At 45.9% G+C, this 57671-nt stretch carries 50 protein-coding genes and 1 other annotated feature (2 of these 51 cut by a window edge); of the genes, 3 read left to right on the forward strand and 47 right to left on the reverse strand.

All coding sequences use genetic code 11. The features are described from left to right. The 8 genes from carB to lspA all read right to left on the reverse strand — a co-directional run. A protein-coding gene (gene carB, locus NYE58_RS27810) for a carbamoyl-phosphate synthase large subunit (RefSeq protein ID WP_076185242.1) crosses the window boundary here: on the reverse strand, positions 1 to 2056 show its 5' portion. The gene continues 1172 nt to the left of window position 1, outside the view; 2056 of the gene's 3228 nt are visible here — the first part of the coding sequence; the start codon lies at positions 2054 to 2056; the stop codon falls past the left edge of the window. Position 2057: 1 nt separating this feature from the next. Further along, positions 2058 to 3239 (reverse strand): glutamine-hydrolyzing carbamoyl-phosphate synthase small subunit, encoded by a 1182-nt coding sequence (gene carA, locus NYE58_RS27815; protein WP_051491286.1) that lies wholly within the window; start codon positions 3237 to 3239, stop codon positions 2058 to 2060. A 115-nt stretch (positions 3240 to 3354) separates the two neighbouring features. Then, complete coding sequence (locus NYE58_RS27820; RefSeq protein WP_076276759.1) at positions 3355 to 4638, reverse strand: dihydroorotase; 1284 nt, start codon at positions 4636 to 4638, stop codon at positions 3355 to 3357. Positions 4639 to 4747: 109 nt separating this feature from the next. Beyond that, positions 4748 to 5653, reverse strand: coding sequence for an aspartate carbamoyltransferase catalytic subunit (locus tag NYE58_RS27825; RefSeq protein WP_076219141.1), 906 nt, complete (start codon positions 5651 to 5653; stop codon positions 4748 to 4750). A gap of 4 nt (positions 5654 to 5657) precedes the next feature. Further along, positions 5658 to 6221 (reverse strand): bifunctional pyr operon transcriptional regulator/uracil phosphoribosyltransferase PyrR, encoded by a 564-nt coding sequence (gene pyrR, locus NYE58_RS27830; protein ID WP_036683379.1) that lies wholly within the window; start codon positions 6219 to 6221, stop codon positions 5658 to 5660. An 840-nt stretch (positions 6222 to 7061) separates the two neighbouring features. Then, positions 7062 to 8315 carry an LL-diaminopimelate aminotransferase gene (locus NYE58_RS27835; RefSeq protein WP_076098555.1) on the reverse strand — a complete coding sequence of 418 codons (1254 nt, stop codon included), beginning with the start codon at positions 8313 to 8315 and terminating at the stop codon, positions 7062 to 7064. Between the two features lie 204 nt (positions 8316 to 8519). Further along, entirely contained in the window at positions 8520 to 9491 is a 972-nt protein-coding gene (locus NYE58_RS27840) for an RluA family pseudouridine synthase (protein ID WP_076192046.1), read from the reverse strand. Beyond that, on the reverse strand, positions 9484 to 9996 hold the full coding sequence (gene lspA / locus NYE58_RS27845) for a signal peptidase II (RefSeq protein ID WP_036683603.1): 513 nt from the start codon (positions 9994 to 9996) through the stop codon (positions 9484 to 9486). Before lspA ends, NYE58_RS27840 begins: the two co-directional genes overlap by 8 nt. A gap of 246 nt (positions 9997 to 10242) precedes the next feature. On the opposite strand from lspA, the gene NYE58_RS27850 reads away from it, so the two are divergent. Further along, complete coding sequence (locus NYE58_RS27850) at positions 10243 to 10965, forward strand: TraR/DksA C4-type zinc finger protein (RefSeq protein WP_076098553.1); 723 nt, start codon at positions 10243 to 10245, stop codon at positions 10963 to 10965. A gap of 92 nt (positions 10966 to 11057) precedes the next feature. On the opposite strand, the gene NYE58_RS27855 is transcribed toward NYE58_RS27850, so the two are convergent. The 37 genes from NYE58_RS27855 to NYE58_RS28035 form a co-directional block, all read right to left on the reverse strand. Continuing rightward, positions 11058 to 11348, reverse strand: coding sequence for a DUF5665 domain-containing protein (locus NYE58_RS27855; protein WP_282579970.1), 291 nt, complete (start codon positions 11346 to 11348; stop codon positions 11058 to 11060). 335 nt (positions 11349 to 11683) lie between these two features. Further along, entirely contained in the window at positions 11684 to 14776 is a 3093-nt protein-coding gene (gene ileS, locus NYE58_RS27860) for an isoleucine--tRNA ligase (protein WP_076185244.1), read from the reverse strand. Positions 14777 to 15517: 741 nt separating this feature from the next. Further along, positions 15518 to 15792 (reverse strand) — a binding site (T-box leader). A 185-nt stretch (positions 15793 to 15977) separates the two neighbouring features. Continuing rightward, complete coding sequence (locus NYE58_RS27865; RefSeq protein WP_051491297.1) at positions 15978 to 16490, reverse strand: DivIVA domain-containing protein; 513 nt, start codon at positions 16488 to 16490, stop codon at positions 15978 to 15980. Between the two features lie 227 nt (positions 16491 to 16717). Then, a complete protein-coding gene (locus NYE58_RS27870; RefSeq protein WP_036683613.1) occupies positions 16718 to 17500 on the reverse strand; it encodes a YlmH family RNA-binding protein in 783 nt (260 codons plus the stop codon). 9 nt (positions 17501 to 17509) lie between these two features. Next, positions 17510 to 17776 carry a YggT family protein gene (locus NYE58_RS27875; RefSeq protein WP_036683616.1) on the reverse strand — a complete coding sequence of 89 codons (267 nt, stop codon included), beginning with the start codon at positions 17774 to 17776 and terminating at the stop codon, positions 17510 to 17512. Positions 17777 to 17783: 7 nt separating this feature from the next. After that, positions 17784 to 18224, reverse strand: a complete 441-nt coding sequence (locus NYE58_RS27880) for a cell division protein SepF (RefSeq protein ID WP_036683619.1) — start codon at positions 18222 to 18224, stop codon at positions 17784 to 17786. 11 nt (positions 18225 to 18235) lie between these two features. After that, positions 18236 to 18922 carry a YggS family pyridoxal phosphate-dependent enzyme gene (locus NYE58_RS27885; RefSeq protein WP_036683622.1) on the reverse strand — a complete coding sequence of 229 codons (687 nt, stop codon included), beginning with the start codon at positions 18920 to 18922 and terminating at the stop codon, positions 18236 to 18238. 3 nt (positions 18923 to 18925) lie between these two features. Beyond that, the gene (gene pgeF, locus NYE58_RS27890; RefSeq protein ID WP_076276757.1) at positions 18926 to 19783 is read right to left on the reverse strand and encodes a peptidoglycan editing factor PgeF; all 858 of its coding nucleotides are present in this window, start codon (positions 19781 to 19783) and stop codon (positions 18926 to 18928) included. Between the two features lie 104 nt (positions 19784 to 19887). Beyond that, positions 19888 to 20232, reverse strand: coding sequence for a YlmC/YmxH family sporulation protein (locus NYE58_RS27895; RefSeq protein WP_036683628.1), 345 nt, complete (start codon positions 20230 to 20232; stop codon positions 19888 to 19890). A gap of 130 nt (positions 20233 to 20362) precedes the next feature. Then, positions 20363 to 21145, reverse strand: coding sequence for an RNA polymerase sporulation sigma factor SigG (gene sigG, locus NYE58_RS27900; protein WP_036683631.1), 783 nt, complete (start codon positions 21143 to 21145; stop codon positions 20363 to 20365). Positions 21146 to 21223: 78 nt separating this feature from the next. Then, entirely contained in the window at positions 21224 to 21946 is a 723-nt protein-coding gene (gene sigE, locus NYE58_RS27905; RefSeq protein ID WP_036683937.1) for an RNA polymerase sporulation sigma factor SigE, read from the reverse strand. 92 nt (positions 21947 to 22038) lie between these two features. After that, on the reverse strand, positions 22039 to 22986 hold the full coding sequence (gene spoIIGA / locus NYE58_RS27910) for a sigma-E processing peptidase SpoIIGA (RefSeq protein WP_076129086.1): 948 nt from the start codon (positions 22984 to 22986) through the stop codon (positions 22039 to 22041). A gap of 269 nt (positions 22987 to 23255) precedes the next feature. Continuing rightward, complete coding sequence (gene ftsZ / locus NYE58_RS27915) at positions 23256 to 24377, reverse strand: cell division protein FtsZ (protein ID WP_076129065.1); 1122 nt, start codon at positions 24375 to 24377, stop codon at positions 23256 to 23258. 61 nt (positions 24378 to 24438) lie between these two features. Continuing rightward, on the reverse strand, positions 24439 to 25701 hold the full coding sequence (gene ftsA / locus NYE58_RS27920; protein WP_076136520.1) for a cell division protein FtsA: 1263 nt from the start codon (positions 25699 to 25701) through the stop codon (positions 24439 to 24441). A 343-nt stretch (positions 25702 to 26044) separates the two neighbouring features. Then, positions 26045 to 26800, reverse strand: a complete 756-nt coding sequence (locus NYE58_RS27925; RefSeq protein WP_076276756.1) for a cell division protein FtsQ/DivIB — start codon at positions 26798 to 26800, stop codon at positions 26045 to 26047. Positions 26801 to 26865: 65 nt separating this feature from the next. Then, positions 26866 to 28149, reverse strand: coding sequence for a UDP-N-acetylglucosamine 1-carboxyvinyltransferase (gene murA, locus NYE58_RS27930; protein ID WP_036683642.1), 1284 nt, complete (start codon positions 28147 to 28149; stop codon positions 26866 to 26868). 205 nt (positions 28150 to 28354) lie between these two features. Then, on the reverse strand, positions 28355 to 29467 hold the full coding sequence (gene murG / locus NYE58_RS27935) for an undecaprenyldiphospho-muramoylpentapeptide beta-N-acetylglucosaminyltransferase (RefSeq protein ID WP_076136524.1): 1113 nt from the start codon (positions 29465 to 29467) through the stop codon (positions 28355 to 28357). Between the two features lie 5 nt (positions 29468 to 29472). Further along, complete coding sequence (gene spoVE, locus NYE58_RS27940; RefSeq protein ID WP_036683647.1) at positions 29473 to 30570, reverse strand: stage V sporulation protein E; 1098 nt, start codon at positions 30568 to 30570, stop codon at positions 29473 to 29475. A 49-nt stretch (positions 30571 to 30619) separates the two neighbouring features. Then, positions 30620 to 32041 (reverse strand): UDP-N-acetylmuramoyl-L-alanine--D-glutamate ligase, encoded by a 1422-nt coding sequence (murD, locus tag NYE58_RS27945; protein WP_076276754.1) that lies wholly within the window; start codon positions 32039 to 32041, stop codon positions 30620 to 30622. Between the two features lie 3 nt (positions 32042 to 32044). Then, positions 32045 to 33010: a phospho-N-acetylmuramoyl-pentapeptide-transferase gene (gene mraY, locus NYE58_RS27950; RefSeq protein ID WP_036683653.1), complete on the reverse strand. Its 966-nt coding sequence runs from the start codon at positions 33008 to 33010 to the stop codon at positions 32045 to 32047. Positions 33011 to 33031: 21 nt separating this feature from the next. Continuing rightward, a complete protein-coding gene (locus NYE58_RS27955; protein WP_076276753.1) occupies positions 33032 to 34438 on the reverse strand; it encodes a UDP-N-acetylmuramoyl-tripeptide--D-alanyl-D-alanine ligase in 1407 nt (468 codons plus the stop codon). Beyond that, complete coding sequence (locus NYE58_RS27960) at positions 34435 to 35922, reverse strand: UDP-N-acetylmuramoyl-L-alanyl-D-glutamate--2,6-diaminopimelate ligase (protein WP_038572864.1); 1488 nt, start codon at positions 35920 to 35922, stop codon at positions 34435 to 34437. Before NYE58_RS27960 ends, NYE58_RS27955 begins: the two co-directional genes overlap by 4 nt. 55 nt (positions 35923 to 35977) lie before the next feature. Then, positions 35978 to 37903, reverse strand: coding sequence for a stage V sporulation protein D (locus tag NYE58_RS27965; RefSeq protein ID WP_076136530.1), 1926 nt, complete (start codon positions 37901 to 37903; stop codon positions 35978 to 35980). Between the two features lie 79 nt (positions 37904 to 37982). Further along, entirely contained in the window at positions 37983 to 40217 is a 2235-nt protein-coding gene (locus NYE58_RS27970) for a penicillin-binding transpeptidase domain-containing protein (protein WP_341003588.1), read from the reverse strand. Between the two features lie 46 nt (positions 40218 to 40263). Continuing rightward, positions 40264 to 40656, reverse strand: a complete 393-nt coding sequence (locus tag NYE58_RS27975; RefSeq protein WP_036683668.1) for a septum formation initiator family protein — start codon at positions 40654 to 40656, stop codon at positions 40264 to 40266. Positions 40657 to 40679: 23 nt separating this feature from the next. Beyond that, complete coding sequence (rsmH, locus tag NYE58_RS27980) at positions 40680 to 41633, reverse strand: 16S rRNA (cytosine(1402)-N(4))-methyltransferase RsmH (protein WP_076217858.1); 954 nt, start codon at positions 41631 to 41633, stop codon at positions 40680 to 40682. 36 nt (positions 41634 to 41669) lie between these two features. Continuing rightward, on the reverse strand, positions 41670 to 42107 hold the full coding sequence (mraZ, locus tag NYE58_RS27985) for a division/cell wall cluster transcriptional repressor MraZ (RefSeq protein WP_036683674.1): 438 nt from the start codon (positions 42105 to 42107) through the stop codon (positions 41670 to 41672). Positions 42108 to 42370: 263 nt separating this feature from the next. After that, a complete protein-coding gene (locus NYE58_RS27990; RefSeq protein WP_170914265.1) occupies positions 42371 to 43642 on the reverse strand; it encodes an adenosylhomocysteinase in 1272 nt (423 codons plus the stop codon). A gap of 100 nt (positions 43643 to 43742) precedes the next feature. Then, positions 43743 to 45374, reverse strand: coding sequence for a bacillithiol biosynthesis cysteine-adding enzyme BshC (bshC, locus tag NYE58_RS27995; RefSeq protein WP_076129044.1), 1632 nt, complete (start codon positions 45372 to 45374; stop codon positions 43743 to 43745). 230 nt (positions 45375 to 45604) lie between these two features. After that, positions 45605 to 46525 carry an ABC transporter ATP-binding protein gene (locus NYE58_RS28000; RefSeq protein WP_036683682.1) on the reverse strand — a complete coding sequence of 307 codons (921 nt, stop codon included), beginning with the start codon at positions 46523 to 46525 and terminating at the stop codon, positions 45605 to 45607. Further along, positions 46522 to 47517 (reverse strand): ABC transporter ATP-binding protein, encoded by a 996-nt coding sequence (locus tag NYE58_RS28005; protein ID WP_036683686.1) that lies wholly within the window; start codon positions 47515 to 47517, stop codon positions 46522 to 46524. Before NYE58_RS28005 ends, NYE58_RS28000 begins: the two co-directional genes overlap by 4 nt. Positions 47518 to 47528: 11 nt before the next feature. Further along, positions 47529 to 48464: an ABC transporter permease gene (locus NYE58_RS28010; RefSeq protein WP_036683689.1), complete on the reverse strand. Its 936-nt coding sequence runs from the start codon at positions 48462 to 48464 to the stop codon at positions 47529 to 47531. A gap of 3 nt (positions 48465 to 48467) precedes the next feature. Next, a complete protein-coding gene (locus NYE58_RS28015) occupies positions 48468 to 49400 on the reverse strand; it encodes an ABC transporter permease (RefSeq protein WP_036683691.1) in 933 nt (310 codons plus the stop codon). A 221-nt stretch (positions 49401 to 49621) separates the two neighbouring features. Continuing rightward, the gene (locus NYE58_RS28020; RefSeq protein WP_076129042.1) at positions 49622 to 51331 is read right to left on the reverse strand and encodes a peptide ABC transporter substrate-binding protein; all 1710 of its coding nucleotides are present in this window, start codon (positions 51329 to 51331) and stop codon (positions 49622 to 49624) included. Between the two features lie 150 nt (positions 51332 to 51481). Further along, positions 51482 to 51868 carry a DUF3397 domain-containing protein gene (locus NYE58_RS28025; RefSeq protein ID WP_036683696.1) on the reverse strand — a complete coding sequence of 129 codons (387 nt, stop codon included), beginning with the start codon at positions 51866 to 51868 and terminating at the stop codon, positions 51482 to 51484. Between the two features lie 21 nt (positions 51869 to 51889). Next, on the reverse strand, positions 51890 to 52852 hold the full coding sequence (locus NYE58_RS28030; RefSeq protein ID WP_076276752.1) for a ketopantoate reductase family protein: 963 nt from the start codon (positions 52850 to 52852) through the stop codon (positions 51890 to 51892). 107 nt (positions 52853 to 52959) lie between these two features. After that, positions 52960 to 53610: an RsfA family transcriptional regulator gene (locus NYE58_RS28035; protein ID WP_036683702.1), complete on the reverse strand. Its 651-nt coding sequence runs from the start codon at positions 53608 to 53610 to the stop codon at positions 52960 to 52962. Between the two features lie 345 nt (positions 53611 to 53955). On the opposite strand from NYE58_RS28035, the gene NYE58_RS28040 reads away from it, so the two are divergent. Further along, a complete protein-coding gene (locus NYE58_RS28040) occupies positions 53956 to 54192 on the forward strand; it encodes a DUF2626 family protein (RefSeq protein WP_036683705.1) in 237 nt (78 codons plus the stop codon). Between the two features lie 167 nt (positions 54193 to 54359). After that, entirely contained in the window at positions 54360 to 55460 is a 1101-nt protein-coding gene (locus tag NYE58_RS28045; protein WP_076276798.1) for a coiled-coil domain-containing protein, read from the forward strand. On the opposite strand, the gene NYE58_RS28050 is transcribed toward NYE58_RS28045, so the two are convergent. Both NYE58_RS28050 and NYE58_RS28055 read right to left on the reverse strand, forming a co-directional pair. Next, the gene (locus NYE58_RS28050; RefSeq protein WP_341003590.1) at positions 55452 to 56678 is read right to left on the reverse strand and encodes an extracellular solute-binding protein; all 1227 of its coding nucleotides are present in this window, start codon (positions 56676 to 56678) and stop codon (positions 55452 to 55454) included. The genes NYE58_RS28045 and NYE58_RS28050 overlap by 9 nt on opposite strands. 380 nt (positions 56679 to 57058) lie before the next feature. After that, positions 57059 to 57671, reverse strand: the 3' end of a protein-coding gene (locus NYE58_RS28055) for a PhoH family protein (RefSeq protein ID WP_036683710.1). 719 nt of this gene lie beyond the right edge of the window; the window shows 613 of its 1332 coding nt (coding positions 720-1332); its start codon lies beyond the right edge, outside the window; the stop codon is at positions 57059 to 57061.

Raw genomic sequence — 57671 nt, forward strand, 5'->3', positions numbered from 1 at the left:
GACGAGCCAACAAAGCTTCGAATTTCTTCCGGTCTTCAGCTTCGTCAATACTGTCTAGGCTAGTTCCGAGAATCTTAACGCCAGCCGCACTTAGTGGTGCAGCAAGGTTAATGGCTGTTTGGCCTCCGAACTGTACGATAACCCCAATCGGATTCTCTTGCGCAATTACGTTCATTACATCTTCAAAGAACAAGGGTTCAAAATACAACCGGTCCGAAGTATTAAAGTCGGTAGATACAGTTTCAGGGTTATTATTGATAATAACCGCTTCATAACCTGCCTTCTGAATCGCCCACACTGCATGCACAGTGGAGTAATCGAACTCAATCCCTTGGCCGATCCGGATTGGACCCGATCCAAGCACGATAACCTTTTGTTTATCGGAATGAATGACCTCATTTTCAGTCTCATAAGTAGAGTAGTAGTAAGGTGTAGAAGCTTCGAACTCAGCTGCACAGGTATCTACCATTTTGAATACAGGCGTTAATCCTCGCTCTAAACGAAGCGCGCGTACATCAGCTTCTTTGGTGTATTTACCGTTCGCTTGTCCTTCTGCACGTATCTCAGCAATCGCACGGTCTGTAAAACCTCTGCGTTTAGCTTGATACAAGGTTTCTTCTGATAAGCTTTCATCCCCACGGATGACCTCTTCAAAGTTGATCAGTCCCTCGATTTTGGACAGGAACCACCAGTCTACGTTAGTAATGTCTTGAATCTCTTGCAAGCCAAATCCGCGGCGGAAAGCTTCAGCGATCAAGAACAACCGCTCATCATCAGGTTTTGCCAGACGTTCACGCAGGACGCTTTCTTCCAGATCCTCAGCGCCCGGCAGACGGAAACGGTGTACACCGATTTCCAGGGAACGAATTGCTTTATGAATGGACTCTTCAAAGGTACGACCGATGGCCATAACTTCTCCAGTTGCTTTCATTTGTGTGCCCAGCTTACGGTTCGCATGAATGAATTTGTCGAACGGCCAGCGTGGGATTTTGCTTACGATATAGTCAAGTGTAGGCTCGAAGCAAGCATAGGTCTGTCCAGTAACTGGATTGACGATTTCATCGAGTGTGTAACCAAGCGCGATTTTGGCAGCCATTTTGGCAATCGGATAACCGGTTGCTTTCGAAGCCAAAGCCGAAGAGCGGCTGACACGTGGATTTACTTCGATTACATAATATTGATAGCTTTGCGGATCCAGTGCGAACTGCACGTTGCAGCCACCCTCGATATTCAGCGCACGAATGATTTTGAGTGAAGCGCTGCGCAGCATTTGATATTCACGATCGGATAACGTTTGGCTAGGTGCCACAACGATACTATCACCCGTATGCACACCTACCGGGTCAAAGTTCTCCATGTTGCAGACAACGATACAGTTGTCATTCGCATCACGCATAACCTCGTATTCAACTTCCTTCATGCCGGCAATACTTTTCTCCACCAAACATTGTCCAATTGGACTATAACGAATACCTGCTTTGACAGTCTCAAGCAGCTCTTCTTCGTTGTCGCAGATCCCGCCGCCGGTGCCGCCAAGCGTATAGGCTGGGCGTACAATCAGCGGGAAACCAATTTCCTCAGCGAATTTCATCGCTTCATCTACTGTGGTAATAATAGTGCTCTCTGGTACAGGCTGTTCCAATTCGCGCATCAAATCGCGGAACAAATCGCGATCCTCTGCTTTTTCAATGGATTCAAGCTGGGTACCTAGAAGCTTAACATTCTCTTGTTCTAGTACTCCTGCACGAGCCAATTCTACAGCCATATTAAGACCTGTCTGTCCTCCCAAAGTTGGCAACAAGCCATCCGGGCGCTCCTGGCGGATGATGCCAGTTACGAATTCAAGGGTAATCGGCTCGATATAAACTTTATCAGCCATATTGGTGTCAGTCATGATAGTCGCTGGGTTACTGTTGATCAGCACAACTTCCACGCCTTCTTCTTTCAGGGCCTGACAGGCCTGAGTTCCGGCGTAGTCAAATTCTGCGGCTTGCCCGATAACAATCGGTCCAGAACCAATTACTAATATTTTTTTAAGCTTTTCATTCTTAGGCATGTTATAGAGCTCCTTTCACGGCTTCAAGCTGTTTTACTGTAGGTTTTGGCGCCGTGATTCTGGCGTTTGCCGCAAGCTGCGCCTGGCGCGAGCTTACAGGTGTGTTAGCTTTATGATCAGCGATCATCTGTAAGAAACGATCGAATAAATAGCTGCTGTCATGAGGTCCCGGTGCTGCTTCTGGATGGTACTGTACTGAAAATGCAGGGTAACGGGTATGTTTAAGTCCTTCAACGGTCTTATCATTATTATTAATGTGAGTAACTTCTAGATCCGTGCTCTTCACAGAATCTTCATTCACTGTGTAGCCATGGTTCTGAGAAGTAATGAAGCAACGTCCGCTCTCCAATTCTTTAACCGGATGGTTACCGCCACGGTGCCCGAATTTCAGCTTCTCTGTATCCGCGCCACAAGCCAGTGCAAACAGCTGGTGACCTAAGCAGATGCCGAAGATTGGGTATTCACCAAGCAATTCCGAGATCGTCTTCACTGCGTGTGGGACGTCTTTCGGGTCCCCAGGGCCGTTGGACAGCTGGATACCATCTGGATTGAGGCGACGAATCTCATCAGCGGTTACGTCATGAGGTACAACTACAACATCACAACCGCGATTGTTCAACTCGCGCAAGATGCCAGCCTTCGCGCCGTAATCTACCAAGACGATGCGCTCTTTGGTTCCTGGACTATTGTACATGCTTGGAGTAGATGTGCGAGCTACCTGATTGCGCAATTCTTCAATTGAAGTGTCGCCCATCATTTCCATCAATTCCTCTACACGTTTGTTAGAGGTAGTCAGGATCGCCTTCATTGTTCCGTAGTGGCGAATAATCCGCGTCAACATCCGGGTATCAATCTCGCTGATTCCAGGAATATCATATTCTTTCAGCAGGTCGTCCACACTGTATTCTGCGCGCCAGTTACTTGGAACTTCTTCATGACGACGCACTACAAAACCGTGTACGAAAGGTCGAACAGATTCGAAATCATCCCGCGTAATCCCGTAGTTCCCGATCAATGGGTACGTCATGGTAACGATTTGTCCGCAATATGAAGGGTCAGACAGCACCTCTTGATATCCTGTAATTCCTGTGTTAAAAACAACCTCGCCTGTCTTTTCACCTTCAGCGCCAAATGCGGTACCTGTAAATAAAGTTCCGTCTTGAAGCAGCAATCTCGCCTGCATTCCCTTCCACTCCTTCATGTTCTGTAGTCTAATACGTATGCCTTGCATGCCTTCCGGAGTGTACGCGCTCAAATTGCTGATCTGTAAAGATCAGCAATTTCGCCTCACCAGTCCGCTAGTTTTTCTCAGTCCATACGGCTTTGCCGTCCACCCAAGTTTTTACTGGCCAACCCTTAAGCTTCCAGCCGCCAAAAGGAGTGTTACGTCCTTTGCTTGCGAAGGAACTTGGATCTACTTCTTTTTCCTGCTCCAGATCGATCAGTGTCAAATCTGCAGGAGCTCCGATCTCCATAACCCCGGTGTTCAATCTGAATACCCGTGCAGGATCAGCAGTCATTCTTTGTACTAGTAAGGATAAATCCCATTTTCCTGTTTCTACAAATGATGTGTATAAGAGTGGGAAAGCTGTCTCGAATCCAACGATACCAAAAGGTGCCAGCTGCATTCCTTTCGCCTTCTCTTCTTCACTATGTGGCGCATGATCTGTAACAATCATATCTAGTGTGCCATCAAGCAACCCTTCGATACACGCCTCAACATCGCGGCGGGAGCGCAGCGGCGGGTTCATTTTCCAATTGGCATCCAGGCCTGGAATATCGTCTTCAGCAAGAAGCAAGTGATGCGGACATACCTCAGCAGTTACTTTAATGCCGATCTCTTTTGCTTGGCGAATCAGCCGCACCGACTGTTCAGTACTGACATGGCATACATGGTAATGAACGCCTGTCGCTTCTGCCAGCAAAATATCGCGTCCAACATGGATCGCTTCTGACTCATTCGGAATTCCTTTGAGGCCATGCTTCTTAGCGAACTCACCTTCAGCTACACAGCAGCCTTCAACCAGCGAATTATCTTCGCAGTGGGCAATGACTGGCATATCGAGCGATGCTGCGATGTTCATTGCATCTTTCATCATTTGAGCACTTTGTACGCCCACACCATCGTCTGTATAACCAATAGCTCCAGCTTCTTTGAGCGCCGCAAAATCCGTCAACTCACGTCCAAGCTCATTTTTCGTAATGGCTGCATAAGGAAGCACTTTAACTAGTCCTGCTTCACGCGCCTTGTCTTTCACAAATTGCACGATCTCCGGGCTATCTGTCACCGGACGAGTATTTGGCATACATGCAATGGTTGTAAATCCGCCTTTAGCAGCTGAGCGACTTCCGGTTTCCACTGTTTCCTTGTGTTCAAATCCCGGTTCACGCAAGTGCACATGCATATCAATGAGTCCCGGAATGAGCAGCTTACCTTCAGCATCAATAATCTCCGTGGCTTCTCCGATAGCTTCATTTCCGTCGATTATAGCCGAGATCACACCCTCCTGAAGTTCGATGTGTTTGCGCTCAAGCAAGCCTTCCTTATTCAATACGCTGGCGTTTCTAATAATCACTGTCATGATTCTACCTTTACCCTCAGATCACAGCTGCGGGCCCTCTCGTTATTATATAATAAAAATTCATCTTTGTGTATATTTATTAGTCTCTATACGTTAGCATTCTGTAAGCTTATAGTAAAGCTCTTTCGAGAACCGCCATCCGGACCGGTACGCCATTAGACATTTGCGGGAAAATCCGCGATTGACTGCACTCAACTACTGCATCATCAATCTCTAGATTCCGGTTAACCGGAGCTGGATGCATAATGATTGTGTCTTTGGCCAGCTTAGCTGCCCGCTCTTCTGTTAGACCATAGTGGCTACGGTAATCTTCAGCAGACAGCTTAATGCCGGAAGTATGGCGCTCAAGCTGTACTCGAAGCATCATTACAACATCCGCTTTAAGAGCTTCTTCCATAGTTACGTAAGGCGCATACTCCATAAGCTCAGGAGCCTTCATATTATCCGGTGCGCAGAACTGCACCTTGGCTCCCATTTTCGTAAGCCCCCAGAGATTAGAGCGCGCTACGCGGCTATGCATAATGTCCCCAATGATGGAGACTGTCAGGCCCTTTAGTTCCCCAAAGGTTTTGGTCATGGTGTATAAATCAAGCAGCGCCTGCGTAGGATGTTCATTGTTGCCGTCGCCCGCATTGATAAGCGGTATAGTCACCTTCTCAGCTAACTGCTGCAGCACACCTGCAGGCTTCAAACGCACAACTCCGGCATCGATCCCCATCGATTCCAGTGTGCGCACTGTATCGTAGATCGACTCCCCTTTTTCTACACTAGAAGCTGCAGCCGTAAAATTAAGTACTTGCGCACCTAGTCGTTTCTCTGCCATCTCGAAAGAGAAGCGTGTGCGTGTGCTGTTCTCAAAAAACATGTTAGAAATAAAATGGGAGTTCAAGATGGGCGTTAGCTTTTCACTTTGATTGTCCCAAAATGCTGTTCTGTCAAGCAGTTGGATAATTTCCGACCGGTCAAGCTCTTTGATTCCCAGCAGACTACGTTCCTTTACCTTGGTAAGTGTCATGATGTTATCGTTCCTCCCGGTTTGAAATAATGTAGACCTCATCTTTGCCGTCGTATTCCTTCAGCGCCACTTCAATCTGCTCGTGCTTTGAGGTAGGTACATTCTTACCGATGTAGTCCGGCCGGATCGGCAGCTCGCGGTGTCCGCGGTCAGCCAGTACTGCCAGTTGAATCATTCGTGGGCGTCCGCAATCCATCAAAGCGTCCATCGCCGCGCGGATGGTGCGTCCGGTGTAAAGTACATCATCGAACAAAATGACTTTCTGATCATGGATGCCAGCACTTCCTGAAGTAATAACGACGTTGCTCTTCACTACTGCTTCACTGCCTTCCACTTCACGGTCATCCCGGTAATGTGTGATATCCAGCTCACCGTATGGAATCTCTACGCCTTCAATCTCCTTGATGCGCTCAGCGATACGTTGTGCCAGATACACACCTCGTGTCCGAATGCCGACCAGCAGACAATTCTCGATACCTTTGTTCTTCTCCAAAATCTCATGAGCAATACGCGATAAGGCCCGGCGGATCGCCGTTTCATCCATAATGACATTTTTCTCAGTAACCATAATCTTGTCACCCTCCAGCTTATTCGCCTATTCAAGTTCCCGGAAATCAAAAAACTCCTTGCCTATAACAGGCAAGGAGTGAAATCCGCAGATGAGGAAGATGACGGCCGCGCGCATAAAAAGACAGTTCCGTATTTACACACGGATACCTTTCTAAGAGTCGCGAACCTCGATTCACGTTACCTTGCCAGCCTCACAGGACTGAATTAAAGGCGCTATTCATTTAACAAGAATTATGACAGAACAACCCCCTCATGTCAACTTTCTCTGCCTAAACTTTTGCACTTCTCTTCCTTACTTCTATTAACAACAAGGGGGAAGCGGTAGTCAGTATATCTGCATAATAAACGAGGCTGGTCCCAAATAGCCATTTCATCGCTTTTTGGACAGCCCCGTTTATGTTCTTAGCACTACTTAATCTCCAAATGATTCAAAAGGTGCACCTAGTAATGCTGAAAATGATGCAATCGGTGAGGTACTTATATAGAATTAAGGAATTTCTCCCTGAAATTCAGTGATTTCTGTTCATCAGACTTGTTATTAGGGATACCTTCCCTAATTGTTGGCCGATTCAGTGATTAATATAGAAAACCACCTAATTATTAGGGAGTTTTTCCCTGATTTCGTACATTTAGAGCGAATATCGGCTAATTTCAGGGAGTTTTTCCCTAATTAGTTTAAAACCCACTCTTTACTTCTCACAAACACAGAACACAACACGTGGCATATAGTCATAGGGCACAGTAACATCTACAACATTTCCTATTCCATAAAAAAGAAGCTGCCCCAAAGTAGAATTTACTACTTTTGGGACAGCCTCATTAAATTCAATAACAATGCTTAAAACTCAAATTCCACATCGCTAAGACGTCTTTGAATTTCAGAGATGACACGTCTCTCTTCCTCTTCACCTTTAGCAATAAAGGTAACGGAGAAACGAACAAACGGACCTGCATCATCCCAAGGCACAGTGGAGATCAGCTTCTCACGAATGAGGAATTGGGAGAAATCTTCACCGGATTCAAAGCGACGGCCGTCTTTGATTCCCTTAGGTGCAGCGACATACAGGAAGAAAGAGCCTTTTGGCTTCTCAGCTTTAAAGCCGAGGCTGTTCAGTGCATCAACCAGCAGGTTGTGACGACGGGAGTATTTATCTGCAATCGCTTCAGTAATCTCCGGATGAGCAAGACCATAAGCCGCTGCTTTTTGAATCGCGATAAATTGGCCGGAATCGTTGTTATCCTTCACATCGCTGAAGGCTTTAACCACTAGCGGATTACCAGCCACAAAACCAATTCTCCAGCCCGTCATATTGTAAGACTTAGAAAGAGAATGCAGCTCTACACCCACATCCTTTGCACCTGGAACGGAGAGGAAGCTAAGTGGCTTCAAACCGTCATAGGTCAAGGCAGCATAAGGTGCGTCATGGATAACCACTACATCGTATTTTTTCGCCCATGCAACGACCTCAGCAAAAAACTCAGGAGTGGCACTAGCGCCCGTTGGATTGTTTGGATAGTTTAGATAAAGAAGCTTAGCTTTACGAGCAATGTCTTCCGGAATTTCATTCAGATCTGGAAGGAATTTGTTCTCCTTCTTCAGCTCCACTGTAAATACTTGTCCACCCAAATATTTAGTATGTGTACCCAAGACTGGATAACCCGGCACGGTCATAATCGTGATATCACCTGGATTGATGAAACAAGATGGCAACATAGCCAGCGCAGGCTTCGAACCGATGGAGTGAACTACCTCCGTGTCTGGATCAATTCCTTCCACCCGGAAAACTTCCCGCAAATATTCAGCAGCAGCAGTCTTGAATTCGGCAATTCCATTGTCCGCATATCCGCGGTTTTCTTCCTTCGCTGCTTCTTCAGCAAGCTTAGCTACGATACCCGCATCAGCCATCTCATCCGGCTCGCCTACGCCCATATCAATTAGTTCAATGTTAGGAAAATCCTGTTTTGCGGATGCTTTAGCACGTTTGATTTTCTCGAATTTATAAATCGAAGTGTCTTTGCCATAATTGGCACCGCCGATGCGGTCTGCAAAATTAGTCTGAATGAAGCTATCTTGGTATTGTTCAATACTCATACTGTCATCTCATCTCCTGAATATCTATTCTACTTTTAAAAGAAACGGCTTCGCCGTCCCTTGGATGGCGTATGTTCCGGATATCCGTTTCATTATAAAAATAAGGATAAAGAATAAGGCATTACCCTTTCTTTATCCTTATGTTTTTAAATATGCCGTAAAGTAGTGTTCAATACCATAGACTAATTATCACTTCATTTGTACTTATCTGCTGCGTAGTGTGAACAGCACTTCTTCCATATCCTCTGGAATAGGTCTGCTGAATTCTTTATATTCACCTGTGGTAGGATGAACAAATCCAAGCACCGCCGCATGCAACGCTTGTCCATTCATCGTAGTGCCCTTGCTGCGTCCATATATCGGATCACCTACAAGTGGATGGCCAATGAACTTCATATGTACCCTGATTTGATGCGTGCGGCCAGTCTCCAGCTGCAGCTCCAGCAGTGTACAATCTCCGAAGCGTTCCATTACTGTAAAATGGGTCACGGATTTCTTGCTGTTCTTTTCGGTTACTGTATATAGCTTGCGATCATGTGGATCTCTGCCAATCGGTGCATCAACAGTGCCCTTATCATGCGACAAGTTGCCGTGTACGACTGCAATATATCGGCGCGTAACACTATGCTCTTTAAGCTGTGCGGCAAGTGAGGCATGACTGGCATCATTCTTAGCCACCATGATAAGACCAGAGGTATCCTTATCGATCCGATGGACAATACCTGGACGAATCTCACCGTTAATGCCGGACAGATCCTTACAGTGATACATCAGCGCATTTACTAAGGTGCCTGACGGATGTCCCGCAGCTGGGTGCACAACCATGCCCCGGGGTTTATTAATCACAATGACATCACTGTCTTCATATACAACTTCAAGAGGAATGTTCTCCGCGATCAAATCGGTTACTTCTGCTTCAGGGACAACAACGCTAACCACGTCGCCTTCCGATAACTTATAGTTGGCTTTCACTGGCTTGCCATTAACCGTAACGTTACCGCCGCTGATCCACAGCTGCACCTGAGAACGGGAAATTTCTTCTTCCCATGATTCCGTAATATATTTATCGATTCGCTCCCGCGCGTTCTCTGCCGAAACGGTCCATTCCGTGACGTCCCTCTCTTCTTCGCTCGTAGATGCCGCTTGGTGATTGACGTCTTTATTCAAATCATTCATTCCCTTCTCTTACTTCCTTTGCTTCTTTTACTTCTTTTATTTCCGTAATTTCTTCGCCGTTCTTAAGGTCACGAAAAGAATCCAAAAGAATCAATCCAACCCCAATGACAATACAAGAATCCGCCACGTTAAAAATCGGGAAGCTATAGCTCCCAAAATTGAACAGAAGGAAATCAACAACCTCACCATTGATAATCCGGTCCAGGAAGTTACCGATAGCTCCACCCAGTACAAGCCCTAGGGCAACAGATAACAGCTTCCGCGAGTGTCTAGTCTTGTTCAAATACCAAACGATACCACTAACCACTACAACCGTAACTAGAAAGAAGAACCATTGCTGACCTTCGAGAATCCCAAAAGCAGCCCCGCGATTGCGATGAGAGGTAATCAGGAAAAAATCTCCGATAACAGAAATCTGTTCTCCGATCTCCAGACGTGTAGCAATAAGATACTTTGTCCCTTGATCCACCAAAAATACAATAAGAGCAATCAAATAGTACACCACAGAAGTTGTCACTCCGTTCTTATTTTTCCCGCTAAATGCGGTACGAATACTGTTTAAAGACTTGTATATTGTAGCACAGCCCTTAAAGAATCGTCTATTGCGGGACATCCGCTAAGTTCAATCTTGGGGACTATTTTCCAGCGCTAAAATCCCTGCTCTCCGGTCAACCTAACAGAAGAACCATCCGGTGTTATCCGGCAAGTCAGAATGATTCTTATAAAAGGTACAGAAAGGAGCTTTCTCATTATGACGCACCTGACAGTACAGCAGCTCTCAGAGCTACGCGCACGATTGGAAAAAGATCGGGATACGATTCAGCACAGGCTTCAGAATAATGAACATTACGGCTTAGATGAATCCATGCGGGATGGCTCCGGTGAACTTTCCGAGAATGACAACCATCCAGGAGATGCAGCCACCGATTTGTATAATCGCTCCATGGACATTTCACTGTTAGAGCGGGACGAGCATGAGCTGGACGATATTGAAGCTGCTTTATCCGCTATGGATAATGGCACCTATGGGATATGCAAGGCTAGTGGTGAGCCGATCCCTTTTGAACGTTTATCTGCCATCCCTTCCACACTTTATTGTAAAGAGCACAACCCGCGGCAAAACGCACCTTTCACTCGTCCAGTGGAAGAGGAGCTGTTATCTCCACCTTTTGGACGAACCAGTCTGGATGAACGCGACGATCAAAACGGTTTTGACGGTGAGGATGCCTGGCAGATTGTTGAAAGCTGGGGTACCTCGAATTCTCCCGCCATGGCGGAGGGCAACAATATTGATTCTTATAATGATATGGAGATTGAAGCCGATGAGCTGGAAGGCTGCGTAGAGCCTTGGGAGAACTTTATCGCCACTGATATCACGGGCAACAATCTAATTGTAGTGCCGGGACGGAGCTACCAGCGTTATTTGGACAGTGACGAGGCAACCCATAGCCTAGATCCTCTCGACGAAGACTAAACACAGATGTCCCCTACACAAAAATATTTAAACAGCGTACTGTTCCAGTTTTGAGGAATGGTTCGCTGTTTTTAATCTTAACGTTTCGATGACTATTTGAATTCTAGCTGACGCTGTACGATCCGCACAATATCCGCAATATAATCACCAATGATCGGTAGATTGAGCGCCCCTAGTCCCTGAAGGATATAAATAATCGTTGCCGCAAAAAAAGTAAAACCCAGTGCAATCCCAACTCCCCGAGCTGCTCCAAATAAAATATTTCTCCAAATCAACCGCCAAGGTGAATATAGCAGATCCGTATATTGATAAATTCGGGATTTTTCCAAAATATGAGCCCACTCAAAGGTCAAACGGTACATCGTATTCATTTTTTCTTCCAGCGGAATATCCTCGGGATTACGCGGATCTGCTGTTAGATACTCTGGATTAACTTCAGGAAAAGCCTTATTCTCCCTTTCCTTGTCTGGGTTATTCTTATTGCCGGATGTCTTAATGGAGATTCTCCTCTTATTTCCCTCCACAGCTACGGCTCCTCTCATATGTCTTTCCTTCGCTACAAAGTAAACGAGCCCGGCCAAAGAGAATTCATCTCCTTAAGCTCGGGACTCGTTAGTTTTGCGCCGAAATATAAAGACTATATTTCCCGCATAAACGGAAGATCTCCGTTTACACTTATGCCGCTAGTATATGCTGTTTTGGGACAGGTAATGCAGTATTATGCTTCGATATGGATACCGATGGATTTATCACCGACTTCTACCGTCTCAAAAGCATGTTCTCCATCAAAATCAACCGTAGTCACAAGAACATTGTCTCGCAATACATTGTCAAATGCTGTAACAGCTGCTTTTAGCTCATCATCTAACTTCAAAGTGAGTGCGATCCGTTTCTCGATCGGCAGATCCAGACGTTTACGGTAATCTTGAACCGCACGAATGATCTCACGAACCCAGCCTTCTTGTTCAAGCTCAGGCGTGATTTCGGTATTGAGCGCAACCGTAACTCCATATCCGGAAGCTGCGGCGAAACCTGCTTTGGCTTGTTTTTCAACAAGCAGCTCTTCAGAAGTGATTACAAGCTCTTCACCTTCAGGTGTCGCAATTGCAATTTTACCGTCCTGTACCGCTTTGCGGGTAGAATCACTGTCGAGGCTTTTCAGGAAGCCTTGCAGGAAGCCTACATTTTTACCGTATTTTTTACCGGCTACCTTAAGATTCAGCTTGAGTGTGAAATCAACAAATCCGCTGTCACTGTTCTCCAGCACGATGTTCTTGATGTTGATCTCATCTTTGATGATCTCTTCATACTCAGCCAAATGGAAGTCACGGTTCATCGAAACGATCAGCTCGGACAGCGGTTGACGATTCTTAATGCCTGTTTCGTTACGTACGTTACGCGCCAACTCAACGATCTGTCTTGCACTTTCCATATCCTCTTCCAGCTCTTTATCGATCAAGTTCTCGTCAGCAACCGGGTAGTCTGCCAAATGCACACTTTCTCCGCCGCCAAGGTTCGTGAAGATATCTTCGGACAACATCGGCGTAAATGGAGCCATCAAAGTTGCTGTCGCCAAAAGCACATGAGTCAACGTACGGTAAGCATCCAGTTTATCTTCACCTAGGCCACTCCCCCAGAAACGGTCACGGGAACGACGGATATACCAGTTACTCAGCTCATCCACAAAGTTCTCAATAGCTCTAGACGTATTCACGAAGTCATTTACCGCAAGCCCTTTATCCACCAAAAGAATCAAGCTGTTCAGACGGGACAGAATCCAGCGGTCCAGCTTATGTTTTGATACTTTAAAAGGATGATCGGCTGGATCGTAACCATCAATGCCCGCATACAGCGTCAAGAAGGCATGTGTATTTACCAGCGTATCCACTACTTTAGATTTCGTCTCACCTACAAGACCACGCGAGAAACGTTTATTATTCCACGGTGCACTGTCGGACAAAATAGCCCAACGGAAAGCATCCGTGCCGTAATCGTTCATGATTTCCCAAGGATCAATAACATTGCCTTTGGATTTAGACATTTTTTGACCATTCTCATCGAGGATATGACCGTGAGCAATAACTGCTTTATATGGAGCTTTACCCTTGAACAAGGTGGATACTGCAAGCAAGCTGTAGAACCATCCACGGGTCTGGTCGATCCCTTCACAGATCATATCTGCCGGGTACTGATCATCCAGCTTATCCTCGTTCTCAAACGGATAATGGCTTTGTGCAAAAGGCATCGAGCCACTATCGAACCATACGTCGATCACTTCCGATGTACGAACCATCTCTGCACCTTCGCTAAACGGACTGCGCAGCTTGATCTTATCCACGAAAGGTTTATGCAGTTCGATATCTTCAGGAACCTCACCAATCGCCATCGCTCTTAGCTCTTCAATGCTGTGTGGTGCAAACTCTTTGCCCGTCTCTTGACATACCCAGACATTGAGGGGTGTACCCCAATAACGGTTACGGCTGATATTCCAGTCAACCAGTTCATCCAAGAACTTCCCGAAACGACCTTCACGTACATGCTCAGGGTACCAAGCCACACTGTTGTTGTTAGCAATCAGCTGATCTTTGATCGCTGTAGTGTTGATGAACCAGCTGTCTGTTGCGTAATACAAAAGTGGTGTATCACAACGCCAGCAGAACGGATAGCTGTGCTCGTATTTCTCTTTACCGTAAAGCAATCCTTTTTCAGACAAAACCTTAATGATATCCAGATCGCAATCCTTAACAAAACGTCCCGCAAAATCAGAGACTACATCTGTATACTTACCGGAATTATCAACCACATTTACGAAGCTGATGCCATTCTCACGGCAAGTCTTGTAGTCATCTTCACCATGTGCTGGTGCCATGTGTACGATCCCTGTACCACTGGAATCTGTAACGAAAGAAGCGCCTACGATAACATTGCTTTTCTCTGCCTTAATATATCCGAATGGAGGTGCGTAAGTTTTACCGATAAACTCGGAACCTTTATGTGTAGAAAGGACTGTGTGCTCACCTTTCATTACTTCTTCGACCAAGTTTTTAGCAACGATGTACACACCATCTTCTTGTTGCACACGTACATAATCCATGTCCGGGTTCATAGCTAGCGCCATATGGGCTGGCAAGGTCCAAGGTGTTGTCGTCCAAGCCAATACGTAGTCTCCGCTGTCATCCAGCTTGAACTTCGCGGTCGCACTGAGATCCTTAACGGTTTTGTAGCCTTGAGCAACTTCATGTGAGCTTAGTGTAGTCTGGCAGCTCGGGCAATACGGGCTAACACGGTGTCCGCGGTAAAGCAACCCGTTCTCATGCACTGTAGCCAAGATGTTCCATACACTTTCGATATAGGTGTTATCCAAGGTTACGTAAGGATTATCTAAATCCGTCCAGTATCCGATTGCTTCTGTAAATTCACGCCATTGCTTCTCATAACCGAAGACGCTGTCTTTACATTCCTGGATGAATTTTTCTACGCCATATTCCTCGATCTCTTGTTTGCCGGAGATGCCAAGCTTCTTTTGTACGCCTAGTTCTACTGGCAGACCGTGTGTATCCCAGCCCGCTTTACGTACCACGCGGTAACCTTTCATCGTCTGGTAACGACCGATGAAATCCTTGATTACCCGTCCCAGCACGTGTCCGATATGCGGCGCACCGTTTGCTGTAGGCGGACCTTCATAGAATACATAATTTGGACGTCCCTCACGGTTCTCCATGGACTTGCGGAACGTATTTTCGTCGCTCCATTTCTTTAATATGCGGACATCTCTTGCCCGCGCCTTTTCTCTGACATCTACTTTTTGCATGTGATGGTCAATCCTTTCATGGATTAGTCTATAAAGCTCTTTTCGATCTTTGGGCGATCCTTGCCCAGCTGGTCGCCCACCGCTCTTGCCCGGGCACCCGAGCCGCGATCCCGCAGGGCAGCAATCGCTCGGGGCGCCATACGCGACCTTGCGCAGCTGGTCGCTCACCGCTCTTGCCCTGGCTCCCGAGCCGCGATCCCGCAGGGCAGCAATCGCTCGGGGCGCCATACGCGACCTTGCGCAGCTGGTCGCCCACCGCTCTTGCCCGGGCACCCGAGCCGCGATCCCGCAGGGCAGCAATCGCTCGGGGCGCCATACGCGACCTTGCGCAGCTGGTCGCTCACCGCTCTTGCCCTGGCTCCCGAGCCGCGATCCCGCAGGGCAGCAATCGCTCGGGGCGCCATACGCGACCTTGCGCAGCTGGTCGCTCACCGCTCTTGCCCTGGCTCCCGAGCCGCGATCCCGCAGGGCAGCAATCGCTCGGGGCGCCATACGCGACCTTGCGCAGCTGGTCGCGCACCGCTCTTGCCGTAAAGGCCCCGCAGGCGAACCCGCCAGGGGAGCCTAAGAAGGGCCGCTCCTTCAGCCACATGAATCCGTTCGTTTCCACCACGTACCTAGTTTGCACGAGGCTTTACTTTGCGGGTGTCCAGAGGGCAGCAGCCCTTGGGGTCCCCCTTAGAAAGGGGGATTTAGGGGGATGGCCGCCCCGGAACAACAAAATAAGCGTCATCCCACCCCCAAAGGGGCGAGACGACGCTCGCGATACCACCCTAATTCTGCGCATGAGCACATCCTTAAGGGGAGTGTATTCAGCACAATCTCAGTCCTGCGCGTAAATCTTGTGCACAGGTCCGGTGTAACGTCCGGCAGACGGTTAGGCTTACGCACGATCAACGCTTCAGCTTAACTTCTAGGGGAAGATCTTCCGGCAGGGTTCGAACAATCGGCTCGCAGCAATCGCCGACTCTCTGGAGAACGTTACCTTGTCGTACTTGTCCCGTCATCGAATACATATAAACATTATACAGATATGTTCTATTTATAGACTTTTTGAATCTAAATGTCAACAACCATTCGCCCAATCTAGCTATTATGAGCGTACTTGCGCATGGAGTTCACTTTATTATGGTCTATTTTATCGGAAAATAAAAATAGAGGGAATAGCTCCCTCTATTTAGCCAATTATCGTCTGAAACCTTTAGATGCGATGAAGAACATCATCCTTGAAAGCTACATTCTCGCTCGCCTCACGACTCTCTAAGGCATTCCAGTCATCCTGTGATAACAGCTCCAGCTGAGCTTCCACTAATGTCCGGAAACGAGTGCGATAGATCGAAGCTTGCTTGCGCAATTCTTCAGTCTCAATAGCAACCTTACGGGATTTGGATAACGCTTCGTTAATAATCCGATCGGCGTTTTTCTCCGCTTCCTTGATAATGAGCTGGGATTCCTTCTTGGAGTTGTTCTTCACATCATCCGCCGCTTCCTGAGCGACTAAGATCGTCTTCGATAAACTTTCTTCAATATTCACAAAATGATCCAGACGCTCTTGAATAGACAAAAGCTGATTCTGCAGTTCCTTGTTCTCACGGATGACACTTTCGTAATCCTTGATCACTTGATCCAGAAATTCGTTGACCTCGTCCTCATCATAACCGCGAAGTCTCCGAGAAAACTCCTTGTTATGTATATCGAGCGGTGTTAATGGCATGCTGTGCACCTCCTAGAAATTTCGGACCTTCTTTATCTCTAAATCGCAACTAAGCGGCAGACAAAGAAGAAAGACTGTACTTCAAGTAAAGGCAGAAGGTGTTCCTGTGTTCCGCCTGCCATTCATGGTCCGCCTCTTCTTAAAAGTATCGGCGTCCAGCTTAAAAAATGTTTGATTCCCTCGAAATAATCAATTTCGACAAGTAAGACCGTATTCCTGCAAGGGATTCACACAAATTTACCAATCTGAACACGGTATCGGCCCTTTTTCGTCAAACTGCCGACCTCTAGAACCTTGAAGCGACCAAAGCCTTGAATAGATACCATGTCACCATCCTTAAGACCACAGGATGGGTCTTCCTCCACTTTCCAGTTTACCCGAACACGTCCAGCCTTGATGGGAGCAAGAATTTTGCTTCGGCTAAGCCGTGTTACATCTGCGGCAATGCCATCCAATCGCAGGGATGCTACAGTCAAATCCATCAATTCCAGCTTAACCTCACTATTACGCAAGGCGGAAAGGGGTAATACTTCCGTACTTACCTGTATCCGGTGCACTCCAGTTAAATTCATAGCTAAATAATCTGCAATATCAGCAGCGACTACAACATGACAACCATCGTCCAGAACATGAATATCACCGATTTTGCCTCGTTTAACGCCCAGCCCCAGAATAGAACCCATGTAGTCCCCATGCTCCAGAGCCAGAAACTTCTGCTCCCCTGAGGTTATTGCAAGCACCTTCAGCTCCATGTCTTCCTGATCCAGGTCACGATAATCAGGAGCGACAAGCGCTCGCTTCCGCTCTGCCTCAGCATGTCCACCTTCCCATTTAACAATCACATCAGGATGGCGGTTAACTAAAGTTTGCAGAATAAAACCTTGGCGGGGATCGAGAAATTCAGTTAATTTAGTCTCATGATATTCTCCAGCGTTGGTAACCCATTCGAAGGCCTTGTCCACAAATTGACGTTCATCGGGATGAAAATGCCCGTAAACTTCGTTCTTCATCACAATTGCCTAAAAAATCAAATGCAGGATAGATTTAAGTCCGCCTGCCGCAAATTCCAAGACAAGTAATGCAATAATTGGAGAGATATCAAGTGTACCGAAGAGCGGTGGAATAAACCGTCTGAAAGGTGTTAAATACGGCTCTACGAGTTTGCTTAGCAGTTCACCAATGAAGTTATCACGAACGTTGGGTAACCAGGACATTAGCACATAGAAAATAATCATGTAAAAATAAATGTTAAACAAAATATCGATAATGTAATCAATTTGAAGCAAAGCCCATTCACCTCATTCTGTTATAGTCTTGATCGTCACCTAGGATTTCTGTAATGGAGCCTTGAATTTCAACAGTATCTGGAGTGCACATAAATATATTGCCCCCAATTTTAGAGATTCCTCCCCCAAGGGCATAAACAGTTCCGCTGAGAAAATCAATAATTCGCATTGCTTGATCATTGCGAACACGCTGCAGGTTAATTACTACCGTCCGATGCGAACGGAGATGATCAGCAATCTCCTGTGCCTCATCATATGAACGTGGTTCATATAATACAACCTTGACATTTTTTTGCGAATGGATACTGACAACGTTGCCCCTCTGATTTTTGCGGGTTTCTACAGGGGCCGGCTCATACTCATCTTCTTCGTGGATTTGCTCCCGCTCCACAACTTCCTCTTCCTCCTGCAAGCCCAAAAAACTCATAAATCGGTTCATAACGCTCATCACGATCCCTCCTAATGGCCTACTAACACCGTACCCAGGCGTACCCAGGTGGCTCCTTCCTGTATCGCCACTTCAAAATCATTCGACATTCCCATGGACAGCTCCGTAATCGGCTCAGGTGTCAAAGCAAGTTGATTAAGCTCATCGCGCAGCTCACGAAGTCCGCGAAATACAGGACGGGTAAGCTCTGGATCACCTTCTAAAGGTGCCATCGTCATAAGTCCAATTACCTTAACGCGGTCCAAACTAGCGATTTCACGTAAAAATCCAGGTACTGCCTCAGGTGACAGACCAAACTTCGTATCTTCGCCAGAGATATTCACTTGAAGAAACACATTCACTTCCTGATCAGCGGCAAGCGCCTTTTTGTGTAATTCTTGCGCCAGAGACATCCGGTCCAAAGAGTGTATATATTGAAATTTGCCAATAACGTCTTTAACCTTATTGGTTTGCAAATGCCCGATAAAATGCCATGTCCCTTTGTCCCCTAAAACCTTCCATTTGTGCTCAGCATCCTGCCAGCGACTCTCAGCAACATGCTCTAGGCCTGCCTCCAATACGGAGGATACCATTTCCAGAGAAACATATTTCGTCACTGCAATTACCTTGACGTCATTACGATCCCGGCCGCTTGCCGCGCAGGCACGTGCTACACGTTCCTCTACCTCAGCAATTCTCTCCTGCAGTGTTAAAGACAACTTTCAACTCTCCTTTATTCCGATCCAGCTCGTCATTCTGCCTGTAATACCGTTTTCTTTGCGATAAGAAAAAAACAAATCACGATTACAGCTTGTACACCATGTTGTACATTCGATATGAGTCGGCAATATTCCTGCTTTTATCATAATGCGTCGATTCATTTCTTTCAAGTTTAGCAAGTATTTACTCTGATCAGTCTCTGAGGCTCTGTAAAGCTCCACAGCATCGAAAGTTTCTATCCCCTCATTCAAGCTGCCCTCCAGCTGCCCAACATGCTCCATCACATAATCATCCACCTCATAACAGCAGTCGCCAATGGATGGACCGATCGCTGCCACAATATCATGTGGATGGCTGCCGTATACCGTTTGCAGCTTACTCACCATAGCTGCGGCAATCTGAGCCACCGTTCCTTTCCAGCCTGCATGCGCAAGACCGACGACTCTACGCACGGGATCATAAAAATAAAGGGGCACACAATCCGCATAAAAAGAAGTCAACAAAACCCCAGGCACATCCGTCAGCAGACCATCCGTAGCTTGAAATGCCGATGCTCTGTCCTGTTGTCCCCGCCCACGGTCTACTTCCCTTACTACAGCTATCTCTGCCCCATGAGTTTGTTCTCCACAGGTCCATGCTTCCGGCTTGAAATCAAGAGCTTCGGCAAGCGCTCTCCGATTGCTCAGGACATCTTCAGGAGCATCCCCAACGTGAAACGCACAATTCAGGCTGTCATAGGGCGCCTTGCTAGCCCCTCCCTGTCTACCAGTAAACCCCGCTGTAATTTCGTTATGCTCCACTCGCCAAGGCTCCAGATGGAGCAGCATAAGCATTTCTTTCCCCTGCACAAACGGTTCCATTTCCTCACCTCCGCCTTAGTGTACCACATGTAAATACCCGTACAAAGTGACGGTTAAGCCTGATCGCCTAAATTCTTAAATAAAAAAACAAAAAACGCACCTAATTAATAAGTGCGCCGTTCGCTGCGATCTCCCCGTTCCAGATACATCGTTTCACGCTCTTCCTGTCCCGGAGACATCCGCGACTCTTCAATCTTCACGAGTACTACATCGGACCCGATCTTAACTATATTCCGCCATGGAATAATCAGATCTGTCCCGCCTCCGAACAATCCCATAAACCGAGTGTATCCGGGTATAACGATGGCATCAATGACACCACGGCGCAAATCAAGCTCCAGATCACTAATCTGCCCCAGCCGCTTGCCATCTACAATGTTGATAACATCCTTCGTCTGAAAATCTGAGATTTTCATTTTTTTGGCAGACCCTTGATAATCCTCGTTCATCTCACCACCCCTGTACAATCCGACCTATAGTCCAATATATGATCCGGAAGCTTGTCAACATGCATTAAAAAGAGGAGACAACCCAAAATCCTTAACCCGGATTCTGGAATATCTCCTCATGGCTACTGCTCTAAGATTTCACGTGTTTTTGCATTTGCTGAATCGCAGATTTCTCCAGACGTGAGACCTGTGCCTGTGAAATGCCAATCTCATCTGCGACCTCCATCTGTGTTTTCCCTTCGAAAAACCGCATGGATAAAATTCGTTTCTCCCTTTGTCCTAACTTACGCATCGCTTCACGTAATGCAATTTCTTCGATCCACGACACATCCTTATTCTTATCGTCGCTAATCTGGTCCATTACATAAATAGGATCGCCGCCGTCATGATAGATCGGCTCGAATAAGGACACTGGATCCTGAATGGCATCAAGAGCAAAAACAACATCTTCCTTCGGCACACCCAGCGCTTCTGATATTTCGAATATCGTCGGTTCCCGTGAGTTCTGATTGGTCAGACTATCACGTACCTGGAGCGCCTTGTAGGCGATATCTCTGAGAGAACGTGATACCCGAATCGGGTTGTTATCACGCAGGTAACGCCGAATCTCACCGATAATCATCGGAACTGCATATGTGGAGAATTTAACGTTTTGTGATAAATCGAAATTATCGATGGCTTTCATCAGACCGATGCAACCCACCTGGAACAAATCGTCAACAAATTCTCCCCTATTATTGAACCTCTGGATAACGCTTAGAACAAGTCTAAGATTACCGTTTACCAATTTCTCTCTGGCGGATCGCTCGCCCTGCTGCTGCAGCGAAGTGAACAGTTGCCGCATTTCCACATTCGTTAGAACAGGCAGCTTAGCAGTATCCACACCGCAAATCTCGACTTTATTACGGGTCATGATGATTTACCTCCCAAGGAGAAACATTACTGTACATTATCTCCCGGGCTCGCCATTTTATTCCTTGCTAATTTCACCTTACACCATCTTGTTAAACTCCTTGCGCAGCCGCTTGATAATTCTTTTCTCCAGCCGCGAAATATAAGATTGGGAGATGCCAAGCAGATCAGCCACATCTTTTTGTGTCTTTTCTTCGCCTCCGCGCAGGCCAAATCTCAGCTCCATAATAAGTCTTTCCCGGTCACTCAGCTTTTCCAGTGCCTTTTGCAGCAGCTTGCGATCAACCTGTTCTTCTATGTTCCGATAGATGGTATCATTTTCCGTTCCTAATACGTCAGAAAGCAATAATTCATTGCCATCCCAATCAATATTAAGCGGCTCATCAAAAGAAACCTCACTCCGTGTCTTGCTGTTCCGCCGCAGATACATTAAGATTTCATTCTCTATGCAGCGGGATGCATAAGTAGCCAGTTTTATTTTTTTCTCAGGATCAAAAGTATTCACAGCCTTAATTAAGCCAATAGCGCCAATCGAAACCAGATCCTCGATATTGATGCCGGTATTCTCAAATTTACGAGCGATATATACTACCAAGCGAAGATTGCGCTCAATCAACATCGCACGAACAGCTGCATCGCCGCTAGACAGCCGCTGAAGCAGATATTCTTCTTCTTCCCGTGTCAGCGGTGGAGGAAGTGCCTCACTCCCGCCAATATAATAGATTTCCTGACTCTTCAGCCCTAGTAGAAACAGCATGCGGTAATATTGCAGCTGCAGAGCAATTTTCCATTTGACCATTATTTGTTCCTCCTCCAAGAAGTGCACGGTTCGCGTGTGAAGCTTTCAAATCCCGCTTTCAGCCATCAGAAGTTTGGTTCAGCTAGCTTTAAAGATTAGGAAGGCAGTGCTGCAACAGTAGCGCTCTCTTTTTGAGTCAAATCAGGATGTATTACAGCCCGATAGGCTCCATCCCCCGACAATGTCCCACCATCCAGCCCAATCAAGACTCTTTTACAATAAAAGATATCTTCACCAAGCTTTATCGTCACCTGATCAGGCTTCAGTGCGAGCATAAATGATGCCCCCCGGTTAACTCCCCTGTAAGGCACCAGTCGCATCCTGTCCTGCCAAGCAAACGACTGCCCGTCCGTTTCTAGTAAAAGTTTGTCCGCTCCGTCCTGAGTGAGTCTACCTTTCCATGTTTCAGGCAGATGTCCCTCCCAAAGCGAAGATTCCATAACCATCACCGGTATGCGGGTCAAAGGATCACAAAGCCGGTTACCTGTGTCTAGCAGGCCGGGACAGGAAACAGTCACTCCATCAATTTCTACTACCACCTCACCGATATAGGTTTCAAGCTGCTCCCTTCTGATTCGTGAGGAGTGCACTGCCTTGAAACAGATTAACACCAGGGGAAATACTGCAATTACAAACCAAAAGCCAATCTTTAGGCGGTAAGCATGCCCTCCTGAAGCAGTGAACATAATACCATTCCAAATATCACCGGAGCTCTGCAGCAAATAGTGAATACCTACAATCCCACCAGCCGCTGCGAAATTGATAATATAAAAAGCTCCCATAGTGCGAAGGTAGCTTTGCAGACTCCCAAAACCAAAGGCAATCCATAGCATAACCACCGACAAGCCAAACTTAATGAGGAAGGTATACATGAAAGACAACTCCGGCACAAACATCATCACCACATACAGCGCACCAACCAGAGCTGAGAGGACTAAGCGCCACCATGATATCCTCAGCTTGACCATCCAGCCTGTCAGCCACAAAAGAATTCCGTCGATCACTAGATTGGCGGCGAATATCAAGTCAATATAAACAACCAGTGCATTCACCTGCTTACTATGGCGGAATCTATCCTGTAGCCAAAATAGATCAGGCTCTGTTTTTTTGGACGATATGATTAGTATAAAAAGTCTCGCATTCAAAGTCTGTCTAAACTTGGGGGGCATTCTTAAGGTTTTTTTGTCGAGTTATAGCGCGGGAGGGTTTTATTCCTACTGAACAGCATTTCACATAAAAAAAAGCACCGCATTGCCCTAGCTCTATTAGCTGGGGAATACGGTGCTTCATATCTCTTAATAAAAATATTTAATTAGTCATTGTTGCCACGATTACGGTTACGCAGGAACGTCGGAATATCTAACTGATCTGACGTGTTCTGATTCCCGAACGGACGCAGATTAGCAGCGTTCTTATCCGGTGCTGCCGCTGGCTCGTTATTCGTCGAGACCGGACGGCGTCCTGGAGCTTCAGGCGATGGTTTATGTTCAAAGCCAGTAGCAATTACTGTTACTTTGATATCATCCTTCAGGCCTTCATCAATTATCGCACCAAAGATCATATTCACTTCAGGATCAGAGGCGGATGTAACAATCTCAGCCGCTTCATTGACTTCGTATAGAGAGAGGTTAGATCCTCCCGTAATGTTCATGATTACGCCGCGGGCGCCTTCAATAGACGTTTCCAAGAGTGGGCTCATGATGGCTTTACGTGCTGCTTCAGACGCACGATTCTCACCATTTGCAATACCAATACCCATAAGCGCTGAACCGCGCTCTGTCATGATCGTCTTTACATCCGCAAAGTCAAGGTTAATCAGACCAGGAACCTTAATTAGGTCAGAGATACCTTGAACAGCCTGCCGGAGAACATTATCTGCTTCACGGAAAGCTTCCAACATCGGTGTTTTCTTATCAACAATTTCAAGCAAACGGTCATTTGGAATGACGATTAGCGTGTCGACTTTTTCTTTCAAAGCTTCGATTCCCAGCATTGCCTGGTTATAACGTTTTCTTCCTTCAAATGTGAACGGGCGAGTCACTACACCCACAGTCAGGGCTCCACACTCTCTAGCAATTTCAGCTATAACTGGCGCCGCACCTGTACCTGTACCGCCACCCATTCCTGCAGTAACAAATACCATATCTGCACCTTTAAGGGTATTCGAAATCAGATCACGGGATTCCTCCGCTGCTTTCTTACCGACTTCAGGGTTGGCGCCTGCACCCAAACCGCGGGTCAGCTTGTCCCCAATCTGCAGCTTGTGCTCCGATTTGGCCATATGCAACGCTTGGGCGTCTGTATTAACCGTAATAAATTCTACACCCTGAACGCCGTTTTCAATCATCCGGTTGACAGCATTACTACCTCCGCCGCCCACGCCGATGACTTTTATTTGCGCCAAGCTCTCCATTTCAAAATCAAATTCTAACATATTGTTCCATCTCCCCCTCAATGTGCTTGGATGGCCGGTCCAAGTATATCTGGACTTACACTTATATAAACTCGCTAAACATATTTTTTAGACGCTCCACAAATCCGGGCTTCTGAACAGTTTCCTGACTCGGAGTGGCGTTCTGCTTGCTCCGGTTGACCGTCTTTTTGTTGCTGCTTCCACCACTGTTTCTTCCACGGAAACTACGGACAACATTATGCAGAATACCGACACCGCCGGTAAACCCAGGGTCCCGTACACCGATATAATCCGGCACGGCGATGCGTACAGATGCAGCCAGCTCAGTCTGAGCAGCCTTCAATACACCCGGCATCGAGACAGTACCACCTGTTAGTATATAACCTCCAGGCAGTTCACTGTAACCAAGCCGTTTAACTTCTTGACGAATCAGGTGGAATATTTCTTGCACCCTTGGCTCGATAATGGCCGCCAGATCCTCTTGGTTAAATTCCTTCTCCACGTTACTGCCAATGCGCAATACCTTGAAGACAACGTCTGAGGCTGCATCGTCAATCCAAGCACAACCATATTTAAGTTTTACCTTCTCCGCTTGATCAGTAAGTGTCCGAAGTCCGTAGGCAATATCATTGGTTACGAATTCTCCTCCGATCGGAATCGTGGAGGTTGCACTAAGAGAACCCTCTTCGTATATGGCTATTGTTGTTGAGCCCGCACCGATATCAACCAGAACAGATCCCATCGATTTCTCGTCCTTGGACAGCGCCAATCCACCAGCTCCAAGAGACATCAGCACAAGATCCTTTACCTTCAGCCCTGATTTCTCAACACAGCGTAGTAGATTATGTATTGGCGTCTTAGCACCCGTAATGATTGTTGCCTCAACTTCCAGACGAACACCAATCATTCCGCGCGGGTCTTGAATTCCTTCAAGACCATCGACGATAAATTGTTTGGGAACAACATCAATCACTTCACGCTCCGGAGGCATAGCAATGACTTCCGCAGCTTTAATTACGCGATCGATATCATCATCGCCGATTTCACGATCCTCATTCTGAACGGCCACAACGCCGTGGCTGGATTGCAGGCCAATATGATTACCGGAAATGCCTACATAAACCTCTGATATTTGAATACCCACCATCTGCTCTGCATGATCTATAGCACTTTTGATCGATTGCACAGTTTGGTCGATATCTACAATCGCGCCTTTACGTATTCCTTCCGAATCGGCAGATCCAACGCCAATAATATTAAAGGTTCCATTGGTAACTTCCCCAATTATTGCCCGAACTTTGGATGTACCGATGTCCAAACTAACAATGATGTCATTGTTGCTCAAGTCCTATGGCACCTCCTGTTATAATCATAATTAATTGCATTACCTTATCCCGGTCCCGGGAAACTTCTCTGTACATATTCAACATACCTAATCCTTTCCCTCTTTTTTCTACAAATTTTTTGAACGGAATAATATTCCAACATCCCCAAATGTGAATAGTTACTCATATGTTATTGTAAAAATAGCAATTATCACAAGAAATATCGGCCTAATTGGTCATCTCAACCAAATATAGTACTATATCTCAAAAAAATCGAAGAAAAAAGAGGGATATAGCTTCTTGCCCGTAACTCCGATTGTAGCATTTTTTTAACTCTATTAGTAGGGACTATTTACCTCCACACTACTCTTGCGCAACATCTTCTTCATCGCTTTCAACCTGAAAAGGAACATATGAATCGGCTTCTAGCATTTTAATGAGTCCAGGCTGTTCAGTCTCTATAATCTGATTCAAATAGGACACCTTGCTCTTTAGCAAAGAGATGGCTGTAATCACCTCAAAACGGGATCTAGTATAGAGCTTGATCCGGTCTGGAAAAGACAAAGTCGGTGAGGGAACAATCTCAGAGATATCACTTGTCAATTCATTAGGAATGCTTGCTAATGCTTGACAAAGCTTAGCCTTATTCGGATCTTCCGGGTCCCAGTTCGTTAATATAGGTTTCTCAACAGCAATTCCAGTCTCATTAACAGGCACTGCAGCTCCACTGGACAGAATCGCCTTTAAGAGGCCTCCCTGTTCCAGTTCATAGGCTACCGCTGGAAATTCCTCAATCTTCACTGTGATCACCCCGGGGAAATCCTTCTGCACGCTGACGTCTTTAATCGTCTTAAGCTTCAGCAGAGATTCTTCCACATCTTTCGTTGATACAGCAAAGAATTGCCCACCTATTTTAATTCCACTTTGTGAGAGTAGCTCTTCACTAGTAGAATACTTACTACCTTGAAAATCTATCACTGTAATATGGCTAATAGACGATCTAAAAAAAATCACAGCAAGAAGCGCAGTGAACAGCAGCAGCAGGATCGCCGTAATCTTACGGCTCATTTTTTTCTTAGGCTTGTCCTCTTTAAGAAGAGGTAATCGGGTTGTAGTCATTCTCATATTCTCCGTAATAAGGCCCTGTCTCCTTCTCTGGGAGATCTGGAAGGAGACAGGGAGCTTTAATTGGCCAAATCAAGTGGATCCGTTACAGGCACCTTACGGCTTATACGCGCGCCAAGCTTCTGAAACAGCTTCTCTATTCCATCATAACCACGGTCAATGTGATGCGCTTGCTCAACGACCGTAGTCCCTTGTGCAGCAAGCCCGGCAATGACCAGAGCTGCACCCGCCCGCAAATCAGTAGCTTCCACAGTAGCACCATACAATCTCTGAACGCCGCGAATAAACGCACGATTCAAATCGATAGAAATGTCAGCACCCATCCGGGCCATTTCTTCCACATGTTTGAACCGTCCCTCAAACACCGTCTCCTTGATCACACTGAAACCATCGGCGAGCGACAGCAGCACCATGACCTGAGATTGCAGATCCGTCGGGAAAGAAGGATAAGGAGAGGTTACAATTCTCTCAACCGCACGCGGACGCCCCATGCAGCTGACATTAATTATATCATTGCATACTGTGATTTGAACACCAGCCCGCTTAAGCACATGAATAAGCGAAGTCAGATGCCCGGCGTTCGTATGTGTCAAGGTCACATTCCCACGTGTAGCTGCCGCAGCAATCATTACAGTTCCAGCCACTATCCGGTCTGGGATTACCTCGTACGTACAGGGATATAAGTTTTTGACACCCTGGATCGTAATGGTATCCGTGCCTGCACCGATAATCTGAGCACCCATACTATTCAAAAATTGCTGTAGATCCTGTATTTCCGGCTCTCTTGCTGCTCCCGATATCGTCGTTGTCCCCTCTGCCTTGGCGGCAGCCATCATAATATTCTCCGTGGCTCCAACACTTGGATAGTCGAGATGAATATCACTCCCTACAAGCTTTGAGCCCCGACAGGATATTCGTCCGTTGCTTTCCTCGATCTCCGCCCCCAGTGCTTTAAGACCCTGCAAATGAAGATCGATTTTACGCTCCCCGATCGCACAGCCACCAGGCTGATAGATCGTTACCTCACCAAATCTGGATAACAGCGGTCCCATTAAAAAAATGGAAGATCTCATCTGCCGCATCAAATCCTCAGGTACATGAGATGTCCCCACGGCTGACGTATCTATCGTCACCGTATCCTCTTGATGCACGCACCTGCAGCCCAGCCGATCCAAGATATCTAGCATAGTCTCGATGTCCAGCAGCTTCGGCACATTATGCAGTGAGTGAACTCCTTCGGCCAGCAGGCTTGCCGCTAGAATCGGCAGCGCCGCATTTTTTGCTCCATGGATACGAATGGTGCCTGACAGGGGACTTCCACCCTCAATCACCAATTTGTCCAATGTATCACCTCCGAGATTACCGCTCACCCACCACAAACACTTCCGATACAAGGTCATATGAAATGTACAAGATTATCCTGCACTACCTTTCAGGTTAGGAAGTGTCCTGGGTGATTGTCACGATTATAGGATTATCCTATGTTCGTTCCTCCAAGTGTGTGACAGAGAGCTGCCAATAAGGAAAAACCTCTCAAAGGTTAATGGCTTAAGACTGTTTACCGGCTAGTCTTCGGAGTTCGTTAGTGACAATGGCAGCAGAATCCCTTTTGCCCAGTCGTTTGGAAGCCTCGGACATTTTTTGGCGTACAGCTTCAGTTCCAATGATTGCTTGCACAGCTTCATAAAGCGCCTTACCATTCAAATCCTTCTCAAGCAGCACCACAGCGGCCCCTTCGCGTTCCAGCTGTCTTGCATTCGCCTCTTGGTGATTGTTCGTAACATTAGGAGAAGGGATAAGTACAGAAGGAATACCCAGCGCTGTAATCTCAGCGAGAAAGGATGCCCCCGCCCGATTTACGATTAAGGAGGTACAAGCCAAGACCTCCGGCATATTGTGAACATAAGGTAGGACATGCAGCCAGTTCGGTGTGCTACCCAGCTTCTGACGCAATTCAGCACGGGTATCCTCAAAATAAGGCTCACCTGTAACGTAAACATAATGAACACCATTACCCTTACCCACAAATGGGGCCATTTCAATCATGGCTTTATTAATAGCCTTAGCCCCTTGACTGCCGCCAACAACCAAAACAACCGTGCTGTTATCCGGAATGCCCAGCGAAGCAAACCCCCGTTGTGGACTAGCCGTAGTAACCGTCGTTGCCCGAGGATTACCTGTGTAGATTACGTGCTTGCTCCCCGGAAAAGCAGATTCTGTCCCTTCAAAGCTTACGGCCACTGTACTCGCGTAACGACTTAGAAAACGATTTGTTAAACCAGGGATAGCATTTTGCTCATGGATCAAGGTTGGGATGCCCAGCCGGGATGCAGCGTAAACGACTGGACCACATACATAACCGCCTGTACCAATTACAACATCAGGCTTAAACTCTCTTAACATTTCTTTGGAAGCCTTAACGCCCTTTAAAAAACGCATCACCGTCTTGACGTTGTCCATGGACAGCTTGCGCCGAAAGCCAGTGATGTCGATAGATTTGAAAGGGATATTCTCTTGGGGAACAAGCTTGCTCTCTAAGCCACGCGTTCCACCAATATACAGGAAGGTAGATTCACTATCTTCTGATTCCAGTTGTCTAGCAACAGCGACTGCGGGATAGATATGACCACCCGTGCCTCCGCCGCTTAATACGATACGCATGTCTTTCACCTCGCATAACGGGATAAGTTCAATAGAATGCCCAGGGAGGTTAACATCAGTGTAAGCGAAGAACCTCCATAGCTAATCAGAGGAAGCGTAATGCCTGTTACAGGCATCAGACCAATGACCACACCAATATTAATAATGACTTGCACAGCCACCATACAGACGATGCCAACGGCCAAATAGCTCCCAAAACGGTCAGGCAGACTCATCGCCACCTTCATTCCGCGCCAGATTAGAATAAGAAACAGGATCAACACTGCCAAACCACCGATAAACCCCAGTTCCTCGGCCAATATAGAAAAAATAAAATCGGTCTGCGGCTCAGGTACATAACTGTACTTCTGCCGGCTCATTCCAAGTCCGAGACCCCCGAGCCCTCCAGGCCCAATCGCGTATAGCGACTGAATAATCTGGTAGCCTGCACCGAGGGGATCGGACCAAGGATCAAGAAAAGCGGTGATCCGCTGCAACCGGTAAGGTGCTGCGGCAACCAAAGCAACAAAACCAGCCACCCCAGCTACTCCTAGTGAGAGTAGATGTTTCATTCTTGCCCCAGCTGTAAAGACCATCATCAAGGCTGCGCCAAACATAACGGTACCTGTACCCAGATCCGGCTGGAGCATAATCAGTGCAAAAGCTGACCCGATAAGCGCTAACGGTGGAAGTAAGCCACGAGTGAAGGAGGTGATATCATACTCTTCTTTTCCCAGCCAATTCGCCAGAAATAGAATCATCCCCATCTTCATGAACTCGGAGGGCTGAATCCCGAAGGAGCTGATTCCGAGCCAGCTGCGCGCTCCCCCGCGAACTACACCAATGCCGGGAATAAGCACCATAACGAGCAGGATAAAGCAGACAATCAGTGCCGGCTTAGCCAGCTTTTTTAACACTTTGTAGTCTGTATTCGCTGTAACAAACATTGCAACAAGTCCCAGTCCTGCAAACAAAAGCTGCCTCTTTACAAAGTAAAACGAATCTCCATAATTGCGGAAGCCTAAAACAGATCCGGCGCTGTATACCATCACCATGCCGATCACCAGCAGAGAAAGAATGGGAATCAGCAACCAAATATCGGGAGCATGACGAGTTTTGTTCATCAGGAGCACACCTCTTGCATCCGTAGTAGGGGCTTATCCACCCCCCTACTTAAAGGTTATGCACCGCCTCTTTAAAAATACACCCGCGCTCTTCATAGGATGTAAACATATCCCAACTAGCACATGCAGGAGACAGGAGAACGATATCTCCTTCTTCCGCCAGAGCGGAAGCTTCCCGCACAGCTGCTTGCAGCACGGCGGCGGCGCTCTCCCCATTATCGACGGAGATAATCTGCTTTAATCCTGCCAGCTGTGCTACATTTATTAGCTTGTCCTTGGTTTGTCCTAACGCCACCAAAGCTTTGACGCGTCCGCTCAGGACAGGCAGCAGCTCCATATAATCGGAGCCACGGTCTAATCCGCCAGCGATCAATACCACCGGCCGCTGAAACGATGTCAAAGCCGTAATTGTCGCTTTGGAGTTCGTTGCTTTGGAATTGTTATAATAAGCGGCTCCAGCCTTATCAGCTACATACTCCAGGCGGTGCTCCACACCGCGAAAAGAAGAAAGCACTTCGCTTAATAGAGAGGGGTCCGCTCCAGCGGCAATAGCAATTCCACAGGCAGCCAGCGCATTCCCCACATTAAAGCGACCCGGAAGGGCGATGGAATCCACATCCGCGATTATCGTTTCCTTGTCCGCAGATTCGCGATAGATAATGTGGCGCTTCAGCTCATCATCTTGCCCCGTAATGTAGGACGGGCTAACAAATACTCCATGAGGCAGCTCCTCAAACAAGGAGAATGGAAGAATCGAAGCCTTCATATAGGGTACAAGTTCCCGGCAGACAGGATCATCCCAGTTCAGCACTGCTGTATCCGTAGCTAATTGATTAGCGAACAGCTTGGTTTTGGAATCCACATAATCTTTCATGCTTCCATGATAATCCAGATGGGTCTCTGCAATATTCAGCAGACAGCCTATCTTAGGGCGGAAGGTCTCCGTACCTTTAAGTTGAAAGCTGCTAAGCTCAACTACCATCCAGTTATCCTCGGTAGCCTCTTGTGCAGCCTGACAGAGAGGCGTACCAATGTTGCCCGCAATTATAGGGTTCATTCCCGCAGCTTCCAGCATATGGCCTACCCAGGTCGTCGTTGTCGTCTTACCATTGGAACCCGTGATCCCGATCATCGGCGCTGCACAAAGTCGATATGCCACCTCTACCTCTGTGACCACTTCAATTCCAAGCTCAATTGCCTTTTGTACAGGGGGCGCAGAATAAGGAATGCCTGGATTCTTGATTACCAGACTTACACCTTCATGAATAAGACCTTCCGGATGCCCACCGCATATAACACAAATTCCCAAAGACTCCAATTCGGAAGCTTCGGGACTTTGATCTCTTTCCTTTTTATCATTCACCGTAACTACAGCGCCGCGTTCATGCAGCACTTTAGCCACCTGGACACCGCTTTTAGCAAGCCCAAGAACCACAACTTCTTCACCACGATACTTATCTGGATGTTTCATTCTCTACAACCCCTTGCTAATAAATAGTCCCACAGCAGCCAACACCAAGCTAACCGCCCAGAACGAAATTACCACACGCCACTCCGACCAGCCACCAAGCTCAAAATGATGGTGAATCGGGCTCATTCTGAATACACGTTTGCCACGGGTTTTAAATGAAACGACTTGAATCACAACGGACAACATTTCAATTACAAAAACACCGCCAATGATGAGAAACAGCAGCTCACTCTTCGTGACAATAGCAATAGCACCTATCGCGCCACCAATACCAAACGAACCCGTATCCCCCATAAATACTTTAGCAGGGTGGGCATTAAACACAAGAAAGCCAAGTACAGCACCAATCATGGCCGCAGCACATACACCTGCCGCAATAGACGTAGCCTGCATTGCCACCACCGCGTATGCGGCCAAAGCAATGGCACTAACCCCGGACAACAGTCCATCGACTCCATCTGTAAAGTTAACGGCATTCGTCACTGCCATCATCATAATAATGATGAATGGATAATAGAACCAGCCACCCCAATCAAAGCTGAAATCAGTACCTGGTACGCTGATACTTGTACTGTGTCCGGCATAAATCAGAAGACCGCACATCAGAGCACCAACCAGCAGCTGTCCAAATAACTTTTGACGTGCTGTGAGCCCTAAGGAACGCTTAAATACAATTTTGATATAGTCATCCAAAAACCCGATCAATCCAAAACCAAGCGTAGCTACGAGCAGTACGTAAAAATCTGTATTCACCACAGAAAATTTCAGATAAGACAAGGTAAAAGCTACGATAATCACGATACCGCCCATAGTCGGCGTTCCCGCTTTCTTCAAATGGGTTTGCGGTCCGTCATCTCGCACCTGCTGTCCGAATTTCATCCTGCGCAGAAGCGGAATGAAGAGCGGAGCGGCAATGACCGCAAGGATAAAGGAAACAGCAATAGTCAATAACAATAGTTGATAATCCATGGGTACACCCCCTCCAATGATTTAGGTCTGTTGAATATCTTTATTTAGGCTCTGAAGCACTTCCTCGAGCTTCATTCCTCTTGATCCTTTAAATAGAACAATATCCTTAGCACTGCATTTCTCTAGAAGGACAGCGGTTAGTTCCGCTTTATCTGTAAAAGCTTTTACGCACTCTTTGCCGAATTTCTCTTCTGCTGCTTTGGCAATATGAACGGATAATGGTCCGTAAGTACATACAAAATCAGTTAATGAAGGGTCAAGGTAGTAGCCTATTTCTTGATGAAATTCTACTTCCTCCGGCCCAAGTTCCAGCATGTCCCCGAGCACAGCGATTTTATTGCCACTGCATTTCATAGATTGCAGGACATCTATAGCCGCCTTCATAGAAGTAGGGCTGGCATTATAAGCATCGTTTAAAAGCGTAAGTCCGGAGGAAGTCCGAATCACTTCAATCCGCATGCCCGTCAACTTGAGCCTGCTGAGACCCTCCTTCATATTCTGCTCCGTAACCCCAAAATGACGAGCAACCGCTAGTGCAGCCAGAGCGTTAACAACGTTATGCTGACCTGGCAGCGGTAATGTAAAAGCATGTTCCTTATGACGGCTTGACGTGAACGTCATGCCTCCAGTATGGGACATCATCCCTGTTGGATAATCATCATTATCCTCATTTAGACCAAATCGGAAGGTTCTCATCCCTTCTGGAGCCTTAAAAGTGGACTCTTGCATTACCTCAGTCAGCAGCGGTTCGTCACCATTATAAATCAGCAATCCCCCCGGCTTCAGCCCTTCAGCAATCTCCAGCTTGGCGCGGGCTATTTCTTTACGTGACCCCAGCTGCAGTAAATGCGACTCGCCTACATTAGTAATTACCGCTACGTCTGGTTCAGCCAAAGAAGCCAGCAGAGCAATTTCTCCCCGCGAGCTCATCCCCATTTCAAGTACAGCGATCTCTGTATCCTCAGCCATGGATAAAATAGTAAGCGGAAGACCGATATGATTATTGAAATTCCCTGCTGTCTTATGCACTTTGAACTGCACTTCAAGCAGTGACATAATGATATCTTTTGTTGTTGTTTTCCCGTTACTGCCCGTAACAGCGACAACCTGTGGAGCCACTTCCTTCAGATAAGCAGCGGACAACTTCTGAAGAGCCTCTAGTGTATCTTCAACAATAATAACTCCGCCACCTTCAGGTACCGGTCCTTTATCGCGTTGCCACAAGGTTGCACCCGCACCAGCAGCCAGTGCTGCGGCAGCATAGTGGTGACCATCGAATTTGTCTCCAGATAGAGGCACAAACAGGCAGCCGGGTGTGATCTTACGGGAGTCGGTAACAACTCCCGTAAGGGTTGTATTCATAGCTTCGACAGCAGCAGGTTCCCCTGCGCACATGGCAGCAATATTTTCAAGCGTTCTTGTAATCAATAGTTTCGGCCCCTTATAACTTCTTTAGCGACGATGCGGTCATCGAAATCATGAACCACTCCGCCAATCAGTTGATAGGTCTCATGACCTTTCCCCGCAATCAATACTACATCGCCAGGGCTTGCCATTTCAATAGCCTTCCCGATAGCTTCTCGGCGATCAACAATCATATGATACCGGTCAGAGGTGACTCCATCCTCTACTAGTCCTGCTTCTATATCCTTCAAGATTAGTTGAGGGTCCTCCGTCCGGGGGTTGTCAGAAGTTACGAATACCATGTCGCTATATCGTGCAGCGATCTTCCCCATTAATGGACGTTTCGTCCGGTCTCTGTCACCGCCACAGCCAAATACTGTAAGCACTTTGCCGGTAGCAAATTCGCAGACCGTTTTTAATACATTCTCTAGCCCGTCTGGTGTATGTGCGTAGTCAACGATAACAGCAAATTCCTGACCTTCGTCCACTGACTCCACCCGTCCAGCTACACCATCGATTGCCTCAAGACTAGTCTTGATATCAGCCAGAGAGACATCTTCCAATAAAGCAGCTGTAATCGCCGCGAGTGCATTGTAGACATTGAACTTACCAACCATACGGAGCGAAATGTCCGTCTTCCCCTTAAACGTATCTACATGGAAAAAAGTTCCTTTTGCTGTGATCGATATTTGCGAAGCTCGGACATTAGCGTTGTTATCAATGCCATATGTAATCACTTCCGCCGCAGTTTGGGCTGCAAAATATTGACTGGCTTCATCATCCGCGTTCAACACCGCATATTTGCGTTCTTCCTTCCACGGAGAGATCACATTTCCCAATCTGGAGAAAAAGAGCCCTTTAACCGCCCGATACTCCTCCATTGTATGATGATAATCCAGATGATCTTGGGTTAAGTTCGTAAAAATTGCCGTACGGAAGTCCGCACCCTTCACACGTCCTTGCTGAAGTGCGTGAGAGGATACTTCCATTACACAACATTCCACACCTTTGGAAGCCATATCATGAAGGGAACGCTGCAGATCTAGCGATTCTGGAGTTGTGCCTGACATAGGGTAGCTTTTGCCGTCATAGCGCATTTGAATCGTTCCAATCAGACCTGTCTTCATATTCTGATCCTGCATAATCCGCTCAATGAGATAAGTCGTTGTTGTTTTGCCGTTTGTGCCCGTCACTCCGATCATTCTCATCCGGCTGCTAGGTGAGCCAAAGAAAGCATTCGACATGACAGACATCGCAAACCGGCAGTCATCCACAACAATCTGCGGGATATCAAGCTCCAGCTTGTGCTCACATACAATAGCCGCCGCTCCGGAGGCTACTGCTTGCGGCGCATATTTGTGCCCGTCCACGGTGTGCCCAGGCAAACAGATGAATAGATCTCCCGGGCCTACACGGCGGGAATCCGTCTGAAGATCAGTAATCTCCACATCTCCATCCCCGTATAGTTGCGAAGTAGCAAGACAAGCAGATAATTCGTTAACTTTCATAGTAATCCCTCACTCTACATTTTCGGATACGAGCTGAAACCTTATACCTTAATCATTATTCACTAGATGCTCCCATATAAATCCTGATGGTTGAGCCCTGTTCTACTCTGGCCCCAGCCTTAGGAGCTTGATTGATGACCGTATTTCCTGTGCCTGAACGTGCAAGATTAAAATTCATATTTAAATCCTCATAGATATCCTGCACCGTTGCTCCGGTAAGATCAGGTACGGTCACTATCGGAGTTTCGCCATACTTATAAGTTTTGGGAAGCTGATCACTGCGCTCCGGAATCTTCATATAGTGCAGCGAGTCTTCCAAAATATTTTGCACGATTGGAGCTGCAACCACACCCCCAAATTGAATCCCTTTCGGATTATCCACGGCAGTGTACACAACGATCTGAGGATCATCCGCCGGCGCAAAGCCAATAAAAGAAACAATGTGCTCTGTTGGAGAATAACGTCCATTTACAACCTTCTGTGCAGTACCCGTCTTGCCACCTACACGATAGCCGTCAATAAAAGCCGGCCGTCCTGTGCCTTTGGCAACCACGCTCTCAAGTGCTGCCCGCACCTTCTTGGATGTTTCCTCCGAAATGACCTGCCGCACAAGCTCTGGCTTCACCTCTGATACAGTCTCTCCAGTAACCGGGTTAACCCATGCTTTTGTTACATGCGGTTTATAGAGATTACCGCCGTTGATAGCCGCGGATACCGCAGCAATCTGCTGAATAGGCGTAACCGAAACCCCTTGACCAAAGGCTGTAGTCGAAAGCTCTACCGGACCTACTTGATTAAGCTTGAACAGAATACCATTAGCTTCCCCATTCAGATCAATTCCCGTTTTGCTGCCAAAACCAAAATCACGAATATATTTGAAAAGTGATTCTTTTCCCAGCCGTTGCCCTAAGGCGACAAACCCAGGGTTACAGGAGTTCTCAACTACCTGTAGAAAGGTTTGACTACCATGACCGCCCTTTTTCCAGCAGCGCAGTTTTGCGCCCGCCACCTCGATAAACCCCGGATCATAGAAATGATCGTTCTGAAGATCTACTTTACCTTCCTGCAGCGCAGCAGCCAGAGTGATGATTTTGAACGTTGAACCAGGTTCATAGGTCATCCAGATAGGCAGATTCCGGTTGTAAATCTGCGCATCATATTCCTTGTATGATGCTGGTTCATACCCCGGTCTGCTAGCCATGGCTAGTATCTCACCATTCTTCGGATTCATAGCTATAGCCCAAGCACCCTGCGCCTGATATTTTACCATAGCCTGATCAAGCTCACGTTCCATAATGGACTGGATCTGTTTATCAATCGTCAGCTCCAGATTAAGTCCGTCTTGAGGGGCAGAATATTTCTCAGATGAGCCAGGCATAAGTCTTCCGCCCGCATCAGACAAATAAGAAATATTGCCGGCTATACCTTTGAGCAGATTGTCATATATACTCTCTACTCCTGTAATACCCTGGTTATCTATACCTGTGAAGCCTAGAATATGCGCGGCTAAATCGCCGTAAGGGTAATACCTTTTGCTATCCTCAGCGACAACGATGCCCGGCAGCTGCAAATCACGGATGCTCGCGGCAAGATCCATCGTAATTTTGCGGCCGCCGGGCTGAAGTTTCACCGACATTTCTTTTTTGGACAGCAATGTCATCAGCTTCTCCTCAGTCATCCCAAGCAGTGGAGCTAATTGCTGTGCTGTCTTTTGCTTCTCTTTTACCTGCACCGGTACTGCATACACTGTAGGTGTGGTGATATTAGAAACGAGCGGCACACCTTCACGATCCATAATTTCACCACGTTTAGCGGTAAAAGGAATATTGCGGCGCAAGGAATCTTCTACCTTCGCAGTCAATTCCTCCCCTTGAGATAATTGCACATACGCAAGACGCACGACCAGCGAACCGAATAACACTGCCAGTCCCAGCAATGTCCACAGCATTCTCCGCCGTGTTACGACTTTGGAAACCTTCATTCCGTTCTCCCCCACTTTCAACAATAGACATGAGCTCTTATCTTCATGACTATTCGGGACAAACAGGGGTTAGAACAAGCTATGTTCCGCTCTCGGAATCTGTCCCCTCATCAGCAGGCGGGGCCACGGGAATATCTTCGCCATAATCATTTAAAGGCTTCATTTTCAAAGTGACCAAGGTCTTGCCATTTTGCGTGCCTACAATCTGTTCTGAGACGTAACCTTCACCGTCTACCGCAATCTCTACTTTTAGTAGAGTTAGAATTTCAAGTGCATCACGCAGGGATTCCCCTTTTAGATCTGGAATGGTAGGCTGAGCCCCCTGCGGACTTAATAAATAGATCCGTTGCCCTGTAGCAAGCTTCGTACCTGCCTCAGGATATTGACTCTCTACAGTAGATCCTTCACCGACCACTACATAATCGAAGCCTTGATCCAAAAGCGCTTCTCTTGCTTCCTTCATCGTCTTGACTGTTAGATCTGGTGTAGTCCGAAGTGCGACTGTTTCAGTCTTAGCCGGCTTTTTGCTGCTGCTATCACTAGCCTCAGACGCCAGCTTAGGTACTCCCATGTATTGCAGAGACTGGGATACAATCTCTTTAAATACTGGAGCAGCTGCCTTACCGCCGCCAACCTCAACGTTCGGTTCGTCAATAATGACAATAACAGCGATCTTTGGATCATCAACAGGAGCATAACCAATAAAGGAGACAAGTACTTTGGATTTCACATAATCCTTACCTTCAACCTTGATAGCCGTTCCTGTCTTACCTGCCACGCGATAGCCGTCAATATAAGCGTTGCGGCCTGTTCCTTTTACTTGGTCAGCAACAACCTGCTCCAAATATTCACCCGTTTTCTTGGCGCTTTCCTCATCAATCACCTGACGCACTACACTAGGCTGAGTAACCTTTGTCTCACCAGTGTTAGGGTTTGTGACCTCCTTAACTACATACGGAGTCATCAACTTCCCCCCATTAGCGATAGCAGATACGGCAACTAGCTGTTGAAGTGGGGTTACTAGCACTTTACCGTGTCCATATGCGAGTGTCGCAATTTCTATAGGACGTCCAAGGTTAGGGTTAACGACCCCGCTTACTTCTCCTGGCAGATCGATTCCCGTTTTCTCATTGAAGCCAAAATCATTGATATACTGTAATAGCTTGTCCTGTCCGAGCATTTCATATAGCTTAACGAATAGAACGTTACTAGAACGTTTCACACCTTCAAGAAAACTGATTTGCCCCCATCCAGCATGATTAATATCATGCAGTGCCTTACTATATCCCTTTATCCGGATGGACCCGGACAAAAATGTCGCAACAGGATCAAAAAGCTTTTCTTCTACTGCGGCGGCAAGCGTTACAATTTTGAAAGTGGAACCAGGCTCGTATTTAGATTTAATAGCATGATTATAAAATCCCGCCCCATCGGCCCCGGTCTTCCAAAATTCATTTGGATTATAGGTAGGCATATTGGCTAATCCCAAAATCTCCATCGTGTTCGGATCAGCAGCAATGACACTCATACTTTTTGGCTTATATTGCGCATACGCCTTTTGCATGGCCTCTTCTATATAATGCTGGATCGTACTATCGATTGTAAGCTTGAAATTACTTCCATTTACTACTGGCTTATAGGTATCTTGTGAATCCGGCAATTTCACCCCTTGACCGTCACTTTGATAAAGCAGCTTGCCATCGGCACCCTTAAGCTCCGTATCAAAGTATTTTTCCAGTCCCATGATAGCATTGCCGTCCCTATCTGTATAACCTAAGATATGTGCAGCTAATTCATCTTTTGGATAATATCGTTTCTGCTCTCTAACAAGCCCAATACCGGTCTCTTGAATTTTATGTTCTTTACCTAGGGCTACATAAAATTCTTTCACCTTATCGGCAAGCTCCTGATCAATCTTCCAGCCTTCATTACGAATTTCCCGGTTCTTGAGGTAAGCATCCGTCTTTTCGTCCTTGGCTTCAACCAGCTTACGCAGCTCATCCTCTGGTTTGCCGAGCAATTCGTGTAATCCTGTGATGACCTCTTCCCCGATGCCTTGTTGTTGAATCACTTCAGGATTCACCACCACGGTATAAGCAGGGACATCGCTAGCGAGCACACTCCCGTTACGGTCAGAAATCGTACCTCGCTCCGCTTTGATAGTTGAGGTATGCGCCCAAAGTGTGGCGGCCTTTTCCTGCCATTCCTCACCTTGCATAACTTGAATCCAGAACACTCTAACGATCAAAACAAGAAAAAAGAGGGTAATACACCCTCCTATAAACAGCGTGCGAAGTTTTATTCTTTTCAGCATAAGCGAACCTCACAACTTTTTTTATTGCGATCTTGCCAATCGCTCACTAATTATCACCTGGAGTCGTTGCCGAGCTTGCCGGAATATAGATTGTTGCATTCTCATCCGGGGACACATAACCAAGATCCCGTGCTTTTTGGGCGACTTTCTGCTCTAGATTCTGCTTTTCCATCTGATACGTAGAAATCTGCTTCTTGGCTGTTGCAATATCCTGATCTAATTTCTGAGCCTGCAAGTTCAAATCATAAATTTGGACGTAACGTGAAATCAGGGTGATCGCCACCAGAACGCATACTCCTAGCGTCAGCATATACAAAAGTTTCTCTTGCAGCGGAAGTACTCTTCGTCTGGTAACTACTTTTGTCTTCTCGCGGTAAAGGGGGTTTACCTCTTCTTTTCTTTTGGGCTGAACTGCTAAATTGCCGCGGGTATAGGCCATCTCTGACTCTCCTTTATCGTCAATTACAATTTTTCTGCAATGCGCAGCTTAGCTGAGCGGGCTCGGGTATTAAGCTCAAGCTCTTCTTCAGAAGGCACAAGCGGTTTACGATTGATTAACTTAAGCGTGCCTTTCGCGCCGCATACGCAAAACGGAAAGTCAGGCGGGCATGTACATCTGCTTAAATAGCTGCTAAAAATTTGCTTGCAAATTCGGTCTTCGAGCGAATGAAAGGTGATGACGGATACTCTGCCTCCTGGTGCAAGGCAACGTACTGCACTATGTAGCCCTTCTTCAAAAGCACCCAATTCGTCATTCACAGCAATCCTTAATCCTTGAAAGCTACGTTTAGCGGGATGCCCTCCTGTTCTTCGAGCAGCTGCCGGGATACCTTCCTTGATCAGTTCTGCTAATTCTCCTGTTGTCTCAATAGGAGCTTCTTCTCTTCTGTCTACAATTTTTCTAGCGATTCTCCGCGAGAATTTCTCTTCTCCATATTGGAAAAGAACACGGGCAATCTCCTGCTCGGACCATGTATTCACAATTTCAGCAGCCGTCAAAAGTGCTGACTGATCCATGCGCATGTCCAGCGGAGCATCATGATTGTAACTAAAGCCTCGTTCCCCTTCGTCAAACTGGGGAGAGGATACGCCAAGATCAAAGAGCAATCCATCTACTTGGGGAATACCATCTGTTTGTGGCACAAAGGGCACATCCTTAAGTACACTCTCCAGATCACGGAAGTTAGTCTTAATAGTCACAACCTTGTCTCCGTATTCCGCTAATCTTTCTTTGGCGTTCTCCAAAGCCCAATCATCTTGATCCAAACAGATTAAACGGCCTTCGCCGCTAAGCTTGGAAGCGATAAGTGAGCTGTGACCCGCTCCACCGAGAGTGCAATCTACATAGATTCCGTCTTTTTTGATGTGCAGCCCTTCTGTCGCTTCTTCCTTAAGCACCGTGATGTGGTGAAACAAGCTGCATCCCTCCAGGACAGTATTCGTTATTGTGTTTTATAGATCAAAATTGAAATCCACCAATTTCTCAGCGATTTCGTTGAACGATTCCTCGGACTGTTCGAAGTACTGTTCCCAAAGCTCTTTGTTCCAGATTTCCACCCGGTTCGAAACGCCCAGAATGACACAGTCTTTGTCCAGTTTGGCATACTGCCGTAAATTGGCCGGCAGATTTACCCTTCCCTGCTTATCCCAAACACATTCAGTTGCACCTGAGAAAAAAAAGCGGCTAAATGCGCGGGCATCTGATTTCATCAGCGAAAGGCTTTTAAGCTTTTGTTCCATGATTGCCCATTCTTCCATGGGATAAACAAACAGGCAGGAGTCTAGGCCGCGGGTCGTCACGAAGGAGGTTCCGAGCAATTCACGGAGTTTAGCCGGAATAATGATTCGGCCTTTGTCGTCAATGCTGTGTTGATACTCTCCCATGAACATCCTTTTTCCCACCCCTAATCCCCGAATCCCCACTTTACCCCACTTTTCACCACTTAAGCATAATAGATTCGCCATTAAAAATCAAAAACCTTTTTCTGGCCAAGGAAATTTTTCCTAAATCAGATAGCTCGTTTCCCGAAAAACATTTCTCCACAGAAAAAAGCCATACAATCGGAATCTTGTCCGTTGCATGGCTTTGTTAAAAAAGTTGCTTCAGTTCAAGGTACACTGGTTAATACACTTTATTGTTATGCGTTCAGTTATTAATCGTTCAAATTCCAGCTGTCCAAATAATCGACTTGTGCCGGAGTGAGGCTATCGATGTTAATGCCCAGACTTTCCAGCTTATAACGTGCTACTTGCTCATCCAGCTCATAAGGAACATTTTCAACTTTTACGCCAATGCTCTTATAATTATCATTTACATATTTCAGCGACAGTGCCTGGAGTGCAAAGGTTGTATCCATAATTTCAGCAGGGTGACCATCAGCAGCACCCAGATTTACAAGTCTGCCTTCAGCAAGCAGATATAATTTACGTCCGTCACGAAGCTGGTACTCTTCGATATTTTTGCGAACGGTACGTTGGGATACGGATCTTTCCGACAGCTCAGGCTTATTCACTTCAACGTCGAAATGGCCCGCGTTGCACATGATTGCTCCATCCTTCATCACATCATAATGTTCACCGCGAATTACATAACGGTTACCAGTTACTGTAACGAAGAAATCACCAACCTTAGCTGCTTCCAGCATTGGCATTACTTCAAAACCGTCCATATGTGCTTCAACGGCTTTAATCGCATCAACTTCTGTGACAACCACTTTTGCTCCAAGTCCTTTGGCGCGCATGGCAACACCTTTACCACACCAGCCGTAACCGACAACAACTACTGTTTTGCCCGCTACGATAAGGTTGGTTGTGCGAATAATTCCATCCCATGCCGATTGGCCGGTGCCATAACGGTTATCAAACAAATATTTGCAGTAGGCATCATTAACCGCGACCATTGGGAACTTCAATACGCCTTGCTTTTGCAGAGCTTTTAAACGAATAATCCCGGTAGTTGTTTCTTCAGCCCCCCCGCGAATATTCTCCATCAGATCAGGACGCTCCGAATGCAGCAATGTAGCAAAATCCCCACCGTCATCAATAATCAAGTCCGGTTTGCTCTCCAGTGCTTTGATATTAAGGGCTTTAAATTCTTCAGGAGACGGATTGTATTTAGCAAATACTGTGATTCCATCCTCCACAAGCGCTGCACATACATCATCCTGTGTAGATAGTGGATTCGAACCTGTAATGGTTACATCTGCACCACCAGCTTTGACAACCTTCGCCAAATAAGCGGTTTTAGCTTCCAAATGCAATGTGATCGATACTTTCAGACCTTTAAATGGCTGTTCTGCTTCAAACTGCTCACGAATACGGTTCAGTACCGGCATATGCTGGCGAACCCAGTCGATTTTCAAATGCCCTTCCGGTGCGAGTGACATATCAGCCACGATACTATTTTGTTTAGATGAACTCATTATGAAACCTCCTATAAGTTTTGTGGGAAATTACTCCAGTTATCTGCTTCGTACAAAACTCACTTCGTAAGCAAAAGCTTAGTTTTATGAAGCGATACTTCCATTACATATAAATGATGCGATGTGTTCCACTGTAATCCGGTTCAACCGTCATTAACTCATCCAGCCAAGCAAGCCCGTACCGGTTCAAGTAATACATGATATTGTAAACTCTTTCCTGCAGTTTACCCAGTGGCATTAACGACAGCTCGATTCGCTCCCATTGCCGGATTGCAGCTTCGTTCTGTTTTGCCATTGCATCTTGGGCTTTCGCCTGTAAAAAAGTAATTTGATCTAGAATCTTCTCTTTATTGTTATTCCCCAGCTTAAGCAGACCGGCCTGAACCGTTCCAAGCTGCTCAATCAGCGGTTCGTACATGGCGGCGAATGAGGTCTTGGTTTCTTCAAAACGACGTTCAATCCCCAGCTCATCCTGTGCGGCCAGCCATTCATGTCTTTTATGATCCAGTCCTTGTCTTACATCCTCAAAGCTAAGTTGATATTTATCCATATGCTTGTGCAGCGTACCTTCTACGACAGTAAAAGACATTCTAGGGATAATTAACGGCATTTCTCCCCCAATGGTCTCAAACGCACGACGCGGAATGGCCCAGTAAGCAATCTCACCTTGACCCAGCACCGTTGCCAGAACAGGCAACACATAATCCTGCATAAGTGGACGTGTCAGCACATTATTGCTAAAGCGTTCCGGATGTGCCTGCACCTCCTCAAGTAATTCATCACGGGAAAAGGATACCTGACCCTTGCGATCCGTAAAGATTCCGTCCTTCTTGTGAAGCAGAAGCCGTGTACCTTCATGAATATAAAAGAGGTTGGCATTGCCAGCTGTAACATCAGCCTGAAGCTCATATCCGGCGCCCACAATATCAGAAGCAGAATTCATATACGCTGTTTCCAGTGCATCATTCTGCATAATTAGCGAAGTGAAAAATGGCTGTTCTAACTTACGTAAGTTGGGATCAGCAGAATCAAGCAGAATTAGACCAAATTTACCAAATAATGAACCCATCAGCTTGGCAAATGCATCTGTCATACTATCTGCTCTAAAAGAAGAAGTGCGAATGAATTCCATAATTTGCGGCTTAAAGTCGCTTTCCTGAAGCAGACCGTCTAACTGTTCCACTACCTGCTGCCAGCTTTCCTCTTCTACACGAATATCACTTACTGAGGAGCGTTTCTCTTCTGACTTTTCTATCTTAATCTTAGTAATCTCCTGCGTACGATTCAGTACATACGTATGATTCACTTCATCCCAGTCATGATCTTCACCTGCAATCCAGAATAAAGGAACTACAGGTCGGCCGAGTTGTTCAGCTGCTTCTTTTGCCGCCATAATAGTAGTTGCAGCTTTATATACCACTAACAGGGGTCCAGTAAATAGTCCGCTTTGCTGCCCACCTGTCACCACTAATGTCCCCGGCTGCTCTAAGAGCGCCAGCGAAGCCATCACCGCATCATGCGAGTTATGCTTTTCATTATATTGACGCAGACACTCAGCAATCTGAGTCCGGTCGGCACGAAGGCTTTCTCTGCCGTCTAGCCACTCCGCCCTTCTACTTCTACTTTCTTTATTGCGGAAATCCCCACCGTACAAATGACTAACCTTTTCAAAATGATCTATATAGTCGCGCGAGAGTGCAGATCCACCCTTGAGCGGTTCCGTTACAATATTCATTTGCTAGTGCCTCCAGTTCTACTAAGCAGTTATATGTAAATCCAAGTTCGTAAAAACTCTCTATGATTGTATCCAAAGTCAGGAGCCGCGTCAAAGTAAAACATGTCTTGATATCAGCAACACAGGTACAGCCAACTGTTCAATTATACTATAAATTCATTAAATAATATCCTAAATACATACAAGAGGCGAGAGCATAATGCTCCCGCCTTTGAAAACCTAAGTATAAATTATGCGAATTTTTTGCTGACAAAGTGGCCTTTAGATACTTCTACTAATTCAAAGTCACTGTCATTGGTCTTATCGTTAGCAGAATAAATAGGGCTGCCAAGCTCATCATGCAAGTGAATACGTTTTTTGTTGACTTCAATTTCCGGGTCCGGAACTGGAATAGCCGACAATAGGGATTTAGTATAAGGGTGGATAGGATTTGCATACAGCTCTTCACTTTCCGCCAACTCAACCATTTTACCCAAGTACATAACTGCTACGCGATCACTGATATGTTTAACCATGGACAGATCATGCGCGATGAAAAGATAAGTCAATCCAAGACGATCTTGCAATTCTTTAAGCAAGTTAACGACCTGAGCTTGAATGGATACGTCAAGTGCGGAAATCGGCTCATCACAAACGATGAACTTAGGATTAACCGCTAACGAACGGGCAATCCCGATACGTTGACGTTGTCCACCGGAGAATTCATGCGGATAACGGGTTGCATGGTCATGGTTAAGACCAACCATATCCAGCAGTTCTTCAATCCGTTTCTTACGTTCTGCACGGCTGCCAGCCATTCCGTGAATGTCCAGTGCCTCGCCGATGATATCAGAAACCGTAAACCGCGGGTTAAGCGATGCGTACGGATCTTGGAAAATCATTTGCATGTCACGGCGCATAGCCTTCATTTGATTTCCAGGCAATTTATAAATGTCTGTACCATTATATTTCACACTTCCAGCAGTTGGCTCATACAAGCGAAGAATCGTACGTCCAGCAGTAGTCTTACCACAACCGGACTCACCTACCATCCCAAGTGTCTCGCCCTCACGGATCGTGAAGTTAATATTATCAACAGCCTTAAGAACCTTACCTTTACCTACATTAAAATATTTCTTAAGACCTTCTACCTCTATTAGGTTCTTACTCAAGAGTACTGCACCTCCTTGGCCATCGAATGCAGATTCCAGCAACGCGCCATATGCGTTTCGCTGAATTCTGTGGCGCCGGGATCGATTTGTTCGCACACATGCATCGCTTCATTACAACGAGCAGTGAACGGACAGCCGATCGGCGGCTTGATCAGATCTGGCGGTGTGCCGATGATCGGAATAAGCGGCTCGCCTTTCTTTTGGTCCAGACGCGGCATTGAGCGCAGCAGACCTTTGGTGTATGGATGTTGTGGATTTTTAAAGATTTCCCATCTTGTTCCGGTCTCCACAACCTCACCTGCATACATTACAATCACCCGATCACACATGCCAGCAACTACGCCCAGATCATGTGTAATCAGAATAATGGAGGTACCTAGTTTTTGCTGCATCTCTCTCATAACTTCCATGATCTGCGCCTGAATGGTTACATCTAGAGCTGTTGTAGGCTCATCTGCTATCAGCAAAGCCGGACGGCAAGCTAACGCGATTGCGATCATTACACGCTGGCGCATACCGCCTGAGAATTCGTGGGGATATTGGTTAAAGCGAGCCTCCGCATTTTTAATGCCTACTAATTTCAACATCTCCATACCTTGCTTTTTCGCTTCGGCCGCTGACATTTTCTGATGTTTAATCAAAACTTCAGTGATCTGTTTGCCCACTTTGATGGTTGGGTTCAGAGAAGTCATCGGGTCTTGAAAAATCATGCCAATATCTTTACCGCGAATAGATTCCATTTCTTTCATGCTTTTGTCTAGCAGATTCTGTCCTTGAAAAATAATCTCTCCCTTTTTCACTTTAGAAGGTGGGGAAGGGATCAAACGCATAATCGATTGAGCAGTTACACTCTTACCGCTGCCGGACTCGCCGACGATGGCAACCGTTTCGCCTTTGCCAATTTCAAAATTCATACCACGGACAGCTTGTACTTCTCCGCCCTTAACAAAAAAGGAAATATGCAAATCTTTGACTTGTAAAATAGGTTCCATCCATATTCCTCCTATTTCTTCAGCTTAGGATCAAGCGCGTCACGAAGACCATCACCGAAAATGTTGAAAGAAAGCATTGTTAAGCTGATTAGGATCGCAGGGAACAAGAAGCGCCATGGATAGTACAACCAGCCGGTGAGTGAGTCATTGATCATCGATCCAAGTGAAGCAACAGGAGCTTGTACACCAAGACCCAAGAAGCTTAGGAAGGCCTCAGCAAAGATAGCATTTGGTACAGACAGTGTAATGGTTACGATAATCGGACCAACCGCATTCGGCAGAAGGTGCTTGAACAACAGTCTCGCAGAACCAGCACCCATGGAACGGGACGCCAATACGAATTCACGATTCTTGAGCTGCATAATTTCTCCACGCACAATCCACGACATCGTAATCCAGCCTGTAATGGTTAGAGCTAGGATGATTGTTCCAAGACTTGGCTCAAGAACGACCAAGAGCAAGATTACAACCAGCAAATAAGGAATAGAATACAAAATTTCAGAGAATTTATTCATAATATTATCTACACGGCCGCCGAAGAAGCCCATAATGCCTCCGTAGATAACACCGATGAACAAGTCGATGGCTGCCGCAGCAAGACCAACGATCAAGGAAATCCGTGCACCGTACCAAGTACGCACAAAGATATCACGACCAAGATCATCCGTTCCAAACCAGTGATCGGAGGAAGGGGGCTTATTGGTGCTCATCAAATCATTAGAATAATAGTTATATTTCGAGATAAAAGGTGCAAAAATCGCTGCAAGTACAATCAAACCCAGGATACCGAGCGCAGTCATCGCCATTTTATTTTGACGCAACCGTTGCCAAGAGTCTTTCCAAGCAGAGAGACTCTCACGCTGGATAACTTCGGCTTCTTTTTCATCTACACCGACTTTTTGAAAATCTTCCGGTTTTAGATTTAGCAAGTTATTTTCAGTAGCCACTATTTAGCCCTCCTTTCCTCCACTTAATTTCATACGTGGGTCAATTAATACATAAGCAATATCCGTAATAAAGCGGGCAACCATGAGTAATACACCATAGAAAATGGTTATCCCCATAATAACGGTATAGTCACGGACACCAATCGCTTCCACGAACTGTTTACCAATACCCCCAACACCAAAGATCTGCTCGATAACAACCGAACCAGTTACGATGTTAGCTGTCATTGGACCCATATAAGTAACAACAGGTAGAATTCCGTTACGAAGTACATGGCGGCTCAGAATAGCCATCCAGCTCAATCCCTTTGCTTTAGCCGTTTTGATATAATCCGCATTCAAAACTTCAAGCATACTTGAACGGGTCAAGCGGGCGATAAAGGCGATCGGCTGTGCCGAGAGCGCGGCCACGGGTAAGAAATAATAGATTGGCCCTTTAAAACCTGAAACCGGTACCCAACCCAGTTTGAAAGCAAATACATACTGCAGTAATGACGCGACTACAAAGCTCGGAACCGCAATCCCCAGAACTGCCAGCACCATAGCTGCGCTGTCAATAAACTTTCTGTGATAGAGTGCCGCCAACATGCCGAGAAATACTCCGACAATAACCGCCACAACGATTGCGACGAGTCCCAGCTTCAGCGACGCTGAAAAGGTTTGACTGATCAAATGTGATACATCTTGATTTAGGCGTTTCATTGAGACACCTAGGTCACCTTGGATAATATCACCTAAATACTTAAAATACTGATGAGAGAGCGGCTTGTCCAGACCATATTGTTCCATCAGACGTGCTTTAATTTCTGGCGGTACCTTCTTTTCAGAAGTAAACGGATCCCCCGGAATAGCTTTCATCAAGAAAAAGGTAGCTGAAATCAATACAAATAGAGAAACCAACATATAGAAAAACTTATTTGCGACATAACGAACCATCCCCATCACACCTCCTCCGACAATTTTTGATACACATAATAATGATTTTATGAAAAAAACGGATTTTTGTCTATTTTCTATATATGTTATTAATAACATTAATTAACAAATAGACAGGAATACAAAAAAAAGGGATATATATGGAATTCCACATATATATCCCGAAGTATTCTGCAACTTCAGTCAACTAACTATTCTGTTGTAATTACTAAAGCAATATCTTAGTGCTCAAGCAAGTATCCGCGAGTCAAGTCAATTGCACCACTAAAGTCAAGAGTAACACCTTTAAGGTACTCTTTAGTCAGGGAGTTGTTAGTGTAGTAGTACAAAGGAATCAGAACCATATCTTGCTCAATGAGCAATTTCTCAGCTGCAGCAAACTTTTCTTGACGTACTGCCAAGTCAGTGCTTGTTTTAGCTTCGCTGATCAATTTGTCATACTCAGGGTTAGCGTAACCAGTATCATTGTTACCGCCACCTGTTACCCACATATCAAGGAAAGTCATTGGATCATTGTAATCCGCAGTCCAACCAGCACGAGCAACTTGGTAGTTCAGGTTTTGACGGTTTTCAATAAATACAGCCCACTCTTGGTTAACGGTTTGTACGTCGATACCAAGATTGTTTTTCCACATATCAGCAATCGCCAAAGCGATTTTCTTGTGACCTTCACTTGTGTTGTAAGTCAGGGAGAATGTAGGCAGTTTATCCATACCTTCTTCTTTCAGACCTTCAGCAAGCAATGTTTTAGCTTGTTCTAGATCTTCAGTGAAGTAGCTATCTTTAACTGCTGTACGGTATTCACCATCAGCACCAGCGATACCAGGAGGTACATAACCGTAGGCTGGGAATTGTCCACCTTGTACTACATTGTCAATCAAAGCTTGACGGTTAATGGACATTGCAAGAGCCTTACGGATTTTAGCGTTTGTGAAAGGTTTTTCAGTGATATTGAATTCGTAGTAGTATACGGAAGCAATACCTTTACGGCTGAATTCGTTAGGAAGTTCTTTTTGCACGATTGGAATTTGTTCTGATGGAATTTCACCAGTTGGTCCACCGGCACGATCGTATTCACCGTTCTTGTAGCTGAGCAGCTCAGTTGCACCGCTGTTTACAAGGGAGAAGTCGATTTTGTTAAGTTTAATGGAATCTTTATCCCAATATTTATCGTTTTTAGTTACAACAAGTGTTTGACCTGTAGTCCACTCAGTAAGAGTGAAAGCACCGTTAACGATCATAGTATCTTTGCTTGTTGCCCATTTAGGATTACTCTCAATGGATTTGTGTACAGGGTAATAAGTGTAGAAGGAAAGCAATCCAAGGAAGTAAGGAGTTGGGGCTTCAAGAGTAACTTCAAGAGTTTTCTCATCAACCGCTTTGACACCTACTTGACTGAAATCGGTAATTTCCTTGTTGTAGAACTTTTGAGCATTTTTGATGTAGTACAATTGATAAGCGTAAGGTGCAGCGGATGCAGCAGCAGGATCGAGCACGCGTTTCCAAGCGCGAACGAAGTCTTCTGTTGTTACAGGATCGCCATTACTCCATTGTGAATCACGGAGTTTGAAAGTATATACCAGACCGTCAGCGGAAACTTCCCAGCTTTCAGCAACACCTGGTTCAGCTTGACCAGATTCAGCATTCATGCGAGTCAGACCTTCGTACATTGTTGTCAGGACAGTGTGAGCTTGGCTATCTTGAGCCAATCCTGGGTCAAATGTTGGAGGCTCAGAACTAAGGTTAATTCTCAATGTTTGGTCAGCAGCCAATTTTTCTTCTGTAGCTGCATTACCAGTTGCCGTGTTACCAGTGTTAGCATTGTTACCTTTATTGCCGCTGTTTGCATTGTTTCCGCCGCAGCCAGCAAGCACTGTGCCGATAACAAGTACTAATGCAATCATTAGCAATAGACTTTTACTCTTCTTCATCTAGCAGTTCCCCCTAAATAGAATGTGGTATATGGTTTATGATTATACAACCAGTGGTCAAAAAAATCTAGTGCAATGTTTTCAGAAAATATTTTTTTTTTAAAACTTTAAACTTTTGTGACGTTGACGCTTCACCGAAGCAGTGGAACGTTACATCGCTTGTGATATGTAGGTAATTAGCCCAACAAACATAAATAATAAATATCCTACGCTCATAAAAAAGAACGAAAGTCTCCAAACTGCCCGAAATAACCGCTTTCCATCTACCTTTCCTTTCATCCGATTTTGAGCTCCGCCAATCAGTCCAGCGGATATTAATACAATAATTAGTATAAGGTAAAACCCAAAACCGGAATTAAAGATGTTGTTAAACAATGCGGAGACCGACAATAATAAAAAAAATGTGGTCACGTCCATTGCGAGCATAAAAGTTTTCTTTTTATCTTTTTTTAAGCCTTTTCCAATGAAAAAAACAATCAAAAACGGCACAATCGGAATAACGCTTAAAGTAATAACCGAATCCATCAGCAGTCCCATAGCTTCACCTCTCCCCAGAGATCATACCCCAATACCTTCTACTAATTGGCAGAGCCAGCGATTTAATGGTGCCGACACTCCAGATCGTTCTGCCATTTCTACAAGACTTCCATTGATCCAACGAATTTCTGTGGTTCTTGAAGCAAGTACATCTGCCAGCATAGATGAAATATTGCCAGACGTTAACCGGCACACCTGAAGGATGTTATCCCAAGCATCCTTATCATAAGTAATTTCACAGAAATCATACACCATTGTTACTTCTTCAAAAACTTCCTTCATTAATTGGAGGCGTTGCTCTGAAGACAGCAGCTCCCCATTTGGAATACGCCAAATCGCCGTGAGTGGATTAATAACGGCATTGATCAAGAGCTTCCGGTAAATCATGGTATCCACTTCATTCGACAAAAAGGCTGCGAATCCTGCCATTATGAGAACTTCTATTAAATTATTCGCTGTTAAATCATTATGTATGCTATGAGCTTGTCCATCCCCTAAGCTCCATTTTCCTATCCACACCTCCCCTGCTCCTGCATGAATGACCTCAGTTAATGATTTGCGCTTCGCAGCCTCCGTAGTCACAGCTACATATAAATTGGCGTTTGGCAACAAGCCTCCTAACATCTCCATATGTCCTGTTCCATTCTGAAAACAAATCATATGTACTTGCTCTTCCTTAAGTAGGGATAGAAATTCAGGAAAATCATTATGTAGAGTATTCTGTTTAACCGTCACCACGATCCAATCACTCGGCTCTTCTAGATAAGCACCTGCGAACTCCCCTATTGGCGCGGATACAAACTGATCTTCCGAAATTGTTATCGGCTCGCGTTCATCCTCGTAGGTAACCGTTAAGCCATCACGCCCTAATCGTTGGCATTGTTCTATCCCTCGGCACCATAGCCTCACATCATTCCCGGCTTGGATCAGTCTCCCTGCCAGCAGCAGCCCGAGTGAACCTGCACCAATTATATCAATTTTCATATAACCCTCCTGCTGATCTTAAGCACAATTTTTCTAAGTATACCAAAAACCCCGCAAGTGGTGCTTAAAAAGCAGACCACTTGCGGGATTGTTAGTTAACCTATCGTTTATTCAATGCGTTCTAAATTTCCGTTACCATCCATTTTGAAACGAGTCTTCATTTCTTCTTCTTCTTCATTTAAGAAAGCAAGCCTGCGAGCACGATCCATAATCTGAATTAAAGCTTTGTAATCATCGTTGACTACCCGGTAGTCGCTTTGAGCAAGATTAACCTCTTTAGACAACCGTTCATTCTCAGATCGTAATTCTGTTAATTCATCTTCCTTCTCGCGCAGGTCTCTTTCCAGCATTTTCAGCTGACGTCCTGCTTCCTGGATCGTACCCTTCCATTGTCTTAAGAAACGAATGACCGCATCAATGGATAATGTGTTTTCACTTAATCCCTCACCGCGCCCAAATTCCTCATCGACATCACCCAGAATGAGACCAGCTACTTGCGCTCCTCTTACTGACGGCTGCTTTTTCAGGTAGCTACGCTTTTGACGTTGCCCTTTAGCAATACCGATTGCACCTTCATAACTTTTCCGAACACAACTGTTCCAGCGGAATCCGCAAGCGGCCGAAGTTCTGCCGATTTTTTCACCCACCTCTTCAAAAGCGGCAAGCTGTGTGCTGCCCTCCCGAATGTGTCGCAAAGTTACTTCTGCCAATATTAGATCATCTTCTGCACTCCAAGCGTCCTGTCTAACGGCTGTCATAAAGCCAAACCTCCTAACAACGTCATGAAATAACCATCTCCATAACCGGCAGTTCTGCCGGGTAGTGAATAGGGATAAAAGCTGCTTACTCCATTTCTATGCTTCTCATAGAGTTCATAGAATCTATTTGATACTAATTTGTATTTCCATTATCTGCGTACATCATACGCATAAAACTATAAATTCTCTTTTTTAAAGCACTAATCACTCAGGTCAATTATAAAAATCACATTTTTTGAAGATTAGTGCATTTTTTTCAATGAATTCGTTTACACATAATTATGTTGAGGGTATAATAAATCGAAGGAATATTCGTGAGATACATACTGGAAGGGGGACTCTCTCTTGGACCGCATGTTTCGGGTATTAGGTTTTTTCACATTAGCTATTGGATTGATGGCTTTCGCCGGAGGTCTAACAGAAATGGCCTTGCTTTTCTTTTTACAAACTGCATTTTTCGTAATACTTGGCTATATGAAATTTACTGAAAAAACTTATGTTCTTCTCTTCTGGGCATACATGATTCTGACTTTCACCGGATTTAGTTATTGGACGATCTTTCAAATGGGTCTTCCACTATAAATTGCAGTACTCTTTTGGAGCGGATGAGGTCCTTATCTTATAAGGATCACTTCCGTTTTTTTGTTTGTATGCTATTTTAGAAGGGTTAAACATATTATTAGTACATACATATATCATTTCAAAAAAAAGGTGGTGGTGTGGTGCGCTCCCGCAATTTACAAAGCCGCATGATTGCAACCATACTAATTTTCTTCTGCTGTACTTTGTTTCCGTTACAACCTGTGAAGTACTTGTCTGCCGATCCTAGCGGTGATTTTTTCAACTCTGCTATACCAGATAATGAAGAAACCCGTAAACTACTTGAACAGACCTTGTCTTCTGCAGAAATTGAACGTGAAATCATCAAGATTACAGCCGAACAAAAAGCGCTTGAACAAAAGGTAGAAAGCCTGAACAGACAAGCTACCCAGAAAAAAACAGCCATTGCGGACCAACAGGAACGGGCAGGTGCAGTTGTGCGTTCTTATTATATGGGGGATAGAGATAATCTTCTGGCCGCGTTTTTTTCAGCAAAAAGTATCAGCAGATTCCTGGCTCTGTTCGATTATTATGAGATTATTATTGGAAATGACCGCGATATTCTCTCACAATATGAAGAACAATATAAGGATTTGAAGGATACCCTTCAGACTGCGAAGCGAAACTCGGAAGAGCTCGCCCGATTGCGTACGGCTCTGGAGGAACAGCAAGTTCGGGTAAACGCGCTCAACAAGGATATTGAGGGTGGGATTAAAAATAGCAGCGATCCTGAAAATATGAGTACTCTACTTAAAGAATTCACATTATATTGGGAGAATATCGGCCTGCACGAGGTAAAAACTTATTTCAAGGCGTTATCCTCCGCAATGAATAACCTACCACAGTTTGTTCAGAATCGAGAGGGTGTACTGACTCGAAAAGGAATGACTTATGAGCTAAACCTGAAGGAAGAGGATCTGAATGAATTTTTGCAATCGCAGAATTCGCTGTTTAAAGACTTCGCCTTTCATTTCAATGACGGATCGATTACTGCCACTGGAAAAAGCGGAGCGCTAGCCCTTTCACTGACCGGTCACTATACCATTCAGGAAGAACCGATCAACGGCCTTATATTCCAAGTCGATCATATTGTATTTAACGGTCTTGAATTGCCTGACACAACAAGAAAAACGTTGGAAGAAGAATTTGACTTAGGCTTTTATCCAGGCAAAATAGTATCTTTCCTTCGTGCCACGGCAGTAGATAGCCAAGAGGGCGTCTTGCATGTTAAGCTTTCCATTTCATTTTAGGCCTTCTTTTAGAAATTCTTTGTAGCCTTCCGCATCTATCTGCCCCGTTAATAGTAACGATACAGCTTCAACAACCTTACTCCAGCCGCCCTGTGACTCATCCTCCGGGGCGGTTTCTTCTGTCAGCAATAGCTCAACATCGAAAGGAAGCTTGTATTTAAAAGCATGCTCCGAACGATAAAGAACATCAAGCGCCGGCAAGCTACCCGTATTCTCCAACCAATCCAGCTGAGCATCCTCAGAGGTGATAAAGGTCAGCCAATTCACAGCTTCCTTTGGACTTTGAGATTGAGCTGGAAGGGCAAAAGATCGACTGTAACAGGATTCAAACCCACCCCCATTATTAGCAGTCAGGGCCGGTACAGCAGCAAGGGATGAATTTCCATGCTTCTGCCACTCGGATAACGGTAATGAAGCAACGGCGACACTACCTCCTTGGAGCATATCCCAGACATCTTTATTGTAGCGGCTGGTGAGATAAAAATAACTGCGGGCATTCTGAATCCAATTCAACACATTTTGGTTATCTGCTAACAAGCTGCTATTCATGCTCTCCATTACCGCTGACAATCCATAAGGATTGCGGGTATCCATCGCAAGTAAATATTTCCCTTGCTCTTTTAGCACATTCTGAAGCAGGATATTCCACTCTTCGAGGCTTTTGGGTAATACATTAAAACCCAGCTCCGCCAGCCGTTGTGGGGAATAAACAAGCACGTAAGGATCTATATCTAACGGGACTCCCCAATTATATCCATTCCACTGCATCCAGGGGATCAACTGTGTTAACGGTGCACTCCCCGGAACGCTCTGATACACATCCATCGGCAATAAATATCCACGTGTGGCCCAGTCCAGAATGCTTCGTCCATCTGCCATGACTATATCCGGGCTATCCCCGATCGTTAAATCATGCTTCAATACCTCATCGGCATCCTCCATATCCACATTGCTTAAAATAACCTTTACTCCACTTTCTAAGGTATAACGGTTGCTAAGGAGCTCCAGTTCACTAAATTCTTCGCTATTTAACGATACTCTTATGTGTAAGCTATCTATAGTTCCCTCATCTCCGGAAGAGGGATGGGTCGACTGGCTTTGTGGTCTTTTCATAGGACGTGGATCGTTACTGGTACTCAATTCCATACTGGGCGACAGGCTTGTCAGCGATAGTAGTAAAATTGCAAAAAGCAGCCAATAATTTTTGCGTTTCAGCACGATTTCCCACCTTCCCTTTTGATTGGTCTCCCCTATTTTACCAAACCCTCCGGTGCTTGTCTTTAGTTTGTGAAACCGTTCTCTTTCTATTATATGGGTGAAACGCCAGAGGCATTAAAAATAGGAAGGTGATCTGACCGCCATTACAAGAAAGCTTTGGACTTCCGATCGCTGTTATCCTCAGATTTCCTGATTTAATTACCGCATCATGCGGTTAAAATCCGAGGATAAAGGCGAACGCTTCGCTTCTACAGTTCCAAACTTTCTTTCCATGGCTCTAATCACCACAACCAACTTTAAATTCCTCTGCCGTTTCCGGGCGGGCAGGAAAAAGCCGGGAGTGTTTGCTTCTCCCGGCTGAAAATAGGATTGATGAACCGTTAGAGTAGATCCGCGGCCAATTGTGCCAAGCGGGAACGCTCACCTTTTTCCAAAGTAATATGCCCGCTAATCCCTTGCTGTTTAAACTTCTCGACGATATAGCTCAGTCCGTTGCTCGCAGCATCCAGATATGGATGATCGATTTGCTCTGGATCGCCCATTAGAATGACTTTACTTCCTTCTCCCGCTCTGGAGACAATGGTCTTCACCTCATGGCGGGAAAGGTTCTGCGCCTCATCAATAATAATGAACTGCGATGGGATTGAACGGCCGCGAATATAGGTTAAGGCTTCTACCTGTATACTTCCTAACCCCATTAAGATTTTATCGATATCGCCAGCTTTTTTGGTATCGAACAGGAATTCCAGATTATCATAAATAGGCTGCATCCAGGGTCTAAGCTTCTCATCCTTCTCACCGGGCAAATACCCAATGTCTTTACCCATAGGAACGACCGGACGGGCGATAAGCAATTTTTTGTATTTATGTTCATCCTCCACTTTGAATAGTCCGGCTGCAAGCGCCAATAACGTCTTCCCTGTCCCAGCCTTACCCGTGATCGTTACGAGTGGGATTTCATCATTTAGCAGCAGCTCCAGTGCCATTCGTTGT

This window comes from Paenibacillus sp. FSL L8-0708, from assembly GCF_038009325.1.
Lineage (GTDB): Bacteria > Bacillota > Bacilli > Paenibacillales > Paenibacillaceae > Paenibacillus_AQ > Paenibacillus_AQ odorifer.

Coding starts and splice junctions, on each gene's coding strand:
- carA (WP_051491286.1), bottom strand. CDS start 3,239: ATGCAGGCGAGATTGCTGCTTCAAGACGGAACTTTATTTACAGGTACC.
- NYE58_RS27820 (WP_076276759.1), bottom strand. CDS start 4,638: ATGACAGTGATTATTAGAAACGCCAGCGTATTGAATAAGGAAGGCTTG.
- NYE58_RS27825 (WP_076219141.1), bottom strand. CDS start 5,653: ATGACACTTACCAAGGTAAAGGAACGTAGTCTGCTGGGAATCAAAGAG.
- pyrR (WP_036683379.1), bottom strand. CDS start 6,221: ATGGTTACTGAGAAAAATGTCATTATGGATGAAACGGCGATCCGCCGG.
- NYE58_RS27835 (WP_076098555.1), bottom strand. CDS start 8,315: ATGAGTATTGAACAATACCAAGATAGCTTCATTCAGACTAATTTTGCA.
- NYE58_RS27840 (WP_076192046.1), bottom strand. CDS start 9,491: ATGAATGATTTGAATAAAGACGTCAATCACCAAGCGGCATCTACGAGC.
- NYE58_RS27850 (WP_076098553.1), top strand. CDS start 10,243: ATGACGCACCTGACAGTACAGCAGCTCTCAGAGCTACGCGCACGATTG.
- ileS (WP_076185244.1), bottom strand. CDS start 14,776: ATGCAAAAAGTAGATGTCAGAGAAAAGGCGCGGGCAAGAGATGTCCGC.
- NYE58_RS27865 (WP_051491297.1), bottom strand. CDS start 16,490: ATGCCATTAACACCGCTCGATATACATAACAAGGAGTTTTCTCGGAGA.
- NYE58_RS27870 (WP_036683613.1), bottom strand. CDS start 17,500: ATGAAGAACGAAGTTTACGGGCATTTTCATCCCGATGAACGTCAATTT.
- NYE58_RS27880 (WP_036683619.1), bottom strand. CDS start 18,224: ATGAGCGTTATGAACCGATTTATGAGTTTTTTGGGCTTGCAGGAGGAA.
- pgeF (WP_076276757.1), bottom strand. CDS start 19,783: ATGGAACCGTTTGTGCAGGGGAAAGAAATGCTTATGCTGCTCCATCTG.
- NYE58_RS27895 (WP_036683628.1), bottom strand. CDS start 20,232: ATGAACGAGGATTATCAAGGGTCTGCCAAAAAAATGAAAATCTCAGAT.
- sigG (WP_036683631.1), bottom strand. CDS start 21,145: ATGACCCGTAATAAAGTCGAGATTTGCGGTGTGGATACTGCTAAGCTG.
- ftsZ (WP_076129065.1), bottom strand. CDS start 24,377: ATGTTAGAATTTGATTTTGAAATGGAGAGCTTGGCGCAAATAAAAGTC.
- NYE58_RS27925 (WP_076276756.1), bottom strand. CDS start 26,800: ATGACTACAACCCGATTACCTCTTCTTAAAGAGGACAAGCCTAAGAAA.
- murG (WP_076136524.1), bottom strand. CDS start 29,467: ATGCGTATCGTATTAAGCGGCGGAGGCACGGGTGGTCATATCTATCCC.
- spoVE (WP_036683647.1), bottom strand. CDS start 30,570: ATGAACAAAACTCGTCATGCTCCCGATATTTGGTTGCTGATTCCCATT.
- murD (WP_076276754.1), bottom strand. CDS start 32,041: ATGAAACATCCAGATAAGTATCGTGGTGAAGAAGTTGTGGTTCTTGGG.
- mraY (WP_036683653.1), bottom strand. CDS start 33,010: ATGGATTATCAACTATTGTTATTGACTATTGCTGTTTCCTTTATCCTT.
- NYE58_RS27960 (WP_038572864.1), bottom strand. CDS start 35,922: ATGAAAGTTAACGAATTATCTGCTTGTCTTGCTACTTCGCAACTATAC.
- NYE58_RS27965 (WP_076136530.1), bottom strand. CDS start 37,903: ATGAAGGTTTCCAAAGTCGTAACACGGCGGAGAATGCTGTGGACATTG.
- NYE58_RS27970 (WP_341003588.1), bottom strand. CDS start 40,217: ATGCTGAAAAGAATAAAACTTCGCACGCTGTTTATAGGAGGGTGTATT.
- NYE58_RS27975 (WP_036683668.1), bottom strand. CDS start 40,656: ATGGCCTATACCCGCGGCAATTTAGCAGTTCAGCCCAAAAGAAAAGAA.
- mraZ (WP_036683674.1), bottom strand. CDS start 42,107: ATGTTCATGGGAGAGTATCAACACAGCATTGACGACAAAGGCCGAATC.
- bshC (WP_076129044.1), bottom strand. CDS start 45,374: ATGAATATTGTAACGGAACCGCTCAAGGGTGGATCTGCACTCTCGCGC.
- NYE58_RS28005 (WP_036683686.1), bottom strand. CDS start 47,517: ATGGAACCTATTTTACAAGTCAAAGATTTGCATATTTCCTTTTTTGTT.
- NYE58_RS28015 (WP_036683691.1), bottom strand. CDS start 49,400: ATGGTTCGTTATGTCGCAAATAAGTTTTTCTATATGTTGGTTTCTCTA.
- NYE58_RS28020 (WP_076129042.1), bottom strand. CDS start 51,331: ATGAAGAAGAGTAAAAGTCTATTGCTAATGATTGCATTAGTACTTGTT.
- NYE58_RS28025 (WP_036683696.1), bottom strand. CDS start 51,868: ATGGGACTGCTGATGGATTCGGTTATTACTTTAAGCGTTATTCCGATT.
- NYE58_RS28030 (WP_076276752.1), bottom strand. CDS start 52,852: ATGAAAATTGATATAATTGGTGCAGGTTCACTCGGGCTGCTGCTGGCA.
- NYE58_RS28035 (WP_036683702.1), bottom strand. CDS start 53,610: ATGACAGCCGTTAGACAGGACGCTTGGAGTGCAGAAGATGATCTAATA.
- NYE58_RS28045 (WP_076276798.1), top strand. CDS start 54,360: ATGATTGCAACCATACTAATTTTCTTCTGCTGTACTTTGTTTCCGTTA.